Source organism: Phycisphaerae bacterium (assembly GCA_017999985.1).
Lineage (GTDB): Bacteria > Planctomycetota > Phycisphaerae > UBA1845 > Fen-1342 > JAGNKU01.
This window is the reverse complement of the sequence record JAGNKU010000012.1, coordinates 1-57,671: the sequence shown is the minus strand read 5'-3', so window position 1 is coordinate 57,671 and position 57,671 is coordinate 1. Positions and strand designations below refer to the sequence as shown.

General features: G+C 66.8%; 47 protein-coding genes, 1 tRNA gene and 1 pseudogene (1 of these 49 running past the window's edge). 23 read left to right on the top strand and 26 right to left on the bottom strand.

Going from position 1 to position 57,671, the window contains the following annotated elements; translation table 11 throughout:
* Positions 1 to 306 carry the 5' end (the start) of an ROK family protein gene (locus KA383_15485; GenBank protein MBP7747517.1) on the bottom strand. The gene continues 633 nt to the left of window position 1, outside the view, so 306 of the gene's 939 nt are visible here — the first part of the coding sequence; the start codon lies at positions 304 to 306; the stop codon falls past the left edge of the window.
* 321 nt (positions 307 to 627) lie between these two features.
* Between KA383_15485 and KA383_15480 the strand changes: the two genes are divergently transcribed.
* From KA383_15480 to KA383_15470, 3 genes are all read left to right on the top strand, one after another.
* Positions 628 to 3,483 (top strand): pyruvate, phosphate dikinase, encoded by a 2,856-nt coding sequence (locus tag KA383_15480; protein ID MBP7747516.1) that lies wholly within the window; start codon positions 628 to 630, stop codon positions 3,481 to 3,483.
* Positions 3,484 to 3,612: 129 nt separating this feature from the next.
* Positions 3,613 to 4,275 (top strand): class I SAM-dependent methyltransferase, encoded by a 663-nt coding sequence (locus KA383_15475; GenBank protein ID MBP7747515.1) that lies wholly within the window; start codon positions 3,613 to 3,615, stop codon positions 4,273 to 4,275.
* Between the two features lie 244 nt (positions 4,276 to 4,519).
* Positions 4,520 to 5,923, top strand: coding sequence for an HD domain-containing protein (locus KA383_15470; GenBank protein ID MBP7747514.1), 1,404 nt, complete (start codon positions 4,520 to 4,522; stop codon positions 5,921 to 5,923).
* 62 nt (positions 5,924 to 5,985) lie between these two features.
* Here the strand turns inward: KA383_15470 and KA383_15465 are convergent, their stop codons facing one another.
* Positions 5,986 to 6,300, bottom strand: a complete 315-nt coding sequence (locus KA383_15465) for a Fe(2+)-trafficking protein (GenBank protein MBP7747513.1) — start codon at positions 6,298 to 6,300, stop codon at positions 5,986 to 5,988.
* A 359-nt stretch (positions 6,301 to 6,659) separates the two neighbouring features.
* Here KA383_15465 and KA383_15460 point away from each other — a divergent pair, with 359 nt between their 5' ends.
* Entirely contained in the window at positions 6,660 to 10,151 is a 3,492-nt protein-coding gene (locus tag KA383_15460) for a hypothetical protein (GenBank protein ID MBP7747512.1), read from the top strand.
* Between the two features lie 394 nt (positions 10,152 to 10,545).
* Positions 10,546 to 11,727, top strand: a complete 1,182-nt coding sequence (locus KA383_15455; GenBank protein MBP7747511.1) for an ATP-binding cassette domain-containing protein — start codon at positions 10,546 to 10,548, stop codon at positions 11,725 to 11,727.
* 35 nt (positions 11,728 to 11,762) lie between these two features.
* On the opposite strand, the gene KA383_15450 is transcribed toward KA383_15455, so the two are convergent.
* From KA383_15450 to KA383_15415, 8 genes are all read right to left on the bottom strand, one after another.
* Positions 11,763 to 13,214, bottom strand: a complete 1,452-nt coding sequence (locus KA383_15450; GenBank protein MBP7747510.1) for a DUF1080 domain-containing protein — start codon at positions 13,212 to 13,214, stop codon at positions 11,763 to 11,765.
* Between the two features lie 58 nt (positions 13,215 to 13,272).
* Positions 13,273 to 15,924: a HEAT repeat domain-containing protein gene (locus tag KA383_15445; GenBank protein MBP7747509.1), complete on the bottom strand. Its 2,652-nt coding sequence runs from the start codon at positions 15,922 to 15,924 to the stop codon at positions 13,273 to 13,275.
* An 11-nt stretch (positions 15,925 to 15,935) separates the two neighbouring features.
* The gene (locus KA383_15440; protein MBP7747508.1) at positions 15,936 to 17,225 is read right to left on the bottom strand and encodes a Gfo/Idh/MocA family oxidoreductase; all 1,290 of its coding nucleotides are present in this window, start codon (positions 17,223 to 17,225) and stop codon (positions 15,936 to 15,938) included.
* Position 17,226: 1 nt separating this feature from the next.
* A complete protein-coding gene (locus tag KA383_15435) occupies positions 17,227 to 18,123 on the bottom strand; it encodes an FAD:protein FMN transferase (protein ID MBP7747507.1) in 897 nt (298 codons plus the stop codon).
* Positions 18,120 to 19,661 carry a TIGR03663 family protein gene (locus tag KA383_15430; GenBank protein MBP7747506.1) on the bottom strand — a complete coding sequence of 514 codons (1,542 nt, stop codon included), beginning with the start codon at positions 19,659 to 19,661 and terminating at the stop codon, positions 18,120 to 18,122. The genes KA383_15435 and KA383_15430 overlap by 4 nt, the downstream gene beginning before the upstream one ends.
* Positions 19,662 to 19,748: 87 nt before the next feature.
* Positions 19,749 to 20,492 (bottom strand): hypothetical protein, encoded by a 744-nt coding sequence (locus KA383_15425; GenBank protein ID MBP7747505.1) that lies wholly within the window; start codon positions 20,490 to 20,492, stop codon positions 19,749 to 19,751.
* Positions 20,489 to 22,795, bottom strand: coding sequence for a hypothetical protein (locus KA383_15420; protein MBP7747504.1), 2,307 nt, complete (start codon positions 22,793 to 22,795; stop codon positions 20,489 to 20,491). The genes KA383_15425 and KA383_15420 overlap by 4 nt, the downstream gene beginning before the upstream one ends.
* Positions 22,796 to 24,145, bottom strand: a complete 1,350-nt coding sequence (locus KA383_15415) for a Gfo/Idh/MocA family oxidoreductase (protein ID MBP7747503.1) — start codon at positions 24,143 to 24,145, stop codon at positions 22,796 to 22,798.
* A 216-nt stretch (positions 24,146 to 24,361) separates the two neighbouring features.
* Here KA383_15415 and KA383_15410 point away from each other — a divergent pair, with 216 nt between their 5' ends.
* The 4 genes from KA383_15410 to KA383_15395 all read left to right on the top strand — a co-directional run bounded on the left by KA383_15410 (position 24,362) and on the right by KA383_15395 (position 28,680).
* On the top strand, positions 24,362 to 24,814 hold the full coding sequence (locus KA383_15410) for a hypothetical protein (GenBank protein MBP7747502.1): 453 nt from the start codon (positions 24,362 to 24,364) through the stop codon (positions 24,812 to 24,814).
* Complete coding sequence (locus KA383_15405; protein MBP7747501.1) at positions 24,741 to 25,754, top strand: hypothetical protein; 1,014 nt, start codon at positions 24,741 to 24,743, stop codon at positions 25,752 to 25,754. Before KA383_15410 ends, KA383_15405 begins: the two co-directional genes overlap by 74 nt.
* A 461-nt stretch (positions 25,755 to 26,215) precedes the next feature.
* The gene (locus KA383_15400) at positions 26,216 to 27,301 is read left to right on the top strand and encodes a hypothetical protein (GenBank protein MBP7747500.1); all 1,086 of its coding nucleotides are present in this window, start codon (positions 26,216 to 26,218) and stop codon (positions 27,299 to 27,301) included.
* A gap of 170 nt (positions 27,302 to 27,471) precedes the next feature.
* Positions 27,472 to 28,680: a PKD domain-containing protein gene (locus tag KA383_15395; GenBank protein ID MBP7747499.1), complete on the top strand. Its 1,209-nt coding sequence runs from the start codon at positions 27,472 to 27,474 to the stop codon at positions 28,678 to 28,680.
* A 28-nt stretch (positions 28,681 to 28,708) separates the two neighbouring features.
* On the opposite strand, the gene KA383_15390 is transcribed toward KA383_15395, so the two are convergent.
* Both KA383_15390 and KA383_15385 read right to left on the bottom strand, forming a co-directional pair.
* The gene (locus KA383_15390; protein ID MBP7747498.1) at positions 28,709 to 29,503 is read right to left on the bottom strand and encodes a class I SAM-dependent methyltransferase; all 795 of its coding nucleotides are present in this window, start codon (positions 29,501 to 29,503) and stop codon (positions 28,709 to 28,711) included.
* A gap of 26 nt (positions 29,504 to 29,529) precedes the next feature.
* Positions 29,530 to 29,667, bottom strand: coding sequence for a hypothetical protein (locus KA383_15385; protein MBP7747497.1), 138 nt, complete (start codon positions 29,665 to 29,667; stop codon positions 29,530 to 29,532).
* Positions 29,668 to 30,107: 440 nt separating this feature from the next.
* On the opposite strand from KA383_15385, the pseudogene KA383_15380 reads away from it, so the two are divergent.
* The 5 genes and pseudogenes from KA383_15380 (at position 30,108) to KA383_15360 (ending at position 35,372) form a co-directional block, all read left to right on the top strand.
* Positions 30,108 to 30,533: pseudogene (locus KA383_15380) on the top strand (hypothetical protein).
* 1,138 nt (positions 30,534 to 31,671) lie between these two features.
* The gene (lepB, locus tag KA383_15375; protein MBP7747496.1) at positions 31,672 to 33,168 is read left to right on the top strand and encodes a signal peptidase I; all 1,497 of its coding nucleotides are present in this window, start codon (positions 31,672 to 31,674) and stop codon (positions 33,166 to 33,168) included.
* A 321-nt stretch (positions 33,169 to 33,489) separates the two neighbouring features.
* Positions 33,490 to 34,284 (top strand): LPS export ABC transporter ATP-binding protein, encoded by a 795-nt coding sequence (gene lptB / locus KA383_15370; GenBank protein MBP7747495.1) that lies wholly within the window; start codon positions 33,490 to 33,492, stop codon positions 34,282 to 34,284.
* Positions 34,274 to 34,582, top strand: coding sequence for a DUF167 domain-containing protein (locus tag KA383_15365; GenBank protein MBP7747494.1), 309 nt, complete (start codon positions 34,274 to 34,276; stop codon positions 34,580 to 34,582). The genes lptB and KA383_15365 overlap by 11 nt, the downstream gene beginning before the upstream one ends.
* A gap of 49 nt (positions 34,583 to 34,631) precedes the next feature.
* The gene (locus tag KA383_15360) at positions 34,632 to 35,372 is read left to right on the top strand and encodes a prepilin-type N-terminal cleavage/methylation domain-containing protein (protein ID MBP7747493.1); all 741 of its coding nucleotides are present in this window, start codon (positions 34,632 to 34,634) and stop codon (positions 35,370 to 35,372) included.
* A gap of 84 nt (positions 35,373 to 35,456) precedes the next feature.
* On the opposite strand, the gene infA is transcribed toward KA383_15360, so the two are convergent.
* Positions 35,457 to 35,687 (bottom strand): translation initiation factor IF-1, encoded by a 231-nt coding sequence (gene infA, locus KA383_15355; GenBank protein ID MBP7747492.1) that lies wholly within the window; start codon positions 35,685 to 35,687, stop codon positions 35,457 to 35,459.
* Positions 35,688 to 36,059: 372 nt separating this feature from the next.
* On the opposite strand from infA, the gene KA383_15350 reads away from it, so the two are divergent.
* Positions 36,060 to 37,199 carry a Spy/CpxP family protein refolding chaperone gene (locus KA383_15350; GenBank protein MBP7747491.1) on the top strand — a complete coding sequence of 380 codons (1,140 nt, stop codon included), beginning with the start codon at positions 36,060 to 36,062 and terminating at the stop codon, positions 37,197 to 37,199.
* 53 nt (positions 37,200 to 37,252) lie between these two features.
* The gene (locus KA383_15345; protein ID MBP7747490.1) at positions 37,253 to 38,284 is read left to right on the top strand and encodes a PA0069 family radical SAM protein; all 1,032 of its coding nucleotides are present in this window, start codon (positions 37,253 to 37,255) and stop codon (positions 38,282 to 38,284) included.
* A gap of 24 nt (positions 38,285 to 38,308) precedes the next feature.
* Here the strand turns inward: KA383_15345 and KA383_15340 are convergent, their stop codons facing one another.
* The 3 genes from KA383_15340 to KA383_15330 all read right to left on the bottom strand — a co-directional run bounded on the left by KA383_15340 (position 38,309) and on the right by KA383_15330 (position 40,656).
* Positions 38,309 to 38,536 carry a hypothetical protein gene (locus tag KA383_15340; GenBank protein ID MBP7747489.1) on the bottom strand — a complete coding sequence of 76 codons (228 nt, stop codon included), beginning with the start codon at positions 38,534 to 38,536 and terminating at the stop codon, positions 38,309 to 38,311.
* Between the two features lie 107 nt (positions 38,537 to 38,643).
* Complete coding sequence (locus KA383_15335) at positions 38,644 to 39,135, bottom strand: 3-isopropylmalate dehydratase (protein MBP7747488.1); 492 nt, start codon at positions 39,133 to 39,135, stop codon at positions 38,644 to 38,646.
* A gap of 81 nt (positions 39,136 to 39,216) precedes the next feature.
* The gene (locus KA383_15330; protein ID MBP7747487.1) at positions 39,217 to 40,656 is read right to left on the bottom strand and encodes a 3-isopropylmalate dehydratase large subunit; all 1,440 of its coding nucleotides are present in this window, start codon (positions 40,654 to 40,656) and stop codon (positions 39,217 to 39,219) included.
* 193 nt (positions 40,657 to 40,849) lie between these two features.
* On the opposite strand from KA383_15330, the gene KA383_15325 reads away from it, so the two are divergent.
* A complete protein-coding gene (locus KA383_15325) occupies positions 40,850 to 41,617 on the top strand; it encodes an AMP nucleosidase (protein MBP7747486.1) in 768 nt (255 codons plus the stop codon).
* 101 nt (positions 41,618 to 41,718) lie between these two features.
* Here the strand turns inward: KA383_15325 and KA383_15320 are convergent, their stop codons facing one another.
* The 7 genes from KA383_15320 to KA383_15290 form a co-directional block, all read right to left on the bottom strand.
* Positions 41,719 to 42,084, bottom strand: a complete 366-nt coding sequence (locus KA383_15320; GenBank protein MBP7747485.1) for a HEAT repeat domain-containing protein — start codon at positions 42,082 to 42,084, stop codon at positions 41,719 to 41,721.
* A 108-nt stretch (positions 42,085 to 42,192) separates the two neighbouring features.
* Positions 42,193 to 44,004, bottom strand: a complete 1,812-nt coding sequence (locus KA383_15315) for a 3-isopropylmalate dehydratase large subunit (protein MBP7747484.1) — start codon at positions 44,002 to 44,004, stop codon at positions 42,193 to 42,195.
* Between the two features lie 52 nt (positions 44,005 to 44,056).
* Entirely contained in the window at positions 44,057 to 44,416 is a 360-nt protein-coding gene (locus KA383_15310; protein MBP7747483.1) for a four helix bundle protein, read from the bottom strand.
* Positions 44,417 to 44,473: 57 nt separating this feature from the next.
* Positions 44,474 to 45,055, bottom strand: coding sequence for an HD domain-containing protein (locus KA383_15305; protein MBP7747482.1), 582 nt, complete (start codon positions 45,053 to 45,055; stop codon positions 44,474 to 44,476).
* Between the two features lie 73 nt (positions 45,056 to 45,128).
* Positions 45,129 to 45,629, bottom strand: a complete 501-nt coding sequence (locus KA383_15300) for a transposase (protein ID MBP7747481.1) — start codon at positions 45,627 to 45,629, stop codon at positions 45,129 to 45,131.
* Positions 45,630 to 45,703: 74 nt separating this feature from the next.
* Positions 45,704 to 46,003 (bottom strand): hypothetical protein, encoded by a 300-nt coding sequence (locus tag KA383_15295; protein MBP7747480.1) that lies wholly within the window; start codon positions 46,001 to 46,003, stop codon positions 45,704 to 45,706.
* A gap of 126 nt (positions 46,004 to 46,129) precedes the next feature.
* Entirely contained in the window at positions 46,130 to 47,290 is a 1,161-nt protein-coding gene (locus KA383_15290; GenBank protein ID MBP7747479.1) for an isocitrate/isopropylmalate dehydrogenase family protein, read from the bottom strand.
* A 310-nt stretch (positions 47,291 to 47,600) separates the two neighbouring features.
* Between KA383_15290 and KA383_15285 the strand changes: the two genes are divergently transcribed.
* Positions 47,601 to 48,254: a radical SAM protein gene (locus tag KA383_15285; GenBank protein ID MBP7747478.1), complete on the top strand. Its 654-nt coding sequence runs from the start codon at positions 47,601 to 47,603 to the stop codon at positions 48,252 to 48,254.
* Positions 48,255 to 48,365: 111 nt separating this feature from the next.
* A complete protein-coding gene (gene queD / locus KA383_15280; GenBank protein ID MBP7747477.1) occupies positions 48,366 to 48,740 on the top strand; it encodes a 6-carboxytetrahydropterin synthase QueD in 375 nt (124 codons plus the stop codon).
* A 92-nt stretch (positions 48,741 to 48,832) separates the two neighbouring features.
* On the opposite strand, the gene KA383_15275 is transcribed toward queD, so the two are convergent.
* The 3 genes from KA383_15275 to KA383_15265 form a co-directional block, all read right to left on the bottom strand.
* Positions 48,833 to 50,269: an aldehyde dehydrogenase family protein gene (locus KA383_15275; GenBank protein ID MBP7747476.1), complete on the bottom strand. Its 1,437-nt coding sequence runs from the start codon at positions 50,267 to 50,269 to the stop codon at positions 48,833 to 48,835.
* 66 nt (positions 50,270 to 50,335) lie between these two features.
* Positions 50,336 to 51,190: a hypothetical protein gene (locus KA383_15270; GenBank protein MBP7747475.1), complete on the bottom strand. Its 855-nt coding sequence runs from the start codon at positions 51,188 to 51,190 to the stop codon at positions 50,336 to 50,338.
* Positions 51,191 to 51,266: 76 nt separating this feature from the next.
* The gene (locus tag KA383_15265; GenBank protein ID MBP7747474.1) at positions 51,267 to 52,124 is read right to left on the bottom strand and encodes a hypothetical protein; all 858 of its coding nucleotides are present in this window, start codon (positions 52,122 to 52,124) and stop codon (positions 51,267 to 51,269) included.
* A 276-nt stretch (positions 52,125 to 52,400) separates the two neighbouring features.
* Between KA383_15265 and KA383_15260 the strand changes: the two genes are divergently transcribed.
* The 4 genes from KA383_15260 to KA383_15245 all read left to right on the top strand — a co-directional run bounded on the left by KA383_15260 (position 52,401) and on the right by KA383_15245 (position 57,671).
* Positions 52,401 to 53,615: a PilT/PilU family type 4a pilus ATPase gene (locus KA383_15260; protein ID MBP7747473.1), complete on the top strand. Its 1,215-nt coding sequence runs from the start codon at positions 52,401 to 52,403 to the stop codon at positions 53,613 to 53,615.
* Positions 53,616 to 53,656: 41 nt separating this feature from the next.
* Positions 53,657 to 55,408 (top strand): Flp pilus assembly complex ATPase component TadA, encoded by a 1,752-nt coding sequence (gene tadA, locus KA383_15255; protein ID MBP7747472.1) that lies wholly within the window; start codon positions 53,657 to 53,659, stop codon positions 55,406 to 55,408.
* A gap of 3 nt (positions 55,409 to 55,411) precedes the next feature.
* Positions 55,412 to 57,244 carry a CvpA family protein gene (locus tag KA383_15250; protein ID MBP7747471.1) on the top strand — a complete coding sequence of 611 codons (1,833 nt, stop codon included), beginning with the start codon at positions 55,412 to 55,414 and terminating at the stop codon, positions 57,242 to 57,244.
* Positions 57,245 to 57,599: 355 nt separating this feature from the next.
* Positions 57,600 to 57,671, top strand: a tRNA-Asn gene (locus KA383_15245).

Sequence of the window (57,671 nt, the reverse complement as noted above, 5' to 3'; positions counted from 1 at the left end):
GTCCGCCAACAGCTGTTTCAACGGGATGTCATCCCAGCCGGGCAGGTTCGGCGGCGACTTGATGATGCCGGGCTCGATTTGCAGCGGCCCGCCGATGGACACCGAGACGGCGTCGACGGTGCGGGCCAGTTCAGTCGCCCGGCGTTGCGCGGTTGCGATGTGGTCACGCAGCTCCGCCCAGGTCGCCGCGAACCCGCGCTCCGGGCGCGTCTCGAACACGGTGCGATGGACGATGCGCGCGTCATGGTCCCCCAGCACCACGGCCGTCTTCGTCCCGCCGATGTCGAGGCCGAGAATGGTGTTCATGAGTGCACATCGTATCGCATGACGCGAGACTGTGCGGCGCGGTGACCGGCCTCAGCCGTCCACTTCGCACTGTCCGGTGTCGCGCACGCCCGCGCCGGGAGATCTGAATCGTCGCGCACCAACACGCTCTGCTCTGTGCGCCGTCGTACACTGGCTCTGCCGCGCAGATGCTTCGCTGTCGGGAGCGCGCCCGGAGCTACCTTCAACCCCTACACCTCACCGCCGTTCGCGGTTATGATCCGCGACTCCGTTTTCGCCGCGCGTGGTCGGCGAGGAACCCATGCCCCAGCAACCCGGGGCCTCCAGTGCGAAGGACCAAACATGGCAGCGAGCAAGAAATACGTCTACTTCTTCGGGGCCGGCAAGGCGGAGGGCAAGGGCTCCGACCGCCAGCTCCTCGGCGGCAAGGGCGCCGGCCTGGCCGAGATGACCAACATCGGCCTCCCCGTCCCCGCCGGGTTCACCATCGCCGTCGAGGCCTGCGCTTACTACGACACGCACAACCGGCAGTGGCCTGCCGGCATGGAGAAGGAAGTCCGCCAGCAGCTCGCCCGCCTGGAAAAGGTCTGCGGCAAGAAGCTCGGCGACCCGCAAGACCCGCTGCTCGTCTCTGTGCGCAGCGGCGCGGCCCGCTCGATGCCGGGCATGATGGAAACCATCCTCAACCTTGGCCTCACCGACCAGTCCGTCGTCGGCCTCGCCGAGGCGACCAGGAACCCGCGCTTCGCCTGGGACGCGTACCGCCGGTTCCTCCAGATGTACTCCACCGTCGTCGTCGGCCTGAGCAAGGACGTGCTCGAAGGGAAGCTGCACGCGATCAAGGAGCGCGCCGGCGTGAAGTTCGACAACGAGCTGCCCGCCGAACGGCTCAAGGAGCTGTGCGGCGAGTTCAAGGCGTTCTTCCGCGATCAGACGGGGCGCGACTTCCCGCAGGACCCGTGGGAGCAGCTCGTCGGCGCGATCAACGCGGTGTTCGGCTCGTGGAACGCCGAGAAGGCCGTCACCTATCGCCGCGTCGAGAAGATCACCGATCTGAAGGGCACGGGCGTCAACGTGCAGCAGATGGTCTTCGGCAACATGGGCGACGACAGCGGTACGGGCGTGTGCTTCACGCGCGACCCGAGCACGGGCGAGAACGTGTTCTACGGCGACATGCTGGTGAACGCGCAGGGCGAGGACGTCGTGGCCGGCATTCGCACGCCGATCAAGCTGTCCGACCTCGGCAGGAAGATGCCCGCGATCTATGACCAGCTTTGTGCCATGCGGGCGATCCTCGAGATCCACTACGGCGAAATGCAGGACCTGGAATTCACGTTCGAGCGCGGCAAGCTCTACATGCTGCAGTGCCGGACGGGCAAGCGCACGCCGGCGGCGGCGTTCCGCATCGCGGTCGAGCAGGCGTCGCTGCCGCTGATGACGGCGGCCGAAGCCAGCCGGCTGGCCAAGGCGGGGTATCTGCCGAAGCAGTACGTGGCGGCGGCGTCCAAGCCGGTGATCACGAAGGACCAGGCGATCAAGCGCATCGTCCGCGAGGACATCGAACGGTTGTTCTACCCGGTTATCAGCCCGAAGGTCGGCCGCGCGGAGCTGGACAAGCAGAAGCTGACCGAAGGCATCAACGCGGTCCCGGGCGCGGCGTGCGGGCAGGTCGTGTTCTCGGCCCACGAAGCCGAGTCGCGGGCCGCCGACGGCGCGGACGTGATCCTGGTGCGGAAGGAGACGAGCCCCGAGGACGTCGGCGGCATGCAGGCCGCGAAGGGCATTCTGACGCAGACCGGTGGCAAAACCTCGCACGCGGCGGTCGTGGCGCGCGGTTGGGGCAAGTGCTGCATCGTCGGCTGCGAGACGTTGAAGATCGACTATGACGCCGGTCAGATGACGATTGGCGCGACCGTGATCAAGCAGGGCGATTACCTGACGCTGGATGGCTCGACCGGCACGGTCTACAACGGCAAGCTCGAGCTGCAGCGGCCGAAGCCCCCGAAGGAGTTCTTCACGCTGATGGGCTGGGTGGACCAGCGCCGCCGGCTGCGGGTGCGCACGAACGCGGACACGCCGGAAGATGCGGCGAAGGCCGTGGAGATGGGCGCCGAGGGCATCGGCCTGTGCCGGACGGAGCACATGTTCTTCGCGACGCGCGAGCGGCAATTGGCGATCCAGGAGATGATCGTCGCGGAGACGCCGGAGGCGCGCAAGGCGGCGCTCGACAAGCTGCTGCCGTACCAGCGCGACGACTTCATCGGCATCTTCGAAGCGATGGCCGGCCGGCCGGTGACGATCCGCCTGATCGATCCGCCGCTGCATGAGTTCGTGCCGCGCACGCCGGAGCAGGCGGACGACCTGTCGCGCGCAACGGGGATCCCGACCGAGAAGATCCTGCAGCGGGCGGAGCAGCTCCACGAGGCGAACCCGATGCTCGGGCACCGCGGCTGCCGGTTGTGCATCACGTATCCCGAAATCCTGGATATGCAGGTGCGGGCGATCATCGAGGCGGCGCTGGCCGTGAAGAAGCGCGGCGGCAAGGTCAGCCCGGAGATCATGATCCCGCTGACGATCGACGCGCGCGAGTTGGAGATCCTGGTTGAGCAGACGCGGGCGGTGGCGGACGAGATCATTCGCAAGGCCGGCGTGAAGCTGGACTACCTGGTCGGCACGATGATCGAGACGCCGCGGGCGGCGATCACGGCGGACGAGATCGGCCAGGTGGCCGAGTTCTTCAGCTTCGGCACGAACGACCTGACGCAGATGACGATGGGCCTGTCGCGCGACGACGCGGGGCGCTTCCTGCCCGACTACGTGAACGCAAACAAGACCGGCATCTTCGAGCAGGACCCGTTCGTGTCGCTCGACCAGGTCGGCGTAGGCATGCTGGTGTACATCGGCATCGACCTGGCCCGCGAGGTCAACCCCACGCTGAAGGTCGGCATCTGCGGCGAGCACGGCGGCGACCCCGACAGCGTCAAGTTCTGCCACCACGTGGGCATGAACTACGTGAGCTGCTCGCCCTACCGCGTGCCGATCGCGCGGCTGGCGGCGGCGCAGGCCGTGATTGAAGAGGAAGAGGAAGCGCAGGCCGCGCCGCGCGCATCGAAAGCGAAGAAGCCGGCCCGGTCGGGCAAGAAGTCCAGGCCGGCCCCAAAGGCGAAGGCGCGGAAGACCGCCAAGGCGCGGCGCTAGGCGCGCCGTCCGTTACAGCCGGTTCGACGCGGGGCACGCCGCGCTGCGTGGCGTGCCCCGGCTGTTGGCTGGCGCCGCGGCTGCAATCCGCCGGTCTGACGCACCGCCCAGGGCCAAGGAGCGAAAATCGTGTCCACGCGCACACTGCCGCTGACACCGGAGTTGCAGGCCTATCTCGTCGACGTCACGCTGCGTGAGCCGGAGGTAGGGCGCCGGCTGCGCGCGGAGACGGGGCGGCTGCCCGACCCGGAGCTGCAGATCGCGCCGGAGCAGGGGCAGTTCATGCGACTGCTGGTCGAGCTCCTGGGGGCGCGGCGGGCGCTGGAGATCGGGACGTTCACGGGCTACAGCGCACTGTGCGTGGCGGCCGCGCTGCCGGCCGACGGGCAGCTCATCTGCTGCGACATCAACGCGGAATGGACGGCCATCGCGCAGCGCTACTGGGCACAGGCCGGGCTGGCGGACCGAATCGAGCTGCGCCTGGCGCCGGCGCTGCAGACCCTCGATGCGTTGCTCGCCGCGGGCCAGGGTGGGACCTTCGATTTCGCGTTCATCGACGCGGACAAGGAAAACAGCGACGCGTACTACGAGCGCGTGCTGACACTGCTGCGGCCTGGCGGACTGGTCGCGATCGACAACGCGTTCAGCGGCGGGCGCGTGGTGGCCCCGACCCCCGACCAGGCCAAGGCCCAGGCCATGGCGCAACTGAACCGCAAGATCCAGGCCGACCCGCGTGTGAGCTTCAGCCTGGTCCCCATCGGGGACGGCCTCATGCTGGTGCGGAAGCGCTGAGCAGTACCGCGCTCGCGACGCAAGCCCAGACCGTTGCCGTCCGTGCGCACGTCACGCCGGGCGGCGCGGATCAGTCTGCAATCACCGGCACCGGGCAGGATAAAAAGCCACGCGCGACCCGGCGGCGCAGGCACGTCCGAGAACTCGGTGCGGTCGTCGGCCAGCGGAGTGAAGGCCCGGGGCGGGCAGTACGATGTCATAGTGCGAGGCGTTCTCCCGTAACCGTGATTGGGGGGAGGCACTGATGACGACCGCGGCCGCTCCGGCAAAAACAACCGAGTTGCGTCTCTTCCCGGTCAGTATCGAGTCCTTCGACGCGCGCCTCCTGGAAATGGACCTCTATCTCAAGCCGGCGCCGGACGCCCCGGCCGTGCTGTACCGCACGACCGGGATCGAATTCACCCTGCAGGACCGCCAGCGGCTGATGGAGCAGCACATCGAGTTCCTGTACATCCCGATGTCACAGCACAAGGCCTACCGCCGGCTGCTGAGCGACCGGGTGGAAGAGACCTTCCACGATCCGCACCTGCAGCGGGTGGAGCGGGCCCGGCTGATCCGGGCGAGCTGCAAGCGCATGATCGAGGACGTGCTGATCTTCCCGAACCAGCCCGAGCCGATCGCGATGATCGCGGACATGAGCCGCAAGTTCGCGACCTGGGCGACCGAAGACCCGCAGCAGTTCTCCTACTTGCTGGACATGTCGGGGCACGACTACTACACGACGCTGCACATGGTGAGCGTCGGCGTCGGCTGCGGCCTGCTGGTCAACGAGTTGCGGCCCGGCGATGAGGAACTCCGCACGGCCCTGGTCGAGGGCGGCATGCTGCACGACATCGGGAAACGCGGCATTCCCGCCGAGTTGCTGAACAAGGAGGGCAAGCTCGCACCGGACGAGTGGCAGACCATCCGACGACATCCGCTGATCGGCGCCGACGAGCTCAGAAACAACCCGGCCGTGCCGGCGTTCGTGATCGAAATGGTGCGCGATCACCACGAGCGTCCGGACGGCACCGGTTATCCCGAGGGGCTGCGCGACGCGCGCGTCAGTTTCGCGGCCCGTATCTGCGCGGTGGTGGACGTCTTCGATGCGATCTGCGCGGCGCGCCCGTATCGCGGCCCCACCCCACCGCAGGAGACCCTCCGCATCATGCGGGAAGGCCGCGGCAAGCACTTCGACTCCGACATCTTCGACGCCTGGGCGGCGATCGTGGAGCGGCTGGTGTGCGAGGATCCCTCGCGGGCACCGGCGAGCACTGGCGAGCCCAGCAAGCTGTCGCTGGGGGCGCTGGGACAGCAGGCCCCGCTCATCGAGCAGGACATCGAGCCGCGCGACTCGTTCCTGCGGGTCGGGGAGGAGCAACGGCGCCACCCGCGGCATGAATGCAATGTGCCCGTGCGGGTGCGGTTCATCTATCACGGCAAGCCGTTGCCGGTGCTCGACGGTGAATGGACCGAGGTGCGCATGATGGACATCAGCCAGGGCGGCGCGCGCCTGCGGACCGCCTGGCCGCTGTCGCGCAACGACGTGGTGGAGATCGAGCTGCCAGGGACTTCCGACCGGGCGCGGCTGCGTCGGGGGCGGGTGGTCTCGATCCGGTCGGTGGGCGCGGACGGCTGGGACTCCGGGATCCGCTTCGTGAAGACCTGATGCACCACCCGCCGCACGATCCCGCGCCGGCGCGGCCAGATCTCACACCGCCAGGTCGCCGGTCACTTGCCTGTGGGCGGGGTGTACTTCGCGATCTGTTTGCCCTGCCCGAACAAGAACGCCTCCAGGTGCTCCCGCAGCAAGGCGTTGCTGGCGTCAGACGTCGGGTCCAGCCGGTACTCGTTGATGACCATCAGCATGTAGTCCTTCCACATGCCCCAGGCTTCGGCGGACACGTGCTCGTAGATGCGCTGCCGCAAGTCCGGGCCGCCCAGCAGCGTGGCCATCTTCAAGGCCCGCGCACCATCGGGGGTGGTATCGTCGAGGCCGGGCAGGTCGCGATTAAGCTTGGCACAGTGAACGGTACGTGCGGACATCAGAGCGCCTCCGCTGAAGTCATGCTCATACATTAGGCGCCCGCGGCGGCAGTTTCATCCCTCAGGAGTCAGGTGGCGCGCCTGCCCGGACCAGACGGGGGCAGACGGGGGCTTAGCCTGGCCCATTGGCTCTGCCCATTGACCCTCGTTCTGGAACGTTCATAAGATTAGCGGCAGTGCACTTCTGTCGGACTGCACCGCACGGGTGGTGGATGATGAGCGAGAAACGGCCAGCGCGCCGCCGGATTATGGAGCCGGGCGGATTCGCCCGCGCGCACACGCTGGTGCTGATGTTTAGCGTCTGCCCTGTGGCCGGGATGAGCGCGCCGCAGTGGAGCCTCCACGATCGGGATGATTCAATGGTCCGGCCGCCCGACTTTTCCGCGCCGGGAGCCGCGGCGCTCGCGCCGGACCACGTTGACGCACTAGGGCTATCCGCCGCGCCGCCGCGCGCGACCACTGGGCGGGCCGGCGAGGAATGTCCACCGGGGGCGCTCTGCGGGCAGGATCACGGCCCGTGCGGCACGACGCAATGGTACTTCTACTCGGATCTGGAATTCTGCAATCCGGGGCCGGCGCCGTGCCAGCGCGTGCGCTGCGAGAATTTCCCCCCGCCCGGCGTGACGATCGACCGCGCCATCGGCGCCGTCGCATGGCGCGGTGTGTATGTCGACGATGCGACCAACGGTTGCGTAAAGCCGCAGCACCTGTTCCGCGTCCAGTTCTACGCCGATGTCGACGGCGCGCCGGACACCGCCGCGCCTGTGTACTCGGACAACATCGTCGCCACCGCCGTCGACACGGGAGACACGGTGGTGTTCGCCGCCGTTCCGGCGACGCTCTGGGAGTTCACCGCCATTCTGAACGCGCCGGTAGGTCTCACATCCGGCTGGTTCACCGTCGCGGGTCACGGCCGTCCAGGCTGCTACTTCCTGTGGGCAGGATCCAACGAAGGCGACAGCAAGTTCTACCAGTGGTACGAGATCGGCGGCACCATTCCCGGCCCGCCGGTGACGGATCGGTGCGATCTCGTGTATTGCCTGCACGGGTGGGTCGGCGGGGCGTGCTGCGACGATCGCACAATGCAGTGCGTCGAAAACACCAGCGAGTTCTATTGCAGCAGCATCGGTGGTCGATTCCAGCCAGAGACGCCGTGCGCCGCTCTGACGCCGCCGTGCGGGGAAGCCCTCGGAGCCTGCTGCTTCGACGACGGGACCTGCGAACTGACGGTGTTCCGGGACTGCGAAAGCCCGCCGACGCCGCGCTGTCTTGGGGACATCAACTGCGATGGTGGAGTCGACGTCTTCGATATCAATGCGTGGCAACTCTTGTGCTATTCATTCCGGGAGTGGGTCCTGACCTACCCCGATTGTGATCCGTTGAACGCGGACCTGAATTGCGACGGCATCTGGTGCGGGGAAGGCGATCTCGGCGCGTTCGTGGCGTGCCTGTCGCAGAACCCTCTGCCCATTCCATGCCCACCCGGGTGCGGTGATTGCGGCTCCGCATCCCGCGTGCAGGGTTCGTACTGGGCGGGCTGGGGCACAACCTGCGAACCGTGGCCGGCCGGCGGTTGCTGCACGGTCGTCGTGCCTCCGGGGGCCTGGCTTGAGACTGAGCCGGAGGATTGCGCGCCGTCCGTCTATTCGCCGGTGTGTGTCGGCGATCTGAACTGCGACGGGACGATCAACTTCAAGGACATCAATCCGTTTGTGCTGTACCTGACGGACCTCGCGGCCTGGCGGGGGCAATACGGCGACTGCAATCTGCGAAACGGCGACGTCAACTGTGACAGTCTGTACGGACAGGGCGCGTTCGGCGATATTAACCCGTTCGTCGCCCTGCTGGTGGAGCACACCGGTGCGGCCTGCCCGGGGCCCGTCGTGTGCGATGGGGCCAGCATCGTTGATGTGTTCAACGGCGGCTGCGGTTCGTACCCGCCGGTATTCTCGCCGCTTAGCATCGGACAAACGATCTACGGCGAGTCGGGGACGACGAGCATTCAGGGGTCGCCCTACGCGGACGCGGACTGGTATCGCTTCGAGACGAGCACGGCCAGCTTCATTCAGGTCGCGGTGACGGCGGAGTTTGCCCCACGGGTCCAGTTGTACCTCGCCGGCGACGGCGTGGATGAGTGTGCTGGAGCCCGCGAGATCGCCGCCCCGGTGACCGGTCCGCGCTGCGCAGAGGTCGCACTAAACGCGCGGTGCATGTTGCCGGGTGCGTTCTACGTGGTGATCACGCCCGCGCCCGGGCAGGCCGTGCGCTGTGGAGCGGACTATCGGCTGCATGTGGATGCCTTGCCCGCCACGGAATGCTGCTCCATCAGTCCCTGCCCAACAGGCTCATACATCGAGGGCACGGCGACCGGCCATCCGGGCGAGTGTGACGACGACCCCAACCACCCCGATCCCAACGGCGGCTGCGTTACTGTACCTTATGCGTTTGAACCCCTGCCCCTCGACCCATACGCACCAGTAACGGTCTGCGGGACGGTGTGGGCCCTGGCGGGGCGTCGTGATTCCGATTGGTACTTGATCACCCTGCCCTTGTTTACACAGGTCCATTGGGAGGTGAACACGGAAGTCCCCATCCGGGCCACGATGCTCTTCAGCGACCTCGGCGGCGGCATATACGGAGCTCCGCCGGAAGACTGTTCCGTTTACTACTTCTGGGTGGACACGCTCTTCACGCCGTGTCTTCCGGAAAGCTTCAGCAGCAACGCGTGTTACCGGCCGGGGGATTATTGGTTCCTGGTTACGCCGGAAGATGAGCAGGGCCCCCTCTTGCACGGCTACCCATGCCCGCAGGGCGGCAACGACCCTGGCAGCGAATATCAGGTTACACTCTACGCCGGCCCCCCGCCGTGCCCGTGTGACGACCATCCACACGGGGACACCGAGTTCGCCGAGCCACTCGGGCCGGGCTATGTTGATACCTACAACAGCGGTTGCGACGCCGCCGCCCCACCGGGGCCACGCCTCGCACTGGGCTTCGAGCCGGTCAACGCCTGGTTAGCGCACACCGGCACCTGGCAGGAGAGTGGCGTCCTGCAGAAGGACTACGACTGGTATGAAATCACGCTCACTGCGCGGCGGCGTTTCAAGGTGTACCTGTTCGCCGACTTTCCCGCGACCTGGGAAATCTGGCCGGCCAGCAACTGCGCTGCAGGTCCAATTGAGGGGCTGGACGTGCCGGCATGCTACGATGCCGGCATCTACACGGCGCGCTGCTACCCGGCCGGGACTTTCTGGCTGCGTGTGTATCCGACCGGTTGGGCGGACATTGGCAAGTGCTACTACCTTGCGCTGACTGAAGCCGGTAGTTGCGCACCTTGCGCGTACTCATGCGCGGGGGTTGATCTGGATGGTGCGTGCGACGACGCGTTCTTGGATGACACAAACGCCGGCTGCGACGATCCGAACGCGCCGGGGCCGCACTACATGGTGTTCGCGTGCGGCGGCACGTACTGCGGCCGGGTGTCCGCGCAGGAGATCAATGGACAGGGGTATTACGATCCCGACTGGTTCCAGATCACGCAGACGAATGCGACGGCGAAGCGGTTCCGCCTCTCCGTGACGGCCGAGTTTCTCGCCCATGTGGAAGCGTACGCGAGCTGCAGCGACTATGACGCAGGCACAGCGATTCCCGGTCTGGACGCGTTCACCCCCTTGACGTTGGGCACTGCATGCCCGAGCGCGATGGTAACCAGCACGAGCACGTACCCGCAGGGCACGACGATTTACGGTCGGTTCACGGCCGTGGATCAGTTTGGCAACTTGATGCTGGATTATTATCCGTGCGCGAAGGGCAACAACCGCTGGAGAATCGTGGTCGGCTGCGTCAATTAGCCGAGCCGGGCCCGGCCGCGGGCGCTCTGCTGGCCAAAACAAAACGGGTGGCGGCTGTCATCACAGTCGACCACCCTTTGCGATCCGCGTGCAGCGCTTCGCCGTACTGCCCAGCGACTTCGAGTCGCTCCGTTTCGCGTTGCCGACCGCGAACCCGATCAAGTGTAGAAATCGCCGGACGGGCGCGGCAAACGGCGGGCGTACTTTTTTCGACCGCGCGGTTTGACTGCCGCGCATGCGGACGCCGGGGCGTAATTCTCGGGCCTGCCGCGACAGCCGCGCGCCGCACCCGGGACGCCGTCCGGCAGTTGACCCCGCACCCGCCCCGCACGTATATTCATCCGACCAGCCGACTTATGTCCGGGGCGCGGCAGGCGTAGCGAGCGAGGCGACCATGGCCGAGGTGCATCTCGAAGGCGTCACCAAGATCTATCCCGGTGACGTGCGGGCGGTCGACAACATCTCCCTGCAAATCCACGATCGCGAGTTCGTCGTCCTCGTCGGCCCCTCCGGCTGCGGCAAGAGCACCACCCTGCGCATGATCGCCGGCCTCGAGGACATCACCGCCGGCACCATCCGCATCGGCGACCGCGTCGTCAACGGCGTCGCCCCGAAAGACCGCGACATCGCCATGGTCTTCCAGAACTACGCCCTGTACCCGCACATGACGGTGTATAAGAACATGGCGTTCGGCCTGCTGCTGCGCCGCAAGTACGCCGCGTTCGACAACCCCCTCGGCTTTCTCGTCGCGCACCCCTACTGGAAACAGGCCCGCCAGGAGCGCCAGGAGATCGACCGCCGCGTGCAGGAGGCCGCCAGCATCCTCGGCATCCAGGAGCTGCTCAACCGCCGGCCGCGGGCCCTGTCGGGCGGGCAGCGGCAGCGCGTCGCGGTCGGGCGCGCGATCGTCCGGCAGCCGAAGGCCTTTCTGTTCGACGAGCCGCTCTCGAACCTGGACGCGAAGCTGCGCATCGGAATGCGCGCCGAACTGAAGCGCCTGCATCGGCAGGTGCAGACGACGACGGTCTACGTCACGCATGACCAGGAAGAGGCCATGACGCTGGGCGACCGCGTCGTGGTGATGAAAGACGGTCTGATCCACCAGTGCGCGACGCCCTACGACGTCTACGAGCACCCCACGAACCGCTTCGTCGCGGGTTTCGTCGGCACGCCGCCGATGAACTTCTTCGAGGGGAAGCTCGTCCGCGAGGGCGACCGGCTGCTGTTCGACGAAGGCGACAACCGCCTCGCCGTGCACGCCACGCACCGCGACCGGCTGCTGCCGCTCGTGGGTCAGCCGCTGACGCTCGGCGTCCGCCCCGAGGCCCTCAGCCCCGCCGGCCCATCCGCGGACGCCGTGCTGAACACGCAGGTCTCCGTCGTTGAGCCGCTGGGCGACCGCACGGACGTGTATTGCAGCACGCCGCGACATGCCCACATCGTTTGCCGCGTCGACACGCGGACGCGCGTGAACGAGAACGCGCCGGCGCGAATGGCCGTGGACATGGCGCGGGCGCACTACTTCGAAGCCGGGGAAAACGGGCGCAACGTCACGCTGGCCGGCAGCGCCGCGTAACGGCCGGGCTCTACCGCACCCCGTCCGCCGCCCCCCTACGAATCCAGCCGCTTCAACCGGATATTGCGATACCACACCGACTTACCGTGGTCCTGAAAGCCGATGCGGCCGCGGCGCGGCATGTCCTTGTACGCCGTGTTGAACTTGTTCTCGGTGCCGTCGGGGTTCTGGTGGGCCGTGGTCCACTCGTCGAGGTTCATGTCGACGATCGCCTCGCCGTTCAGCTCCACCTGGATGCGCGGACCGCGACAGGTGAGCGTCACGTGGTTCCACTCGCCCGCCTTCTTGACCACGTTCTTGCGCGGCGCAAGGCAGTCATAGATGGCACCGCAATCGTGCTTGTCGGCCGCCGGCTTGCCAAATGAATCAATCACCTGCATCTCGATGCCGGTCTGCACGCAGTCCTTGATGTCGCCGGTGCGGAAGAAGATGCCGCTGTTGGCCTCGGGCTCGAACTTGAACTCGAGGTCGAGCGTGAAGTCACCGAAGAGCTGCTCGGTCCAGATGTCGCCGCCGCCCTTGCGGGCCAGGACGCCGTCCTCAACCACCCAACTGCCGGGCTTGGTGATCCAGCCGCTCAGGTCCTGACCGTTGAACAGCGTGGTCCAGCCGTCGGCGGCGATCCGGGCACTGGGCGTCGCGTCGGCCGGCAGATCGCCGAGCGCGAACTGGATACCGGCGAGGTAGTGCCCGAGCACCGCCGGGTTACAGAAAATCTCCTCGCGATGCCCGAGCGAGCAGTAGAACAGGCGGCCGAGACCGTAGTTGCGCACCCAACTCACGGCGAAGTCCTTGTCGGTGCGCTTGATCCCGTCGCGGGTCATGTTCGTCTTGTCGGTGTCGAGGCTGAGCAGCACGCGCAGCGCATGACGTGTGTACGGCTCCTTGAACTGGTAAATCTCGTCCGCGATCTCGAAGGGCTTCCCGCCGAAAGCAGCGTTGACCGGGTGCCCCGGCTCGTCGAGCTTCACGGTGACGGTTTCATTCCATGGATGCCCGTCGAAGTAGCCGCCCATCAGCGCGCCAAATTCCGGCCAGTTGTAGAAGCAGTCGGTGGCCGCGTGAATCCCAACAATGCCCTTGCCGCCCCGGATGAAGTCCAGCAGCGCCTGCTTCAGCGTCGCGTCTTCGAATAGCTCGCCGGTCGTGTTGTTGAAGCAGACCGCGTCGAACGTGTTGAGCGACTCCGGCTTGAACACGGCTGGATCATCGCTCGCGACCACGCTGAACGCGCCGGTCTTCTCACCGAGAATCTCCAGCGCCGCCGTGCAATACGGGATCGCACTGTGACGGAAGCCCTGACACGCCGTGTAAACCAGCAGACGGCGCGCCTGCGCGGGCTTGGCCGGCGCCTGCTGCGGCGCGGCGGCGCGGATCTTCGCACGGGCGTCCGGCGGGACGCCCTCGTCCGCACAGGCCGGGCCGCCGGCCATCAGGGTCGCAATGATCGAGCTCAGAATCGTCGCGGAAGCACGTACGGATCGCATCAGGGTTCTCCAGGTCTCAAGCCAGTCGCGCTCGGCGGCCAGTGGCCACCCCGCGAGTTCAGGGATGATCGCCCGCCTCGGCGTAAACGTCCGGCGGATTGCCGCCTTCCGGCGTTCGCAAACGAGCACACAGGGCCCAACCACCATCGTCATTGGTCACCTTGATGAGCAGCGTATTCCAGCCCTCGTTGACTGTCACGACGACCTTGTCCTCACCCGGCGAGATGCCGCGATGGGTGTTGTTGGTGTGCACGAGGGCACCGTTCAGCCAGACCTTCACGCCGTCGTCGCTGCCCAGATCAAACCGCAGCTTCTGGGCGCTCGGCGATTTCACGTGCGTGAAAGCGTAGGCCGCGCGGTGATCGCCGGCCATCGTCGCGTTCAGGTCGATCCACCAGGCTGACTCGGGATCGGAGTTCACCGGCTGCTTGCGCCAGTTCACGTCCTTGGCGCCGGCCTCTTCCGGCGGAAGCACCATGTCGAGCAGTTGGTGCCCGGCCTTGTCTTTCTCGGTGTACGGACCCGCCACCCACCAGTCCGTGATGTACCCTTCGAAGCGTTCCAGCCGCCGCCGGACCGCGTCCGCCCGCTCGCGAAGCGCGTCCGGCCACTGGTCCGCCGAGATCCGGTCGAGGGCGCCGCGGGCGTCCTGGCAGCGCGCGGGGATGAGCGCCTCGACCACGTTCAGCATCGCCGACGCCGCCTCAGCCCGCAGCGCTTCGTCCGCGAGATACGGCATAAGCAGCTCGAGCGCCGCGGGTTCCTTCACCTCGCCCAGGCGCGCCAGCACGAGCTTCTTTTCCTCGGGGCGCTGGGCCGCCGCCAGGGCTGCGGTGCACATGGCCAGCGTGTCGGCGGCCGGCCGCTCCGGGCCGAGGCCAATCATGCGGACGTACGCCCGCAGCGTCAGCACCTGCGATTTCGCGTCCGTCGCTGTCTGCACGAGCTTGAGCACGTGCGGCGCCGGCGTGGCGTCGGGCCATTCGGCGAATGCGCGTGTGGCTGACTCGCGGACCGTCGGCTCCGTGTCACCAAGCGCGGCCAGCGTGGCATCAAGCGCCGCCTTGCCACCCACGCGCCCGAGCGCCGGCAACAGTGCGCACTTCACCGGCACCGGCGCGTCCCTGAGCACGCCCGCCACCAGACCCGCCGCCCGCGCGCGATCCGCGGCCCGCAGACACACCGCGGCGATGGCCTCGCCGGCCGCGGTGCGTTCATCGTCCGTCTCGGCCCCGCGCAACAGGGCGAGCAGCGCCGGCACGGACGCATCGTCGGCCAGTTCGGCCAGCGCCCGGATCGCCGCCAGGCGCACGCCGGCGTCGGCGTCCTTCGCCGCGTTGAAGATCGGCTCCAGCGTGGACGGCTTCGGCCGCGCGGCCAGCACGCCGAGGACGTGGGCCCGCACGCGCGGCGGCAGGTTCGACATCAGCGTGATGATCTTGTCGGTCACTTCCACGCCCGGAATGCGTGCGAGCGCCGTGTGCGCGGCCTGCAACTCGTCCGCGTCGTCGCGCATGAAGACAGTGAGGAGCGGTGCAACGGCCCGCTCGCCGCTGAGCGCCGCCGCCGTCGCGAAAGCGGCAACACGCACCTCTTTGATCGGGTCGTTGAACGCCTTGATGACCGTCGGCAGCGCCGCCGCATCGCCGCGACGCGCAAAGACCTCCAGCAGCGCAACACGGGCCAACTCCGATGCCGACTCGAAACCGGCCACCAGCGCGTTCGTCACCGCTTCACCCGGAACGCCAGCCGCGGCGTTCGCTGCCGCGGCACGCACCTGCGGGTTCTCGTCAGCGAGCGCCGCCAGAAGGTCGGGGACCGCACCGTCGGCGCACACAGCGGCCAGTTGATGCAGGGCCGCGCAACGCACGTGCGTATCCGCCGGATCGACTCGCGTCTTGAGCAGCTCACGCAGGATGGACGCGGCTGCGTCAGCCTGCTTCGCGGCTCCCAACCGAGCCGCGAGTACCAGCAGGTTATCCGTGGCGCGCGAACGTTCGTACCAGGAGTCGGCCGCGGCAGCCGGCATCAGCACGTCGCGGGCACGCGAGTCGCCGATGCCGGCCAGCGCATCCAGCGCGGCCAGACGCAGTGCACGATCATCAGACTTCGCATCGGCGAGCAGAACGGCCACGGATGCCTCGTCACGAAGCGCACCGAGAGCTGCGATCACCGAGAGACGACAGCGCCCGCTGAGCGCCGGCAGCGCTGCACGGAGCGCCGCGACCGCCGGATCGCCGCCGATTATTTGCAGGGTTCGCGCGGCAGCATCACAGACAGCTTCCGTCGCGCCGGGCACCAGTACCCGCCCCAGCGCCGCACAGGCGTCCGGGCCGCCGACAAGCTGCAACTGCTCAACGACGAAGGGCACGTCCGCCGGCGGCGGAGCGGCGCGCAGCGCGGCGATCAGCGCATCGATATACGTCTTGCGCTCAGTGGCGCGCTGCGGATCCGCGACGGCGAATGCCAGCCCGTGCAAAGCCAGCCGGACCTGCGTGTCCTCGCCCGGCCCAGGCTCCTTCAGCATTGCACATAGCGTGCGAATGTCTTCCACCCCCAGTATCAGCAATTCCGCCCGCACCGCCGGCGTCTCCGCCGGGAGCTTCGCGAGCAGCGCCGCAAGCTGCGCGGAGGGCTGCTGCGCTTCCGCACCCGCGACCAACGCGAACAGAATCAACGGCAGTACGCAGCACCGACGACCAATGCTCATCGGGTTAGCTCCTAGATATGCCACGGGGCGCGCATGGGCTGCGCGACCAGGAGGTTGGCCTGCTCATCCCCCACGAAGCGTTCGCGCACCGGGTCATAGCGCAGCTTGCGCCCCGTGCGAATCGCAATATTCGCCAGGTTCACCAGCGCGCACGACCGCTGGGCCACGTCCGCGTTGCCACCCGGCTGCTTCCGCGTGCGCACCGCCGTCTCGAAATCGAGTAGCGGCGGCGGATCGGGGAAGCGCGCGAGTTGATCGAACAGGCCCGGCGGATCGGTGCGGTAGTTGTCGTACACCTTGCCGCGCGGCCCCTCGATGAACGGCAGCCCGGCCGGGTCCGCCGGCCCCCATTCGCCGCTCTGCAGAATCAGCGTGTGGCCGTCGTCGTACTTCAGCCGGATAGTGCCCCACATCCCCACCGCGTCGGGATGCTGCGGCCAGGGCGCCTCGGCTTCGATCTCCACCGGGCTGGTGTCGTCCTTGTTCAGCATGTACTGCACGGGGTCAAGGTAATGCTGCCCCATGTCCGCCAGCCCGCCGCCGTCGTAGTCCCAGTAGCCGCGAAAGCTCTGATGGACGCGGTGCGGATGGTACGGCCTGGACGGCGCCGGGCCGAGCCACATGTCATAGTCAAGTACAGCCGGCACCGGCTCGGGCGTCAGGTTCGTCCGCCCGCTCCACATCTTCACCTTCCAGAAGATGCCGTTCGCGGCGGTCAAACGCACCGTCAACGGCGTGCCCAGCAAGCCGCTGTCGACGAGCTTGCGCAGCATCTTCGTCGCGCCGAAGTGGTAGTAGTTCCCGAAGCGGCCATGCGTGTTGACCTGAAAGACCCGCCCGTAACTCCGGATCGCACCCGCCAGCGCCCGCCCTTCCGCGATCGTCCGCGCGAACGGCTTTTCGCCGAACACATCCTTGCCCGCCTGGGCCGCGGCGATGCCAACGACGGCGTGCCAGTGCGGCGGCGTGGCGACGTGGATCGTGTCGATGTCCTTCCGCTCCAGCACCTCCCGGAAATCGGCGTAGCCGTCACAGCTTCGGCCGGCGCGCTTCAGGCCGTTCTCAAGATGCTTGCGATCCACATCGCAGACCGCCAGCGTGACCGGCGGCTGACCCTCCACGTTCTCGGTCACGTGGCTCAGGCCTTGCCCGCCGGTGCCGATGACACCGCGCGTGACTACTTCGCTTGGCGGAACGTAACCCCGGCCGCCCAGCACATGGCGCGGGACGATGTAGAACACGGCGGCCGCCGTCGCGGCCCGCTGGACGAACTTGCGGCGTGAAATTCGGTGTGTGGACATCTCAGGTTCCTGGTTGGTGGCGGCCAAAACACAGCAGTTCCCGCCCCGTCTGCGCCGTCGTGGGCCGCAGTATACCGGACACGTCGCGCTGGCGTCCACACACGGTGGCGACCTCCGCCGGCGTGAGCAGCATGAACGCCGTCGACAGCGCATCGGACACCGCCGCGGACGACGCGACCGCCCAGGTAGCGGAGTACGCCGTGGCCGGTGCGCCGGTGCGCGGGTCGCGGATGTGCCCGCCGTGCAGACGCTGGCCCGATCCGCTCAGAGCTTCGTCGGTCAGCGCCAGCGTGCCGAGCGCATCGCCCTGCTCGTCCGGCGACCGCAGAGTCAGGCGCCATGCGTCGCCGGTCGGCGGCCGGCCCAGCGCGTAGACCGTGCTCTGGCCACTATGCACGAGTGCCGCCGGGATCTTCCATTCACGCAGCAGCGCCGCAACGCGATCCACGGCGTAGCCCTTGCCGATGGCCCCCAGGTCGAGCACGACCCCGGTTCGCTGCACGCCGATCGCGGATTGCGTCGGATCGAAGATCAGCGGCGACGGCCCATCTGGGCCTATTCGCGGCTGGCTGTGAAACGCAATGTCGAACGCGCCGCCGGTCTGCTGGTGAACTTCGGCCGCGAGTTGCAGGCACTCGATCGTCTCGGGGCTCACGCGGATGGCGCTGCCGGGTTGCAGCGCGTTGATCTGGCCGATGTCACTGTGGGGGATGAAGCGGCTGAGGAGCTGTTCGAGGCGGTGCACCTCCTCGAACGCGGCTTCCGCAGCCTGGCGGGCGTAGCGGGCGCCAACACCCACGAGGTACAGCTCGAACGTGCACGCCATCGCGTCGTGGGCGAAACGGTGGGCTGCGCCCCCCTGCCCGTGCTGCGGCCTGTCCGATGCAGCGAAGTTCATGGCGCTGTCGGCTGCGTGGCCGGCGTCAGGCTTTGGACAAACGTCGTCCACAAGGCGCGCCGGACGTAGACCGCAAGAATCTCGTCCCGCCGCAGTCCATAGTAGCTGACTTCGTACGCGTCGCGCAGCCGCGGGGCGAGCGCGTCCTGGAGCGCGTACGAAACGAGAACCACGTCGGCGTCCGGTTCATCTGGCGGCTGCTCCCAATAGCCGACGCGCTCGAAGCCGCGCAGGTACCACGGCAGCGGCCAGCAGTTCTCGACGACGATCTTGATGAGCATGCGCGGCCCGTCCGGCGAGACGGCGGCCAGGCGCGTGAGCTGCGTCGTGAGGTGCTCCACATCGCGCACCGGATGGGCGTACACATACGGATTGCGCCGATCGGCATAGAAGCGCTGGCTGCCGCGCCAAGCCTGCCACGCCAACTGAGTTGTGCCGGCCAGCAGAAGCACGGCTACCCCGGCGGTGAGCGCAAGACGGCCCATGCCCAGCTTGGTGCGCGACAGGCACCCGGCGACCAGCGTCGCGGCGCCGTGGCCCGCGAGCAGGATCATGCCATGCAGCAATCCGAGCGCACACCACGGCGTCTTGTACGGAATCGCCGAGTAGATCGCGGTGAGCAGGATCGTGTACACCGCGACAAAGCGGAGCAAGCCGCTCGTCTCACGCCGGCGCACGATCACGATCAGCCCGACGACGGCCAGCCCCACGATGAGCACCTCGCTGAACACCGGGCCCGGCGTGTAGTGCGTATACCCCAGCATCTGCAAGTAGTAGTACCAAGGATGCTCATGCACGCCGCCGCCGGCTCGTTGGAAATAGATCGCATAGGCGCGCAGCGAATCGAGCGGGCCGCGGAGATGCGTGAACCCGGCGGAGAAAAGCAGCACCGAAACAAGCACCGCCGCGAGCACACCCGCGCCCAGCGCCACCCACAGTCCGCCCCCTCTCGGGGGGAGGGCAGGGTGAGCATCAGCGGTGTGGGAGGCGCGAACCCACAGCAGGGTGACAACCAGCGCTCCCACCAGCGCCCCCCACACGATCACGCACGTTTCCTTGGTTGCGTGCATCAGCCCCACGCCGACGCCGGCCAGCAGCACCCAGCCGATGCGTCGCGATTGCACATACCGCCACCCGGCCGCAATCACCAGCAGCGTGAAACAGACCAGCAGCGTTTCCTGGATGTAATAGCGGCTATAGAACACCATCGCGGGCGAGACGGCCGTGAGCACCGCAGCGCCCGCCGTCGCCGGCCAGCCCAGGCCGCGACCGATCAATAGCAGCAGCAGAATCAGCACGACGCCGACTACGACCGGCACAATGCGATACGTGGCCGCCTGTGTGTGGGCGAAGTCCGTCGCCCCGCTGAGCCAAACGGATGGAAATGTCAGGTAGTAGAGCGTCGGGCCGTGGTATTCGTCCGGGTCATACTGGTACTGGCCAGCATGCCAGAGCTCATCGAACTTCACGGCGTGAACCGCTTCGTCACCGTGCATCGGGCGCAGATTCAGCCCGGGCAGACGAAACGCCAGTGCCACCGCCGCGCTAACGAGGATCAGCGCAACAAGCCGATACGGCCGGGCGTCTTCCCTCGATCCCGCGATCCCTGGTTCCCTCGATCCCTGTTACTTGGCCGGCAGGCCGTAGACCTCCACCTCGATGTAGTGGTTCTGGTCATCGGCCGTGCTGCCCTTGCTGTAGAGCCGGACGTAGCGCGCCGTGGCACCCTTGGCGTCGATCAGGCGTCCCTCGTACGTCTCCCAGAACTCCTTCTCGGTGCCCAGGCCCAATCCGGACGAGTTGTCGTGATCATTGCTGTACAGCGTGCGAACGTTCTCGATGAAATCCGCGTCGTCGGCCACCTGCACCACCACATCATGATAGACGCGCGCGCTGGAATGGTAATGCCACACCAGGATCGCGTAGATGTTGTACTTCTCCTTCAGGTCGATCTGGACCCACTGCAGCCCGGGGCCCAGCTCCACATAGCTGCCTTCCTTCGCCTCGTTGTCGCCGTCCGTCACCAGCTTCATCGTCCCGATGATCGGCTCGCGGTCACTGCTCGTGACCGGCTTGTTGAGCGCGACGTTCTTCGTGCCGGGCGGCGCCAGAAACGGCGGTCGCGGCCCCTTGCGCGGCGGCTCCAGGTTCGTGCCCGGCGGGATGTTCGTCGGCGTACCCTTGAACGCCGGCCGCGGCAGCTTGATCTCCAGCGGCACCAGCTTGGTGTCGCCGGTCTTGGGCGTGCCCTCGTCCGCCTTCGCCGGCTGCGTCGTCGGGGCGGGCTGCTTCTCCTGAGCGGCAGCCACTGCGCCGCTGAAAGCCAACACCAGAGTTGCGGCGATGGACAACAATGCGATTCGTATCATGACGTCCTTCCTTTCGGCCCGCGGCCGGCCAGAGCCAGCACGGCATAGACCACAATCAGTACCAGCAGGACGATCGCCGCCCAGTAGTGCCAGACGGCCATCAGAGCCTGCTGCCGATATCCGCACAACGGCGTCATCGCCGCCAGCATCGTGCCAATCAATGTAAGGCTGCAGCCAAGCACCAGCCACGTGACCAGCTTCTGCAGCGCGCTGCGCCCCTTGGCCGGTCCCCGGCACCGACGCGCCCACAGCACGGCCGCCGCGGTGACGCCGACGAGAAACAGGCCGGCGCCAATCATGTGCGTCAGCAGCGCCCACGTGACTAATCTGCCCAACAGCCACTTCGAGCCCAGCCCGGTCACCGCGCCGATCACGGTCCCAAGGACCACGAACGCCCAACTTGACCTTTCCAGTCTGCCGAACGGCACCACCCCGGTTGGCGCGGCGAGCGCCGGGCGGGTCAGCACATCGAGCGGAACGCGTATCAAGACCAGGGCGATCACCGCGGCACAGGCAAACCCGAACCACTTGAACGCCGAGCGGAATTGGAAGCTCGTCGCCCAAAGGCTCGCCAAGGTTGAGTCATAGCCGTGGTAGCGCGCCATGGGCACGGACGCATCGCCGCGCGCTATCTGTCGGGCCGTCGTCGCGACTCCGAAGAACACGGGAGTGTCGGCTGCGTGGCAATCCGTGCACGCGCGAATGCCGAGCGACTGCGACGCCGGGCGCACATTGTGGGCCAGCGACCACATGCACGGCTGGCTCGGCGCCATCACGAGCTGACCGCCGTCCGCGTTGAGCTGGAAAAGCGTGCCGTTCCGCACGCACCAGGGCTCGCCCTCCACGCCCTTCGCGCCGCGCAGGGCCGCTAGCACCGCCTTGATCTGCTCGCGGTCCGTCCCCACCGGCTGCGTCGTCGTTTTCGGCAGCAGCTTGCCCGCGATCTTCTGCACCACCGCCGGCAGCAGCGGACGCGGTCCTTCGGTCGGCGTGTGCCCCCAGTACGACGGCCACACGCTGCGTTGCAAGCCAAGCTTGCCGTCCGGCTGCCGCACGAAGATCGGCCCGCCAATCTCCGGCGGATCGGTGTCTTTGCGTTCGCGCGTCGCCAGGCCCAGCCCGTGCGCGAGCGCCGTCTGAAACTCGTGCGCATCCATCGCCGGCCACGGCCCGCTGTGGCACACCGTACACGCGAGCTTCTCGAAGTGAATCGTCGGAAAACCCGGGTGCTCCGGCCGCGGCGCGCCGTACCGCCCCACCATGTGCTCGGCCGGCTCGGTCTCGGACCCGAGATGGCAGCCTTCACACGTCAGAGTCGCGACGGTGTCGTCGTCGCGCAGCGCCGCCTCACCGTCGAAACCGCGCACCGTCAAGTGATCAAGCTCATTGCGGTGGCAGTCCGAGCAAATCAGCCCCGCCGCCAGGTGCACATCACGCGACTTGGCCAGATGATCCTCCGCCAACGGCCCCACCTCGCGGAACGAGTGGCAGAAGTAGCAGCGCTCGACCGGCGGGCGGCGCGTGATGTCGAAGAACACCCGGTCGTCCCGGTCAAACTGCCGCAGGTCGTAGATCAGCTTCGGACCAGCCCGCTCCGGGTAATCCGGATTCGGTGGCATCGTCGGATCCCAGTCGTCCGGCACCTTGCGGGCCTCGCCCCGCACCACGCCCAAGCCCAGTGCGATCGTCGGCGACCACTTGAAATTCTGCGCCTCAATCTGCCGGGCCGCCTCCGCCGGGTCGTGCGACTGCCCCGCGCTATGGCAGCTCATGCAGTCCACTTCGAGTTGGCCGGAGATCTTCCAGCGCGCCTCCTCGCGCGACTTCGCGAGCACCTCGCCGCTCGGCGCCCCATAGCCCCCGCCCGGCGTATGCGCGCCAAAGCGGAGCACGAACTCCCAGTTCGACAGGCCAACATCTTCCGGCTTATACGTACCCGGCCAGCCGCGCCCCGAGATCGGCAGCACCGTGCCCGTGCGCTGATCGACGAGGAACCATGGCTCGCCCGACCGCCCCGCTGGCACATTCGGGTCCCAGGCATTGAAATGCCAGCCATGACTGATCTGCCCAACCGGGTGACACTTGCCGCAGGTCATCGCCGGCGAGTACGGCACCGCGGGCTCGTCCTTGGGATTGATCGCCTTACCGTCGTGATCGTAGAGCGTCAGGCGATGCACGTACGGCGCGGCGCTATCCGTCTTGAGCAACTCCACCTCGGCCGGCTCACCGGCGGACAGCCGCAGCGTGGCGCCGCCCAGCACCAGCAACAACAGCACGGCGCTCTGTGCCAGCTTGCGGTGCATCTACACCTTGAATTCTTCCGGCTGGAACTCGATCCGGCAGCCCTTTTCGACGGCCTCGTTGGCCTTCAGGACCGTGACCGCCGTTTCATACGCGACCTCGGGCGGGCACGACAGCGGCGTGCCGCCCCGGATCGCGTTGAAGAAGTTCTCCAGGTGCAACTGGTGTGGCGGCTTCTGGCTCTCTTCGAGCAACCGCTGCGACTCGGGATCCTTGGTGCCGTCCGGCCGCAGCGTCTCGCCGATCTTCAGCTCGATCGCGTCGCGGTCCATGGTCTCGATCTTGGAGGCTTCGTCTTCCCACTCGCGCCGCTTGGCTTCCGGCTCGCGGAAGGCGAACCCCTTGCGCGTGTCCTCGGAGATGACGAGCGAGCCCTCGTCGCCCATGAACGCCTCCCAGAACCCGCCGTGGCTCGTCGTGTTCAGCACCTGGTAGAAGCCGCGCACGTGCTTGCCGTTGACCTTCCAGTCATACAGCGACAGCACGTTGTCGTACCACTCGCGGTCGTCGTAGTTGTCCAAGCCGCCGCTGGCCTGCACGCCGGCCGGCAGCGTCTCGAGGAACCAGTTGAAGACGTCGATCTGGTGTGAACCCAGGTCCGCCATCGGCCCGCCCGAGTACTGCTTGTACCAGCGCCAGTTGCAGAACCGCTCCATCGTGTCGTAGCCGTACTTCTTCAGCGTGGCGGCGTCGAGCTCCTTGCCCTCCGGCCAGCCGATGTCAAAGCGCCGCGACCGGTTCCACTGCCCGTTCACGTGCGTGATGCGGCCGCAGATCTTGTCATTCTTGATCATCTTGAGCGCGTGCCAGTAACGCGGGTTGCTGCGCCGCTGGTGGCCGATCTGCAGCAGCTTCTTCGTCTCGCGCGCCGCGCGCACCATCTGCTTCGCCCCCTCCAGCGTGTTCGACATCTCCTTTTCGCAGTACACGTTGAGGCCCGCCTTCAGGCACGCGATGGTGTGCTCGGCATGCACCCAGTCCGGCGTGGCCACGATCGCCGCATCGAGGTCCTTCTCCGTCGCCAGCAGCTCCTGGTACTCGGTGTAGACCTTCACGGGCATGTCGTATTTCTTCAGAATGTTGGCGGCGTAGGTCTGGTTGTATGGCCAGATGTCGCAGATCGCGACGAACCGAATGCCGGGGATCTTCAGCGCCTGGTTCAGCAGGTTGCGGCCCTGGCTGCCGGGGCCGATGAACGCGACGCGCAGAGCGTCGACCTTCTCCCCCGCCGCCTGCTCCTGCGCCCAGCCGGGCCAGGTCATCATCAAGCCGGCGCCGGCCGCGGCGGCCGATGCCAGAAACTCACGCCGATTCAGTCCAAACCCGCTCGGAAGCGACGACTCGTTCTTCATACCACACCTTTGAATGTCACGGCGTGACCCATCTCCGCCGGGCCGCCGCAATTTCGTCCACTGTAACGCTGGCGAAACTGGAGTCAACCGCGCGGCTGTGCGGCCGATAATCGGAGGTCCGTGACACTTGCGGCGGCCGATTTGAGGTAGGATTGGGGTGGGTTGGGCCCGGTGGCGGGCCCGCGCGAGTGGAAGTGCTTCAAGGAGGAAGCGGACATGCCAGCACGGACGACACGCCAGGAGGCGCGGGCGCGGATTATGGCCGCTTTTGCCGCGCAGTTGGAGCGGGTGCTTCCGGCCGACGAGACGATTCCGCTGAAGGGGGCGACGTTTGCGGACTTCGAGGACCAAGTCGAGACCCTGGCGCAGGCGGCCTTGCCGGTGGCGTTGGAGCAGCGCGCGGCGCTAGCGCCCGGCGCCCAGGTCGACCGTGCGGGACGCTGTCCGTACTGCGGCTCGGGCGCCGTGTACCTGGAGAAGGAGCAGACGCAGCCCGAGGTGCAGTCGCGGCACGGGCGGGTGGTGGTGCACAAACAGCACGCGCGGTGTCGGGCGTGCGGGGGTTCTTTTTCCCCCTCAGGTGCGGGACTGGGGTTTGCTGGCCGAAGTTCCGCTGACGCCGCGCGCGGCACGGCGGGTGGCGCGGGAGGGAGCCCTGCACGCGTTTGATCCGGCGGCGTTGGCGTTGAACGAGGACTGGGGCACGCATCTGGACGGCAAGCAGGTGCAGCGCTGGGCGGAGGCGTTGGGTGAAGTGGTTCGTGCGGCGCGGGACGCCGAAGTGGCGGCCTACGAACAGGGCCAGCGTCCGGTCGGGCCGGCCAATCTGCCGGCCTTGCTGGTGATCGGGATGGACGGGGGGCGGGTGCAAACGCGCGAAAAATCCGGAGAAAACGGGAGCCGTTGGCGCGAGGACAAGGTGGCGGCGCTGACGTCGTATCAGCCGGGGGATGGAACGCCGGCGCAGCGGCCGCGGCCGCTGGTGACGACCTATGTGGCGACGATGGGTGCGACGGAGCCGTTTGGGAAATTGGTGCGGCTGGAGGCCGAGCGCCGCGGGTTGCGGCAAACGCAGACGGTATTGGTGATGGGCGATGGTGGGAACTGGATCGATCCGTTGAGTGAACGCGAACATCTGCACGATCAGCGCATCGTGGACTATTACCACGCGGCGGAGCACCTGCACGACGCGGCGCGGGCCGCGCTGGGCAAAGACACGTCGGAGGCAGCTGCGCTGGCCGAGCAACTCGAAGACGCCTTGTGGGATGGGCAGGTGGCACAGGTGATCGCGATCCTGGAGGGGCACGCCCAGCGGCTGGGGCCGCCTCGAGCCGCGGATGGCCCGGAGCATCCGCGGCGTGTGCTCGCCAACAACGTGGGCTACTTCCAGACGCATCGGGCGCACATGGACTATCCCACCTACCGGCAAAAAGGGTGGCCGATCGGCTCCGGCGTGACCGAATCCGCCGTCAAGCAGTTCAACAAGCGCTTGAAAGGGACCGAGCAGTTCTGGAATCTGCCCGGCGTGGAGGCCATCCTCGCCTTGCGCGCCCTATGGCTGTCGCAAGACGATCGCTGGCGACGCCACTGTGACGCCCAACCCCCCTAGGCAAACGCCGCCTAAAAGGTCACGGACCTGGTACCCACTTCCTCAGCCGGTGCCAACGGCCGCGCAGGGCCTGCCGATCACGACCACCCCGGCGGGTCGCCAGATTCCCGCGCCGCGGGTTGCCAGCGGGGTGGGCGCGGCATTTCTTGCGCTGCGTTGCGCCCGCGCGAGTCAAGTCTGCGCCAGCGGGCCGATAGTTACTCACGGTGCCGGACGCGTCCCGCAGGCGGTCGCCGGGCACGGGCAGGGAAGCCCCCCTTCGGGGCGTGCCTTACCTCCACGCAAGGAAGCCAACAGCTATGGAAAAGTCCAATTCTCGCGCACGACGGAACGGAAACGGCGCCGAGACCGGCGCGCCCACCAGCCAGAACCCGGCGGGGACCGGCACGTCCGCGACCGGAGCGACGCGCCCCGGATCATCCGCGCCCACGCCCGCCCAGGAGGCCAAGCAAAGAATTGAAATGGCCGCCGGGAGCGCGCTGCTCCAGGGCAAGAGCACGCCCCGCGGCCTCCAGGACACCTTCATCGACGAGCGGAATGACGTGCTGGCGGTGATCAACGAGCTGGAAGACCAGCTCGACCGTCACCAGGAAATTCGCGAGACGATGGAGCGTGAGCTGACCACGACCAGCGAGAAGCTGCAGGCCGCCACCCAGCGCGTCCAGGAGCTGGAGTGGCAGGCAGTGACGCTGCAGACGCGCGTCGACGCGCTCGAGCAGCTCCGCACCGAGGTCGCGTCACTTGAAGAAGAGCTGGCCGACGCGAACACGAAGGCCCAGCGGATCAACGACCAGCTCAGTGAGACCGAGAAAGAGCGCAGCCGCCTCAAGACCGACCTGAAGGCCGCCAACAAGCAACTGGACGAGTTGTGGGCCGCGAGCAAGGAGCGCGACAGCCTGCGCTCCGAGTGCAAGATCCTCTCGGCCAAGGTCGAAGAGCTCGAACGCAGCGTGCGCGAAAACCTCGAAGAGCGCACCAGCCTCCAGTCGCAGCTCCAGGAAACCCAGATCTCCCTCGACGAGACGACCACGGAGCGTAACCGGCTGCAGATGGCGAATCGCGCCGCGGACGACCGCATCCGCGAGCTGACGCAGGTGCAGGGGACGCTGGACGACACGATCGAGAACCTGCGCGCCGAGAAGAAGAACCTCCAGGTCCAACTGACGCACCTGGAACGCGAGAACGCGCGGCTCATCGAGCAGCGCCAGTTCTACGAGTGCGAGGTCACTACGCTGCGGAACCAGAACCGTTCGGCCGAGTCCGCCCTCAACAGCGTCAAGAAGGCCTTCAGCGAAGTGCGCGTCGCCCTCAGCGAAACCAAGAGCCGCGCGCGGCGACGGGCCGTCGATTCCTGGCCACGCGTCGGCTCCGCGCTGCACGGCATCGTCGCCGAGGCGACGGCCGACGGCATCGTCCCAACCATCCCGGTCGCCGCCATGGTCGAAGTCACCAATCCGGCCGAGACGACCGCGCCCGACGAGACGGTTCCGGCCGGCATCCGCGAGACCACCGACTCGACCGACCCCGGCGAGAATTCCGGGCAATAGGCGCACCCGGCGCGGCCCCCCCGGACAGTTCCACAGAAACCAGCGGGCAGGCCCTGGCCTGCCCGCTGCTTTGCGCGCCTGCGCCGCGCGTAGCCGGACACGCGCGGCAGCCCGTATAATGCGCCGGAGGCCTGCGGACGGTCCGGCCCCGCATACGGAGCGATCCAAGCATGAAGACCTGCGCCGCCATCACCCTGCTGTCCCTGCTCCTCGTCGTCGGCTGCCCCAACAACGGCACCACGGACGATTCCGCCGTCACCGCAGCAGTCGCCGCATCCTCCACGCAGGGCGCCGCCCCGCTGACGATCACGTTTTCGGCGGCCTCGTCGGCCTCCACCAACGGCGGCACACTAACGTATGCGTGGGACTTCGACGATGGCACGACGTCGAACCTGGTCGCGCTGGCCCATACGTTCACGAACCCTGGTCGCTACATCGTGAAGCTGCGGGTCACCGACGAGCTGGGCGAAACCGACATCACCAGCGTTGAGATTCGTGCAGCCGGCGCCGGCGCCACCGCCGTCATCGTCACCAACGTCACGAGCGGCACCGCGCCACTTGTCGTGCAGTTCGACGGCACGACGAGCGTCGTGCCCGACGATACGATCCTGGACTACTACTGGGACTTCGCCGACGGCACCACGTCACGCGAAGCGCAGCCGCGACACACGTTCTACAACCAGGGCAACTACGGCGTGGCGCTGCGCATCGTTACGGCGGGGGGCGTCGAGGCCACCACCAGCGTCGCCATCACCGTCGGCAAGCCCGAAGCGTCGCTCCAGTTCGACGGCACGGCGTTTGCCACCTTGCCGCTGGGGAGTGCGTACGCCCTGACGGCGTTCACGCTCGAAGCCTGGGTCAAACCCGACAACGACGGTGGCATCATCGCCAGCGTCGGCAGCGGCTCGCTGACCATTGAGATCCAGCCGAGCGCCAACCGTATTCGGCTGCAGATCGGCGGCACCCCCACCGACGCCGCCGCGACCAACCTCGCCGGCGCGTGGCGGCAAATCGCCGTCGTCTACGACGGCGTGACCGCGTCGAGCTGCAGCGTGTACCTAGACGGCGCGCCCCTGGCAAACACCCCCGTCGCGGGGGCCCTCACTTTCAGCCAGCTCACGCTGGGTGTCGGCTTGCGCGGCAAGCTCGGCGAGGTCCGGCTCTGGTCAACAGCCCGCGAAGCGGCCGCGATCCTGACCACGCTCAACGAACGTCTCGACGGAACGGAGACGAACCTGCTCGCCTATTGGCCGATCTTCGAGGGCAGCGGGCAGAGTTTGCGAAACCACGTGACCGGCGGAACCGACGGCGTGCTGGGCAGCACAACCGCCAGCGAATCCTCCGACCCAGCCTGGAGCACCGACGGGCCGCCGCTGTAGCACTCGCAGAGCGCCGCCTTATCGCTGTTCAGCCCGCACGCACGGCCCACGCCCGCGCCGTGTGCAGGGGGCCATGCCATGCCTCGGAGCAGTGCCGCAATTCAAAACCCGCCAGCAGAGCGGTGAGCTCACCCGGCCGCAACACATCGGTGGTGCGCGCCGGTCGCCCGTGTCGCGCGCGATGCACGGTCGTGAAGGTCTCACAGACAAAACTGCCGCCTGGGCGAAGCCAGTCGGCAAGGCGGGCAAAGAGCGGCCGGTGCAGGTAGCGCACCGCGACGACCAGATCAAAACCCGCCGGCAGCTTCAAAACGCCGCGTTCGAGGTCAGCCTGCCGCCACTCGATGGGCGCCAGCGCGGGGGCGCAGCGCTGCGCCAGCATCTGTCCGCGCTCAAGCGCGTCCGGCAGGACATCCACCGCCAGCACCTGCCAGCCACACGCAGCCAGGTAAACGGCATCGCGCCCCGTCCCGCAGGCCAGCTCCAGCGCCCGACCGGGTGACAGTCGCGCGCACACCTCGGCCAGGAACGCCGTCGGGCGCCACAAACGTCCCACGAGCCGCGCATCCGCTGGCGGCGCGTACTCAAATGCCGATTCGACCGCCGCCCGCCGGCCCGCGCTTGTCAACCACGCCACCGCAGGCTCGGCAAACTCCGGCGGGCCGACCACGCGGATCAGTTCGTCACGCGGCGGCAGCTCGTGGGTCCGCGCCGGCAGCTCCGACCGGGGCATGTTGACCGCGCCGACGATCGGCGCCCTGGCGGCCTCGGCGGCGGGTCGCGGGTCGAGGAAGCGGCATTCGACGAGCGGCGGTCGCAACATCGCATTTCCGCTTTGCCGCGGCGGCCTCAGGCCAGGGCGTCCACAAACGCCACAGCCATCAGCACGGCCTTCAGGGCATTCGGGACCGCCGCGCACGACCCGGCCAACAGCCACGCCCCCGAGAGCGCCGCCAGCCCCGCCCAACGTGATGTCCTGCCGTTCAAGTGTGCCTCCGAATCATGATCCGTGCGCGTCGAATACTATGACGAGACGTGCGGTTTGACCACCTGCACCGGCACCGGTACGCTAGTGTGCTGCCTCGTTGCGTGTGGCTCATAACAGGGGTGGTGTGGGTGTCTCGTCCGTCATACGGACGGGCAAGACGCCCGTAGCACCCATGTTGGAGTGAGTCTGAGGCACTCACTCGTCGCAGCCACCACCGGCCCGAGAATGATGCCGGGAAGGAGTGCGCCGCCGCGTGAGCGATCAGGTGTCCGAGTCGCATCCGAGCAAACGCCCGCAGCGGCCACGCGCACGCGCCGCTGACACACCGGCGCCCAAGGAGTCGTGGATCGAACAGACCTCGTCCTTCGTGGGCTTCTTCATCTACCTGCTCGTGCTCAAGACTTTCTTCCTGCCGCTCTTCATCATCCCAACGGGGTCGATGGCGGAAACGCTCTACGGCGAGCACGCCGCGAACACCTGCCCGAATTGCGGGACTGAATACGCCGTCGGCTGGCAGCTTCGCGGCGCGTGGCCGTGGAGCAGTCCGTGCCTTCGCTGCCCGAACTGCCGGTGGATGCAGTTCCGTCCGCTCGGTCCGACGGATGGGACGCCACGGCCGCCGCTGCTGGCCTCCGAGAAGTTGCCGGCGCGGTTGCGACCCTCGGCCGGCGATCGCATTTTCGTGCACGGCTGGTTGTTCGATCGCCCGTTCGCCGGGCTCGACGGACTCGGTCCGGCACGGTGGGACGTCGTGGTTTTCAAAGTCCCCACGGACGGCCAGACGAACTACATCAAGCGTCTCATCGGCCTCCCGGGCGAGAAGATCGAGATCATCAACGGTGATATCTTCGTGAACGATCAGATCGCGCGCAAGACGCGGGACGCCCAGCGCGCGCTCTGGTTCCCGTACTACGACCACGACCACGCGCCGCGCGAGCCCTCGGCGCGAGCCGCGTACTATCCGCGCTGGGTCGCCCTCGACGACGCACGCGCCTGGTCCGGGCTGACTCAGCCCGCCGCGCGGACCCTGCAGTACGATGGGCTGCAGCACGCGCGGTCGGAGATCCAGTTTGCCACGGATCCAACCGATCCGCAGGCACCGGGGCAGGTCAAAGACATCTACGCCTACAACGATCCCGCGCTGCTGCTGCACACGGTCTCCGACGTGCGGCTGTCGGCCGAGGTGCAGTTCGCCGGCGGCGCCACGACCGGCTACGTCGAGCTGAGCACGACCAAGGGCACGCACCGGTTCATCGCCCGCGTGGACGCGGCCGGCCAGGTGACCGTTGAGCATCAAAGTGGGCGCAACGGACCGCGCGAGTCATGGTCCACGCAGCAGTCCGCTAACTCCAGCGCTCCGATCCACCTGGCCCTCAGCCACGTCGATGGCCTCGTCCGCGTGGAAGTCGACGGCCAGACCGTGTTCGAGTCGACGCCCGCGCAGTACCAGCTGACCCCGCAAGACGCCCGGCAGGTCGCGGCCAATAACAGCCCGCCCGTTCTCCGCATCGCCGCTGAGAATACGCGGGCCACGCTTCGCCACGTGCTCATTGAGCGCGACGTCTACTACACGAGCGAGGTCCACGGCGGCGAACGCGTGGCGGTCGGCCTGCAGGATCGCCCCATCCAGCTTGGCCCCGACGAGTATTTCGTTCTCGGCGACAACAGCCCCAACAGTTTGGACGGGCGCTTCGCATTCTCGCGCGCGGATCAGGAGCCGGTCGGGCCGCACCTGCAGGCCGAGCTGGAGCGCGGCGTGTTCCACGCCGGCACCGTCCCCGCCGACCAGTTGATCGGCCGTGCGTTCTTCGTATACTGGCCGGGTTTCCTGCCGCTCACGCCGAATGGGCTCAACGTGCTGCCCGACCTCGGCCGCACCCGCTGGATCCGCTGAGACCGCCGCATCCGCGCGCCGCGCCTATTGGCAAGCTCGCCGCGCACCCGCAGAATTCACCTCAGTGAGCGACACCGGACCCGTGACAACCCGTCCGCCTGGACCCGAAATGCCTACACCGGGTCCGGCCGAGCCGTCACTGCCGCCTGCGGCGCCGCGCGCCACCCGGGTTGCCGAAATCCTGCAGACGGTGCTCACGGGACTGATCCTCGCCTTCATCTTTCGCGCGTTCCTGGTCGAGGCTTTCATCATTCCCACGGGCTCGATGGCCGATACGCTACTCGGGGCCCACGCCACGCGCGTCTGCCCGGCCTGCGGCTGGGAATTCGATTTCGCCCCCCTGCGAACCGCCGCCCCCGGCGCCGGCTTCGTTGTGCCGCCCGAGATCATCTGCCCCAACTGCCAGTTCGCCTTCGAAGCCACGCCAACCGACACCGCCCCCAAGGCCGGCGACCGCATTCTGGTCCACAAGTGGCCGTACGCCCTCGCCGGCCTGTGCCCACCGCAACGCTGGGATGTGATTGTCTTCCGTGACCCGGCGGACCCGGACCAGCACTACATAAAGCGCCTGGTCGGCCAGCCCGGCGAGACGGTCGAGCTGGTGGATGGCGACGTCTTCATCGACGGCCGCATCGCCCGCAAGCCGCCCGAAGTACAGGCGACGCTCTGGATGGTCGTCTTCGACCAGGCGCACCTGGCGAGTGCGAACGCCCCCTCTGGCCGTCTACCACGCTGGATTGCGCTCGATCCGCCGGACCCGACGGGCGCCGGCTGGGCCGGCCTCGACCAGCGCACGATCCGCTACGACGGTCTGGATCAGACCGGCCGTGAGATCATCTTCAACGCGGACACCGGGACGGAATATCTGCTTGACCTATATGCCTACAACCGTCATTCATCGGGCGCATTCGTCGGCGACGTGCGCATCGTCGCCGAGTTCACCCCCCGGGCGGGAAACGGCGTATGCCGGTGGGAGCTGCTGCGCTCGCCGCAGCGCTTTTTCGCCGAGCTGCACCGCGATGGACACGTGGTGCTGGGCGCCGAAGCGCTGGATGCCGCGGGCTGCACGTTTACGCTGGACAAGCACCTGAACACAGCGCTCGCGTTCGGTCGTCCCGTGGCGGTCGAGTTCGGGCACGTGGACTTCCGGGTGTATCTGACCATCGATGGGCAGGAAGTGCTCAGCAGCACCGACGAGTTGTACGCACCGCGGCTCGAACACCTGCGCACGGCCGCGCGGGCTCGGCCAGTCGGCCTGCGCATCGGGGCCCGCGACCTGGCCTGCGAGCTGCGACGCCTGCGTATCGACCGCGACGTGCACTACACGAGTCGACCGGTCCAGGCGCTGCGGGCCACAACCGGACGCCCGTTCACCCTGCTCGCCGAAGAGTACTTCGTGATGGGCGACAACAGCCCGGACAGTCACGACAGCCGCGAATGGACCGAAGCCGGGCCGCACTTGCCGCCCGACTATCGTCCCGGGACGGTGCGCGCCGACCAGATTGTGGGGCAGGCCGCCTTCGTGTATCTTCCCGGATTGTTGCCGCTCGGCACGGGCGCGCGCTGGTCGGTGCCAGATATCGGGCGCGTGCGGTTCGTTCGCTGATGAGCTGACGCTGCCGCGACGAACTGGTGACTTGTCAACAAGCAAGGTAGTCGATGAACCTTAGGTCACCAACAACGATCAGAGATTCGGAAACGGTTACGAATGAAATCCGTTGGGACCGCCTCCATCGCGCGGAAGTCAGCTCGCAACCCATTGTAAATAATGCAGATACAAACCAGCTCCGCAATGATGACGGAAAGTCGCCGTCCTGCTGCATTATCGGAACATTGAACCCATTCCCATCCCTCAGAATTTGCGTGACTTACACGCCATTTCACAACTTGTCCACAGCGGCTGCAACACCCGCCCCGGGAGCAATACATGCTGCTTGAGGCCAACAGCCTGGTGAAATCGTACAACGGTCGCACTGTCGTCGACCGCGTCAGTTACCAGGTTCACGAACGCGAAATCGTCGGCCTCCTGGGCCCCAACGGCGCCGGCAAGACCACGAGTTTCCGTATCACCGTCGGCATGATCACGCCGGAAGGTGGCCGCGTGACATTCAACGGCGAGGACATCACCGGCCTGCCGATGTACCAGCGGGCACGCCGAGGCATCGGCTACCTGTCACAGGAACCCAGCGTGTTTCAGCGACTTACGGTCGCGGAAAACCTGATGGCCATCTGCGAGACGATGCGCTTCACCCGCGCTGAGCGGCAGGCCACCGTGGAAGAGCTGCTGCGGCAATTCGGCCTGACCAAGGTGCGCTCCAATCCGGCCAAGAAGATCTCGGGCGGCGAACGCCGCAAACTGGAAATCGCGCGCGCCCTGATTACCAAGCCGAAGCTGATCCTGCTGGACGAGCCGTTCAGCGGCGTGGATCCAATCGCGGTCGAAGGGCTGCGTGAGGAGATCACGCGGCTGCGCAAATCCGGGATCGCGATCCTGCTGACCGATCACAACGTCCATGAGACACTGAGGGTTACGGATCGCAGCTACGTGATTCACGAGGGCAAGGTGATCTGCTCGGGCACGCCGGCGGAGCTGATCAACGATCCGCGCGTGAAGGAGACTTACCTGGGCAACACCTTCCGCGGCGACGAGTTCGGACCACAGAAGTCGCGGTCGGTGGAATCGGTGGCCGGTGAGTCAGGCGGGCGGAGTCATGGCGCCTGAAGCCGGCGACGTGGAGATCCGCGCAACGCCGGGGGGTATTGAGCTGACTTTGAAGGTCGTCCCCGGAGCATCGCGGACGCGCGTTGCCGGCGTGCTGGGCACGGCGCTGAAGGTCGCCGTCGCCGCTCCGCCGGAGGGCGGCAAGGCGAACGCGGCGGTCATCCGGCTGCTGGCGGAGGCGCTCGGGGTGTCGAAATCCGACGTTGAAATCGTCAGCGGTCACGGGCAACGGCTCAAGCGGGTCGCAGTGCGGGGGCTCACAGCAGCCGAGGCTCGTGCGCGATTGGGAGTGCGCTGAGCCGACGCGTGAGCGTATAATCCGGGCAGGCGACACATCGGGAAGCGCCATGAGCCCGTGCGGCAAAGCGTTACCTTCCGACGCACGACAGCGTTGTTTCACGCTCATCGAGTTGTTGGTTGTGGTCGCGCTCATCGCGCTGCTGATGAGTATTCTTCTGCCGTCGTTCGGGGCGGCCCGGGAGCGCGCGCGGCGGATCAAGTGCGCGTCAAATCTGCGCCAGATTTCGCATGGCTGGACCATGTACGTCGATCATGAGAATCGCGGGCACTTTCCGAAGTACCGACTGAACATCCAGTGGTTCTACGGCGGCAAGAACGACACCGCCGAGTTTCCTCAGGTGCTCAACCCCCGGCCCGTCAATCGCTACGTGGGTGCCGATCCATACGGCAACCGCACGGCCGAGCTGTTTCACTGCCCGGATGACCGCGGCGTCGCGTACTCGGGGCCGACGCCGTGGCAGCGGGCCAGCACCTACCATTACTACGGCAACAGCTACCCGACGAACCCGGTGTTCTTCGCCTCGCCGGTGCCGAAGATCCGCCCGGTGCGCATGGTGGACGTGCGCGTGCCAGTGTCGATCATGGTGCTGGTCGGCGACAATCAGCACCTCGACCCGGACCAGGACTACCTGCATGCCCCCTGGCACGTGCCCGACGGACTCAGCATGAACATCGGCTTCCTCGACGGGCACGCCGCGTTCATCCGTTTCGAGCGCGGAGTCGAGCAGACCGCGCGCTACAGTCACGCGCTCGACTGGCTGGAGCCCAATGAGCCGACCCCGCCCTGATGCGCGGCGCGTCTCAAACACCCGTGTCTATACACGCGCGGCTTCGCCGGCGGCCCCGGGCCCGCTGCAACTCGACGTCCGCAGCTATTTCTGTCGGTAAACGATCCGGCCCCGTTTGAGGTCGTACGGCGAAAGCTCCACGGTGACGCGGTCGCCCGGCAGAATGCGGATGAAGTTCTTCCGCATGCGGCCGGACACGTGCGCGAGCACTTCGTGCTTGCCCGAACCGGTCAGCTCGGCCTCAACGAGAAACATCGCGTTGGGCAGCGCCTTCACTACGACCGCCTCCATCTGAATGGCATCTTCTTTGGCCAAAGGCACTCCCTGGTGCTCACCGCTTCCCGCTGTGGCTGGGCCGGGAAGCCCGGCCGCGCAGCGACCCGGCACGCCATCGGCGTACAGCCATGCCGTCCATCGGAACGCCGACGATCGGGACACCCGACGCCTGCAACCGGCGTGGCCGCAGTCACAGGGGGCATGTATCGTATCCCGCTCACGCCGGGCGGTCAACGGGGCCCCCTGCCCTGGGACCGGAGCGGTACAATAGCGGGCTGGTGCCGCAAGAAACCGTCCGGCCACACGTTTGGCCTGACAGACCGGGCGTCGCGCGGCGGTTGCGGCCGCATACCGGGCACAGGCCGCAGGGCCGCTACGAACGGCAGCGCCCGCCAACTACAGGAGCTTGTCATGAGATGCAGATGGTTAATGAGCGTTTGTCTCATCGTACTGGCCGCGACCCTGCAGGCGCAGGTGCCGGAACAGGCCCCCCCGGACCGTCCCGGCCCGCCGCGCGACCGCGGTCAGCGCGGCGAACGTGGCGAACGCGGCCCTGCGCGGCTCGACGTCATGGCCCAGCGGCTGGCCGAGGAGTTGCAGCTCACCGATGCGCAGCGGCCGGCGTACGATGAGCTGGTTGCCAAGTACCAGGCGCAGACGGAGGCCGCCCAGGCGGAGCAGCCGGATATGCGCGCGCTCACCCAGCAGTTGCGCGAGGCGCGTCAGAACGGCGACGAAGCCCGCGTCGAAGAGCTGCGTGCGCAGTTGCGGGAGGCGGGGACGGGGCGCACCCGGGTCATCCGCGACTTTCTCGCGGCCGTCGAGCCGTTGCTTGACGAAACTCAGATCCCGAAGCTGGAGCAGTTCCGCGAGCGGACGCTGCGCCGGTTCGAGCAGGGGCAGCGTGACGCTGACAACCGCGACCTGCTGCGGCGCTTGCCCGAGGAACTGGGGCTCACGCCCGAGCAGCGCGAGCAGTTCGACGCCCTGGTCGCCGAGCGGCGACAGAACATGGGTCAAAACCGCGAGCAATGGCGCGAGCTGCGTCCGCTGATGGAAGAGCTGCGCCAGGCACGGGAAAACGGCGATGAGCAGCGCGTCGCTGAGCTGGAGGCGCAAATCGCCGAGAAGCGCCCCGGACCGCCCAATTTCGATGAGCTGTTCGCCGAGTTGGAGAAGATCCTGACGCCCGAGCAGCAGGCCAAGCTGGCGACGCTGCGCGAACAGCGCCCCGGGCGCCGTGGTGCTGCGCTCGACGTGCGCGCCGTGCTGCGGGCCGCCAAGCAGCTCAAGCTCACGGACGCGCAGGAAGAGCAGTTGAAGACCATCATCCGCGATGCGCAAGTCGGTGAGCGTCAGGGGTCGGCGGACGCGGAGACCCGCGCGAAGCACGCGGAAGAGGTCAAGGGCCAGATCGTCAAGATTCTTGACGAGCAGCAGGCCGCCGAGTTCCAGAAGCTGCTCGACCGTGAGCGCCGGCCAGCCGGCCAGCAGGAACGCGACCGGCCGGGTGGCCGAGGCGCCCGGCGCGGCGCGGGCCGCGAGAGTTGACATCCTAACAAAAACCGAATATGATGTCGCGTGTCGTGCAGACAGGTGCAGACATGCGGCCCGTGGAGAATCCACCCAACCCTTTCCATCACAGTGCCTGCGAGCGGGACGTGCCCCCGCCGGCCGCCTCCCTGACGGTCCGCGAGGAGCACGCCCGCTCGCTGCTTACCCAGAACGACAGCCCCGACATCCCCTTCCGCTGGTCGGTGAATCCCTATCGCGGGTGCCAGCATGCCTGTGCGTACTGCTACGCCCGCCGGACGCACGAGTACCTCGACCTCGGCGCCGGCACCGACTTTGAGACGCAGATCACCGTCAAAGTGAATGCGCCGGAGCTGCTCGCGGCGGAGCTGCGGCGGCGGAGCTGGCGGCGCGAGTTCATCGCCTTCTCCGGCGTGACCGATTGCTACCAGCCGCTCGAGGCGAAATACCGCCTCACGCGCCGCTGCCTGGAGGTCTGCCGCGACGTCGTCAACCCGGTGGGCATTGTCACGAAGTCGCCGCTGGTTACGCGTGACCTGGACGTGCTCGTCGAGCTGCACCGCCGGAGCGCGGTCAGCGTGCTGTTCAGCGTGACCTTCGCCAACTCGGCCACTGGACGACGCATCGAACCCGGCGCGCCGGCGGCGGAATCGCGTTTCGCCGCCATGCGCCACCTGCACGACGCCGGCATCCCCGTCGGCGTGATCATCGCCCCCGTAATTCCCGGGCTGAATGACCGCGACATCCCCGCGCTGCTGGCGCGGGCGGCGGAGGCGGGCGCATCCAGCGCGGGCTATACGCCGGTGCGACTGCCGGGCAGTGTCGCGGATGTGTTCCTGACGCGGCTCCGGCGTGAAATGCCCGCCGCCGCCGAACGTGTCGAGGCGCGCGTCCGGGCGCTGCGTGACGGGCGGCTGAACCAGCCGGAATTCGGCGCGCGGATGTCGGCCCACGGCGCCTATTGGGAGAGCATCGAACGACTGTTCGAGACGGCAGCGACGCGGTTCGGCCTGGACAGCGGACGAGAGTGGCAGCGAAGCTGTGCCACCCCGCCGCGCGCGGAGGCCAAGCAGCTTCGGCTCTTTGAAGGACACGCCGAATAGTCGCGTGGCCGTTGTGGCACTGTGCTATTCGCCCCGCAGTTCCTCGCCCACGCCATCGACGAAGAACTCGACCCGGCCGCAGCGCGGGCAGACATACAGATCGAACGCCGAGCGGTGCTTCATCAGCTCGAAGACGCCGCCCAGGAAATCAAACACGCGGGTGCCTTCGTGGAATTGCTTGGTGCCGCCGAACTCGAGCGGCGTGTTGCAGCGCGGGCAGGAAACATACGTCGGCGGGCGGTTCGCGGACATCGTCGCTCCTTGGAGACTCGATGAGGCTTCTACGTTGCCCACGGGGCGGTGACGCTACGCGCGGCCTGTAGCGGGTCAACGTCAACGGCCGACTCGGGGGTCGGCCGCTACGCGGTCTTGCGGGCCCGTAACTTCTTGCGCGTGTATTCGAGCAGGCCGCCGGCTTCGCAGATCGCCATGATCTCCGCGGGCAGCTTCGGGAAGCTGTAGGCGTGGCCGTCGACCCCGATCTGGCCGCCGGCCGCGTCGATCGCGATCGCGCTGCCGTCCTTGTACGCGTCGACGGCGTCCGGGCACTCGATGAGCAGCAGCCCCTGGTTGATCGCGGCGCGGTAGAAGATGCGGGCAAAGCCCTTCGCGATGATCGCTGCCACGCCGACCGCCTTCAGGCCGACAACCGGCTGCTCGCGCGAGCTGCCGCAGCCGAAGTTGCGGCCCGCGACGAGCACGTCCCCGGCCTGGACCTGCTTCGCGAAATTCGCGTCGAGATCTTCGAGCAGGTGCGGCTTGATTTCGTCCGGCGTCGCACAGGTGTACGTGTACTTACCGGGGAAGAGCATGTCGGTGTTGATGTCGTCGCCGTATTTCCAGATTCTCATAGCATTCAGCTCTCAGCGGTCAGCAGTCAACTTGGGGGACCGACCTCCGGTCGGTCATATTTCCGATCGATCACACGCCTGTCATCGCCGCGCTTTGCCGCGCGCGGTCTTCTTGGCCTTCGCCGGCACACCACGTCGGCCACGGGGGGCCGACGCCATACGCTTCTGCGTGCCCGCGTGCCTCCGTGCCGTTGTGCCTGCCCCCCGTGCCTTCGTGCCTTCTCTCCGTGGCTTCGTGGCTCCGTGGCTCCGTGGCTTCCGCAGTTCCGTTCTCGGATCGGTGATCACACCATGCAACGCCGACGCCGCCACCGTCGCCGGGCTGGCGAGGTAGATCTCCGCCTCCTTGCAGCCCATGCGACCTTTGAAATTGCGATTCGAGGTCGAGAGGCACGCCTCGCCTGGCGCGAGAATGCCCTGGTGCGCACCCAGGCACGGGCCGCAGCCCGGCGGCAGTACGACCGCACCCGCCTCCGTCAGCGTCAAGAGCGTCCCGTCCTGCGTCGCCGCCGCGTAGATGCTCCGCGACGCCGGCAGAACCAGGAAACGCACTTTCGGCGACACGCGCCGACCCTTCAGCATGGCGGCGGCCTCACGCAGATCGCTGAGCCGGCCGTTGGTGCACGTGCCGAGCAGGGCCTGATCGATCTTCTTGCCCGCGACCTCACCCACCGGCTTGACGTTGTCCACCTTGTGCGGGCAAGCCACGACCGGCGTGAGCTCGGCGAGGTTGTACGTCAACTCGCGTGCGTACTCCGCATCCTTGTCGGCCCACACCGGCTCGTACGCGCTGCGCGGCACGCCGGCGGCCTTCAGGTACTTGATCGTCTGGTCGTCCACCGGGAACACGGCAAGCTTCGCGCCCATCTCGACGCCCATGTTCGCGATCGTGAAGCGGTCCTCGATCGTGAGGTTCTTAATGTCACCGTGGAACTCGACCGAGGCGTAGTCCGCGCCGTCGGCCCCGATGTCGCCGATGATGCGCAGGACGAGGTCCTTGGCACTCACGCCGGCAGCGAACTTGCCGCGCAGTGTGACCTTGATCGTCGGCGGCACTTTCAGCCAGGTTTCGCCAGTGAGGTACAGGGCGGCGGCCTCGGTGCGGTCGATGCCGGTCGCGAACGCGCCGACGGCCCCATACGAGCACGTGTGCGAGTCGCTGCCGACGAGGATCGTGCCGGGCTTGGCGTGGCCCTTTTCGACGACGACCTGGTGGCAGATGCCCTCGCCAACGTCGTAGAAGTTCTTGACGCCGTACTTCTCGACGAACTTGCGCACCTTGGCGTGGCCGGTGGCGGTCTTCTCGTCGGAGGCCGGGATGACGTGGTCGAGGACGATGATCGGCAGGTCCTGACGCACGAGGCCGAACTCGGCGAGGTCCTTGTCGATCTTGCCGACGATCGCCGACGTGTTGTCGTGCGTGAGCAGGTGGGCCGGCCTGACCGTGACGATCTGGCCGACGGCTACCTGCGGCAGACCGGCGGCCCGGGCGAGCACCTTCTGTGCGAATGTTTGTGCCATCGTTAGCTCTCAGCTTTCAGCACTCAGCCATCAGCTCTCACGAAGTGCGGATGGTAACGGATTCGGCGGTATTCTCGGGGGGAAACGTCACGCTGGCAAGGCGGGCGGGGCCGGCTGCATAGCCACGAGGCCAGACGCGGGATACACTCGCGGGTACACGCGGTGAGCGGGGGCTGCGTGCCGAGGACCACGCGTGCCGACGAAGGAACAGATTGTCTCCGACTGGCTGCCGCGCTACACCGGGCGGCCGCTGGAGGGGTTCGGCGAGTACATCCTGCTCAGCAATTTCACCGACTACGTCGAGCGCTTCGCGGAGCACTTCGGCGTCGAGGTCCTCGGCCGCGACAAGCCCATGCAGTCGGCCTCCGCTGAGGACCTCACGATTGTGAATTTCGGCATGGGCAGCGCGATGGCCGCGACCGTCATGGACCTGCTCTCCGCCGTCGCACCGAAGGCCGTCCTGTTCCTGGGCAAGTGCGGGGGCCTCAAAAAGACGAAAGTGGGGGATTTCATCCTGCCAATCGCGGCCATTCGCGGCGAGGGCACCAGCAACGAGTACATGCCGCCGGAAGTGCCGGCGTTGCCGTCGTTCCGCCTGCAAAAGGCCGTGTCGGCGATGATCGTGCAGCACCGGCTCGACTACTGGACCGGGACGATCTACACGACGAACCGGCGGGTGTGGGAGCACGACGAGCAGTTCAAGGAGTACCTGACGCGGACGCGCGCGATCGGGATCGACATGGAGACGGCGACGGTGTTTATGGTCGGGTTCGTCAACCACATTCCGAAGGGCGCGCTGCTGCTCGTGTCGGACAACCCGATGACACCGGAGGGCGTGAAAACGTCGCGGAGCGACAAGGCCGTGACGCAGAAGTTCGTGCGCGAGCATCTGGCGGTGGGGATCGACTCGCTGCTCGAGCTGCGCAATTCGGGCGAGTCGGTGAAGCACCTGCGCTTTTAGCCGGCGGCCGGGGACGGGTGGTACGGGCGTCCCGCCCGTCGATGAGACGCCGCAACGCGGCGAGTGCAAAACCGCTCTATGGCAGCTCGAAGCGACTTGCCCTACCGCTGATCCAATTGCTTCAGCGCCCAAGTCGCCTTGTTTCTGACCCAGTCGATTTCGGATGCCCTCAGCCGCTCCAACGGTTCGCGCGCCAGAGGCTCGCGCAGGCAACCGAGCGCTTCCGCCGCGTCGCCGACGATCAGTCCGCTGCCGTTCGTCAGGATGTCCAGCAGCAGCGGCACGGCAGCGCTGGAGCGTATGTTGCCCAGCGCCCGCACGATGTGGCGTCGCACACCCTCGCTGGGATCAATCGAAAATCGGCGCAGCAGCTCCTGCTCGTATGTCGCGTCACGCGACTTCGAGATGTCGATGGCCGCCCAGCGCCGGAGTGCTTCGTCTTCCGAGTCGAGATCGGACAGTGTCATTGCACGCCCGTCAATATCAAGCCACACTCGCGTCGTCCGCAAAACGCTCGTCGGCGTTCATGGCAGGTCGAAGCGATCTACCCTACCTTCGTGGCCGCTTGCCGGCCCCTACACCTTCACCAACAGGCCGCCACGCTGGTAGATCTTTAGCTGCGCGTCGCTGAACGGCGCGCCCGTGACTTCCCCGGTGGCGCACTTGATCACACCCGTCGTGAAATCAACCTCGACTTCCTCACCGTCCTTCAATGCCCCCGCCGCCGGGGCACGCAGGATCGCCAGGCCGGCGTTGATCGCGTTGCGCTCGTAGATCGCCCCGAACGACTCCGCCACCACCGCCGCGATGCCGAGCGACAGGAAGCAATCCACCGCCTGTTGCCGCGAGCTGCCGCAGCCGAAATTCTTGCCGGTGACGACGATGTCGCCGGGCTTGGCCCTCTTCGCGAAATCCTCCCACCCCTTGAGATTGTCAAACGTGTACTGGCCCATCGCCTTGAGGTCGGTGATCGTCAGGTAGCGGTTGTGGAAGATCATGTCCGTGTCGATGTTATCCTTCGCAATCACCCACACGCGGCCCTTCACCCTCGTCGGCTTCCCTTGTGCCACTGCTCTTGAGCAGTGTTCGGCCCCCTTGGGCGCGGCCGCCGCCGGCGTACTCGCCTTGAATATCGCCGGCTGCGCGGGGATGGCGTCCACTGTCGTGATCTGACCGGCGATAGCGCACGCCGCCGCTGTCTCCGGCGACGCGAGATACACCTCGCCCTTGCCCTGCTTGCCGGCGAAATTGCGGTTGCCCGTGCTGACCGTGACCTCGCCGGGGCCGTTCTGGCCGATCTGCCCCGCCGCACATCCGCCGCAGCCGGCATTGCCGACCAGCGCACCGGCGTCCTTGAAGGTCTTGAGCGTGCCATCGACCAGCATCTGCTGCCAGATGCGGTCGGTCGCGGGGACGATCTTGAGCACCACCCCCGGCGCGATCCTGCGGCCCTGCAGCACGCGGGCGGCGGCCACGAGATCCTCATACCGGCCGTTCGTGCAGGAGCCGATGAACACGGAATCGACCTTCTTGCCGCGCAGCTCGCTGACCGGGACGACGTCCTCGGGATGACCGGGGCGGGCAATCATCGGCGTCAGGCCGGTGATGTCGATCGTGACTTCCTGCGCGTACTTCGCGTCCGGGTCGGCGTAGACGCCCTGCACCGCGCGGCCCATCTTCCTGCCGCAGTAGTCCAGCGCGGCCTGGTTCGGCGGGAAGAGCATGATGATCCCGCCCATCTCGGTGCACATCGACGCGATCGTGACGCGGCCCGCGAGGTCGAGTTGATCGACGTACGGCCCGTACATCTCGGCGGCGTAGCCGAGCAGGCCGTTCGCGCCGAAGTGCTTGTTCACCGCGAGCGTCACGTCCTTCGGCGTCGCCGTTTTCGACGGCATGCCCCTCAGCGTGACCTTGATCGTCGGCGGCACCACGAACCACGTCGTGCCGTAAGCGAAAGCGTGCGCGATGTCCTGGTCACCCATGCCCTGCCCGAAGGCGCCAATCGCGCCGAGGATATTGGCGTGCGAATCGGTGGAAACGAGCGTATCGCCGGGGCCGCACAGACCCTCGTCGATCGCGACGTGCGTGCCGATGCCGGTGTCGATATCGAACACGCGGATGCCGTGCTGGCGGGCGAACTGCCGGCACTTGTGCTGGTTGCTGGCGTAGTTCTGGTCCGACCCGCCGGGGTTGCAGTCGAACGTGAAGCACGTTTTCGCCGGGTCGGCGACGCCAAGACCGTTATCGACGAGGTTCTTCACAACGTTCGCGCCGCCAAAATCGCGCGCCACGCGAGCGTCGATGGTAATGTCGACCATGTCGCCGGGGGAAACGGTGCGGCCAGCGTGGTTGCCGATGATTTTCTCGATGATTGTTTTTGGCATGATTAGCACTCAGCAGTCAGCATTCAGCGGTCAGCCAGAGGGAACTCCGTAATCAGTGAGCTGTGTTCAGCTTGGACAGCAGGCTGGCCAACATTCTCTTGACTTCTTCGACGTTCGCCAAGAGCGTTTCGCGTTCCGATGCGGTGATATAGCCAAGGTCGCCGGACAGCAGCAAGAGATACTCCGCCTCGCTGGCGGAGGCCATCGCGATCTGCACAAACCGCGCGAACTCGCGGTCGCCCTGCCGGCAGCAGCCCTCGGCCAGCTTGGCGGGGATGGATACGCAGGCCCGCCGGACCTGGCTGACCAATCCGTACAGCTCGTGTGACGGGAACTTGCCTGTCAGACGATAGACCTGCAGCGTCAGTTCATGGGCTTTCTGCCAAACCTGCAGGTCACGGAAGTTCTTCATCGCGTCGCTCCGGCGTCGGAGCTCTCCGGCTGACTGCTGAGTGCTGACCGCTGACAGCTACTGGATCAGCTGCCCCTTCTCCATCATTACCAGCGGATCGAACGTCGCGAAATCTGCCTGGTGGATCAGCACCGTTTCCAGGCATTTCGGGGCGCCTTCGCCTTCTTTCGCGTGGCAGGCGATCGTGTTCAGGACCGTGTCGTCTTTGATGCCGGCTTCGACCGCCAGCGCCGTGCCCGAGATCGGGTGACGCAGGCACGCCCCGGCCCGGCTCTTGCGATAGCCGCCCTTTCCGTCCGGCTCGGTTTCGACCAGCTTGCCGACATCGTGCAGCAGCCCGCCGGCGAGCAGGCGGTCGTAGTCCACCTTGTACGGCAGCTTTCCGCCGTAGGCGGTTTCCTGGGCCTTCGCGAGGCCGTAGGCACCCTCCGTGACGGCGAGCGTGTGCTGGATGAAGTTCACGCCGTCGGTCTTGGTGAGCAGCGTGAAGGGCATGTTCCTGAGCTCGTCCACGCTGTTCCAGCCGCCGCGCTGGCAGCCGAGCGTCCAGGTCTTGACGACCTTGTCGCGGAGGTCCTTGTTTGAGATGCGCTCGAGGACGGAGCCGAAGAGGGTTTGAATATCCTTGTCGCTAATCATGTTTCCTCCAGGGCGGCGCGCCGCCCGAACGTAGCGGCCGACCCCCGAGTCGGCCGTAGTAGCTGTGAGGCACTCATAGGTCTACGAACACCTTCGTCCACGGCCAATCCTGCCAACGCTGCACCAATCCGGCCCGGACCGGGTTGTTAACGATATACGCCAGGACTTTCTCCGCAGTCTCTTCGGTGCGACACACATGATCGTGCGCCGAGCGCTGCCACAACTCGGCGTCGCCGGTCCGCAACTGATGCTGCCGGGTGGTGAAGCTCTTGAACTGCCGTAACCAAGTACCGACCGCAATTCGCGATTCGGCCGGCGACAGGAGCACGTGCAAATGGTCCGGCATCAGGCAGTATCCGTAGAGCCGGAAACCGAGGTTACTGCAATAGAATTCGACGTTTTCGCATACAAGCCGCGCGGTCTCGACGGCCGTAAATGCGTCGGTTCGCCTTGCACATACGGTCAAGTGTACATCGATGTTGCCGCTATAGTCACAGTCCTGGTGACGCACGGCGCGGCTCGCGCTGTAGGTTCGTAGGTCGCGGAGCGGTATACGGTTGTGGTCGGAACGCATGTCCGGCTCCCACGGCCGACTCGGGGGTCGGCCGCTACGGTGACGCCGACTCGGGGTCGGCGGCTATCCGTTCGTCAGGTACGGTTCCAGTCCCGCCCAAACGCCACGAGATCGGCGGCGACTTTCGCGTCGCGCTCCGCGTTGGACTCAATGCACATTTCTTCCCTCGCGATGTGGCGAAGAACCCGCATCAACTGCTCGGCTGAGACTCCCCGATCGAGCAGCCGGACGATCGGTGCAGCATAGACATCGTACTCGTCGCGCGGACAAGCTGGATCGCTCAGCACTCCGATAGGATCCCAGAATTGAAGTGCCTCAAGCACCCTGAGGTAGCCGGCTGCGTCTGGTCGTTTGAGATACTCGGATTCTGCCATCTCTGACTCCCTGCGCGGCGCTCGGCGCCGGGAGATTCGCGCGGCACCTACGGCCGACTCGGGGGTCGGCGGCTACCCACCGGCGGGACGCCGGTGCCACAGTCTGGCTAACGGCTTCAGGCTTTCTCACAGCTTCTGAATGATCGCCTCGCCCATCTGCTTCGTGCTGGCCGCGCCGTGCTTGAATACGTCCGGGCCGCCGGGGAGGCGCAGCATGTCGTACGTCCGCACCTGGCCTTCCGCGACCACCGCCGCGATCGCCCGCTTGATCCGCTCCGACTTTTGCGTCTCGCCGAGGTGATCCAGCATCATGCACGCGCTCAGGATCATCGCGATCGGGTTCACGATCGGCGGATCGAGCTTCTCGTACTTCGGCGCGCTACCGTGCGTCGGCTCAAAGACCGCCACTTCCTCGCCGATATTCGCACTGCACGCGAATCCCAGCCCGCCAACCAGGCCCGCGAACGCGTCCGAGGCGATGTCGCCGAACATGTTGCTGCACACGACGACGCCGTAGTCCTCGGGGTTCTTCGACAGCCACATCATCTGCGCGTCGATGTTCGTCTCCCAGCAGGCGATGCCGGGATAGTCTTTGGCGACTGCTTTGCCGGCGCTGGTGAACAGGCCGCTGGTCTCGCGCAGCACGTTCGGCTTCTCGCAAATCGTGACGGACTTGTAGCCGAACTTCTTGGCGTACTCGAACGCGGCCTTGCAGATGCGGTGGCTGGCCGCGCGCGTAATCACGCGCAGCGACACGGCGACATCAGCCGGCGGCACGTTCTTGAACGCCGCCCACTTCTTATGTGACTCGAACGCCTTGCGGACCGGCTCCGGCGGGTTGGTCCACTCAATGCCGGAGTAGAGCCCCTCGGTGTTCTGTCGGAACACGGCCACGTTGATCGGCGGCTCCTCGAATCCGCCGGCGGGCGTCTTGCGGACGTAGTTGAGCGGGTTGCCCTTGAACGAGATGCACGGGCGGATGCAGATGTCCAGGTTGAAATGCTGGCGCATCGTGACGATCGGGCTGAAGTAGGTGTAGCCCTTGCCCTTCAAGCTGGGCGACAGCTCGGCTTCGGCCTTGTCTTTGCTCTTGGACGTGATGGCCCCGAACAGGCCGATCTTGTGCTTTGCAAGCAGGTCGATCGTGCGCTGCGGCAGCGCATTGCCCTCCTTCACCCAGAAATCCCAGCCGATGTCGCCGTGGACGTAGTCCGCGTCGAATCCGACCGCCTGGAGGACGCGCACGGCCTCCGGCAGCACGACTTTCCCGATCCCGTCGCCGGGCATCGTCACGATCGTTCGCTTCGCCACGTGAGCCACTCCTATCCATGGGGAACCAGAACGCCGCCGGGGCAGGACCGTCGCGACGCACCCGGGTACACCGACGCGCCGCCAAGCGGCAGAAAACACAGTTTAGGGGAACGAGCAAAACGAGGCAACGACCCGGCGGGCACTGCGCCCATCCCGCCGGGATTCACCACCAAGACGCTAAGGCGCCAAGAGTTATGAACGAAGGGGCCGCTTCGCTTCGTGTCTTGGTGGTTTACTCCGAGCGCGGCGCAAGCGCCGGCCGGGTCGCCGCTCTATAATGTGCCGCATGAGTTCGTCGGAGCGGCTGCGCGTCAACGAGATCTTTCACTCCGTCCAGGGCGAAGGCACCCGCGCGGGCGTGCGGTCCGTCTTCGTCCGGCTGACGGGCTGCCACTTGCGGTGCGCGTGGTGCGATACGACGTACGCCTTCAACGAGGGCGAGTGGCTGTCGGTGGACGACGTGCTCCAGCGCGTGCGGGCCTTCGCGTGCCCGACCGTCGAGGTCACCGGCGGCGAGCCACTGCTGCAGCTTGGCGTGTATCCCCTGATGTCGCGGCTCGCGGACGAATTCGCCACGGTGCTGCTGGAAACCAGCGGCGCGGTCAGCATCGCCGAGGTCGATCCGCGTGTGGTCCGCATTGTGGATGTGAAATGCCCCGGCAGCGGCGAAGTGGAGCGCAACCACTGGCCGAACATTGAGCTGCTCACGCCGCGCGACGAGGTCAAGTTCGTGCTCTCCGATCGCGGGGACTACGACTGGGCCCGCGACGTGTTGCGGCGCTACGGCCTGCCGGCACGCTGCCCGGTGATCTTCTCGCCGGTGCACGGCAAACTGCCGCCGGCGGAACTGGCGAGGTGGATCCTCGACGACCGGCTGGACGTGCGGCTCGGGCTGCAACTGCACAAGCTGATCTGGCCGGCAGAGACGCGCGGCGTGTGAGCAGCGTGAAAAAGTGATAAGGTGACAAAGTGATAAAGCGAGCGCTCCCTCACCGGTGGATGTTCGGCGCGCCGTCATCACGTTATCACTTTGTCACCTTATCACGCTCCCATGGAGGCCATCGTGCGTGTTGAGCTGTCCAAGTCGTTCACCTTCGAGGCCGCCCACTGGCTGCCGACGTTTCCCGAGGGCCACAAGTGCCGGCGGCTGCACGGGCACAGCTTCCGGGTCGAGGTGCGCGTCGCGGGCGAGGTGAATGAGACGCAGGGTTACCTGGTCGACTACGGCGCCATCAAGGCCGCGTGCGAACCGGTCCGCACGCAGCTCGATCACTATTGCCTGAACGAGATCGACGGTCTCGCAAACCCGACGGCCGAGAACCTGGCCCGCTGGATCTGGGACCGGCTGCACCCCGCCCTGCCGCTGCTGTCGGCGGTCAGCGTCCACGAAACCTGCACGTCGGGCTGCGAATACCGCGGCGAATAGACCGCGCTGCACGATTCACCACCAGGACACAGAGTCACGAAGAAGAGACCTGAATGGATTCCTTCCTAGTGCCTCGGTGTCTTGGCGGTGAATCAGAGGACGCTCGGGCGGTTGAGGACAAGCAGTTTCGGCTCGGTCATTTCTTCGATCGCGTAGCGCACGCCCTCGCGACCGCAACCGCTGTTTTTCACGCCGCCATAGGGCATGCTGTCCACGCGAAAGCTCGGCACGTCGTTGACAACGACGCCGCCGACGTCAAGCTCCTCGTACGCGTAGAACGCGTGCTGCAGATCGCGCGTGAACACGCCGGCCTGCAGTCCGTAGACGCTGTCATTCGCGCTGCGGATCGCATCGGCAAAGTCGTCGAATGGCTGCAATGTCGCCACCGGGCCGAACACCTCGACGCAACTGACCTTCTGCCGTGGGTCTACGCTCTCCAGGTACGTTGCCGCATAGAATGCCCCGTCGCGCCGGCCGCCGCAGAGCACGCGCGCCCCGGCCGCAACCGCCTCGGCCACCCACTGCTCGATCCGGCGGGCGTCGCCCTCCGTGATGAGCGGACCGAGGAACGTCGTCTCGTTGAGCGGGTCGCCGGCCTTGAGTTGTTCCGCCCGCGCGACGAGCCGCGTCTTCAGGTCGTCATAGATGGCGCGGTGCGCGATGATGCGCTGCACGCTGATGCAGCTCTGGCCGGACTGGTAGAACGCGCCGATCGTGATGCGCTCAGCGGCGTAGTCGAGGTCCGCATCGCGATCGACGATGCACGCGGCGTTGCCGCCCAGCTCCAGCGTGACCCGCTTCTTGCCCGCCCGCGCCTTCAGTGCCCAACCCACGTCCGGCGAGCCCGTGAAGCTGAGCAGCTTGATGCGCTCGTCCGTCACCAGCGGCTCGCTGTCGGCACTCGGGCACGGCAGGATCGAAAACGCGCCGCGCGGCCAGTCCGTTTCCGCGATGATCTCGCCCAGCATCAGCGCCCCCACCGGCGTCGCTGAGGCCGGCTTCAGCACCCACGGACAACCCGCCGCAATCGCCGGCGCGACCTTGTGCGCGACGAGATTCATCGGGAAGTTGAACGGCGTGATGAAGCCGCACGGGCCGAGCGGGAACCGCCGGACGAGCGCCTGGTAGCCAGCAGCGCGGGCGCTGATATCGAGCGGCAGCCACTCGCCGGTGATGCGCACGGCCTCTGCGGCGGCGATGCGGAAAGTGTCGACGAGACGCGTGACTTCGCCGCGGGCGTCGCGGATCGGCTTGCCGACCTCGATGGCGAGGGCCCGGGCCAGCTCCTCGTGTCGGTCAGTCACGCGCTGGACGATGTGCTGCAGGATGGCTTGCCGCTGATGGGCGGGCAGGCGGCGCGTGGTGGCGAACGCGTCGTGCGCGGCCGCGATGGCGCGTTCGACGGTCGCGCGGTCCGCGCGGGCCACGCGCGTGACCGGCGCGCCGGTGTACTTATTGGTCACAATCAGCTCGGTGACGCCGGTCGTGGGTGCGCCGCCGAGATAGTATGGATAGTGCTCTCGCAGCATGTCTGGCACCGTGCGTCGGCCAGTTCGCGGCAGGCCGCCGGCGGAGCGCTACGACCTGACTGTCTGCTAGTCCGCCGGCTCGTCCTTATCGTCGTCCTTGTTCTTGTCCTTGGACGCCGCTTTCTCACGGGCTTGCTTGACCGCATCGGGCAGGTCGAAGCAATCGGCGGGGATCTCCGGGTTGTGCTCGATGCTCTCCCACGTGTACGTGACCGTCTGCAGCGTCTCACCCTGCGCGGTGACGACGCGCGTCACCTTGAACGGCACCCAGATATCGTCAACCTGCTTGAAGTTCTCCGACAGGATCTGGATCACCAGCGGGCCCCTCTCCGCGGAACGCGTGATGTCCATGCGGATCGGGTAGCCGTTCTTGCGATCGAAGTACAGCGTGTCCGGCGACCCGGTCAGCGGCGTCAGCACGACCTTGTAGCAGGAACGGGCGTTCACGTCCTCCTTGCCGACGCAGTCTGCCTTCTCGTACAAGTCGCGCCAGTGCAGCAGCGCGTTGAAATGGCCTTGGCGCAGACGATTGGCGAGTTCGTCGCCCTCGAAGAGGCTGACCTTGCCGCCGGCGATCTCCCACACCACGTCGCCATCGCAGCCGCCCTCCAGCACGCCGAGCTGCACAAGACTAGCGCGCTGGTAGCGCTTGTTGGGCTCGGCTTCGTACAGGGTAACCGCGCCCTTGCGGCTCTGGGAACCGACCGCGAACTCGATCTGGCCCTTGGACACCCGAGAGTGGATCTTCTCGAATGCCGTGGTGCCACCCAGACCCTGCAGCGATTTGTCGAGGATTTTCTCGGCGGCGGGAAGCTTGTCGTCCTGCGCCGGCGCGCGGCTCGCGAGCGTGGGCAGGGCAACGACCAGAGCCAGAATGGTGGCGAAACGAGCGCAGGTGCACGGCCGGGGCGCGACGATCATGGCAAACCTCCTGTCCGCGAGAGCACGGGGCGCTGCCCGCGCGCGAGGACACCGCAACCGGCCGCCACATCAGCGGCTATTCGGTCTTGGGCTGCTCCGTCTTGGGCTTTTCTGCGCCGGCGGGCGCGCTCTCGGTCTTCGGCTTCTGCATGAGCTCTTTCACGGCCGGGGGGAGCGCGAAGCGGTCGGCGGGCAGATCGACGTTGCATTCCACGCTGTCGATCTTCACAAACTGCTCCATGCCCATCATACGCTGCGTGATCTTGTGCGGAATCTGGACGCCGTTGACCGCCTTGTAGTCGGTGATCAGCACTTCGACCGGCACCGCCCCCATCTGGCTCTTGACGACCACGTCCATCCGCACCGGCAGGTACGTCTTGCGGTCAAAGTAGTAGGTCTGCGGATCGCCGGTCGTCGGCGTCAGGACGATCTTGAACGCGGGGTGGTCCGCCACGTCTGCAACGCCGGTGCACTCGGCGCTCTTGTAGAGCTTCTTCCAGTTGAGCAGGAAGTGGAACTCGCTCTCGCGCGCCTTCATCGCCTTCTCTTCGCCCTCGAGGATCCGGGCGCCCTGTGGGCTGATCTCCCAGAACGTCTCGCCGTCCGTGCCGCTCTCCATCTTGCCGATGTTCGGTAGCTCGATGATCGTGTACGTCTTGTTGGGGGCGGCCTCGTACATGGTGACGGCGCCCTTCATGCCCTGGAGCGGCACCTCGAACGCGCCCTTCGAGACGCGATTGTGGACCTTGTCCATGGCCGCCTTCCCGCCCAGCGCGTCCACCGCCTTGTCGAGCACCTCCTCGGCCTTCGGGAGCTTCTCCTCCGCCTGGGCCCGGGCCGGCGCCGCACTTGCGAGGCCCGCCACGACCACCCCCAGGAACCAGCCGACGGTCACCGCCCACCTGCCGCCCTGCGTCCGAGTTGCTGCGTTCATCTCGATTCTCCCATAGTCATCTGCATGGAGTCGCCGGGGGGGCGCATCACGCCATCGTCATCCCCAGCGTGCTGCGAATGTACCGGCGGTCCCAGCCGGGCACAAGCGGCACCGCCCGCCACCTGGTTATCGGCCGGTCGGACGCGCCAGATGGTGGATGGACAGGGCCGGTCGGCGTTATACTACCCCTCCGCGTCCCCCGCGGCCCGAGTCCCGCTCACCGGCGGCCGGAGCGGACTCGGCGCGCCGCGTTGTGTGGTTGGAGGACCCGCGTAGATGGCTGAAATCCCGATCGACGCCTCGCCTGATGAAACCACTCCAGTCGTACCCACCGGGCCTGCCGTCACCGAGCCCGTGCTCGAGGCTCCGGACGAGGAGGGCAAGAAAAAGGGCCCGTCGCTGAACAAGTTCTTCAAGGCGGTCATCAAGCTGAAGGTTTCAGACCTGCATCTGAAGGCCGGGCTGCCCGCGATGATCCGCATGAAGGGCGACTTGCGCCCGCTGCAAGGGGGGCCGCTCACGGGCCAGCAAATTCGGGAGGGGATCTTCGAAGTCCTGACCGAGAAGCAGAAGGTTCTGTACGAGGAGCGCGGGGCGGTTGACTTCGCGTACGATGTCGGCCCGCCGGGTGACGCGGACCGGTTCCGCGTCAATGCCTTCCAGCAGCGCGGGCAGATGTCCGTGGCGGCGCGGCGCGTGTCGCGGGACATCCGTAATTTCGCGGAGCTGTACCTGCCCGAATCCGTGGAGCAGGTGACGCACTTCCACCAGGGCATGGCGCTGCTCGCGGGCATCACCGGCTCGGGCAAGAGCACCACCATCGCGGCGATGATCGACCACATCAACAAGCGCGACCCGGTGCACATTGTCACGATCGAGGACCCGATCGAGTACCTGTTCACCGACAAGCGCGCCGTCATCAACCAGCGCGAGATCGGCATCGACGTCGGCGACTTCCACGATGCGCTGAAATACCTCATGCGCGAAGACCCGGACATCGTGCTGATCGGCGAGATGCGCGACGTCGAGACGTTCAAAGCCGCCGTGCACGCGGCCGAGACCGGGCACCTCGTGTTCGGCACGATCCACGCCTCGAGCTCGTCGCAGACCATCTCGCGTCTGCTCGACCTGTTCCCGCCCGACGAGCGCCGCTCGGTCCGCCAGGCGCTGGAGTTCAACCTGAAATCGATCATCTGCCAGAAACTGATCCCCAGCGTCAAGGAGGGCGTGCCGCTCGTGCCGGCAGTGGAGATCATGTACACCAACGCGTCCATCCGGAAGCTGATCCGCGAGGAGCGCGACAACGAGATCGTGGACGTCATCCGGGCGTCCTACGACGACGGCATGGTCGATTTCACGGAGCACTTGCGGCGGCTGGTCGATAGCGGATACATCGACCACGCCACCGCGTACGAGGCCGCCCCGAACCCTGACGAGCTGCGGATGGCGCTGAAGGGCATCCAGGGCCGGCGGGCGGCCATCCTGGGTTAACGGTCCCGGTTGCCGCGCGCGGCGCGGCGTCAGGAGAGGTCATGCTGATCGCCGGCCAGATGCTGCTCGCCGAGTTGCCTGCGAGCGGAGCCTACATCGACCCGCTCAAGCTGGGCGGGATCGTGGTGGTGTTCGGGTTGTGGGCCATCTTCGCCGCCTGGGTCGACAAGGACACGATCGCGGTCAACACGTTTCGCGTCCTTTGGAACCTGATCGTACTCGGCACCGGACTGGTGGCCTTTCTGGTGGCGCTCTTCGTCCCCATGTTCGCCGTCGGGTTCACCGTGTTCGTCGTCCTCAACCTGGTCGTGGGCACGCTGTACGTCGTCCACCGCAACGGGCTCGTGAAGGAAGACGACCGAGTGTTCACCGTGGGACACCTCAAGCGTCTTCGCGCGCAGGGCTTCAGCCGAAAGAAGAAGCAGGTCGAGGTCAAGGAGAAGGTCCGCCTCACGGCCCACAACCGCAAGGTCGTCGAGATCCCGGCCGAGGACCCCGAGCGCGAACAGTACCGCCTGACCCAGGATCTCATGTTCGACACGTTCTGGCGACGCGCGGCCATCAGCGAGATCGTGCCCGCCGGCCCGCAAGCCTCCAAGATCGTCTTCCAGGTCGACGGCCTGCCCGTCGAGGGCCAGACACTCGCCCGCGCGGAAGCGGACGCCATCGTCCAGTACGTCAAGCAACTCGCCGGCCTCAACGTCGAGGAACGCCGCAAGCCGCAAAAAGGCATGATCATGGCCGCGATCGGCGGCGACAAGCACAAGGTCGTCGTGCGGACCGATGGCTCGACCGCGGGCGAGAAGCTCTTCGTCCGGATCATCGGCAAGGAGGCGGAGTTCAAGGTCCCCGATCTGGGTTTCACCCCGCGTCAACTGGAACTGGCCCAGGCCACCAAGGAGGAGACCAAGGGGCTGATCCTGCTCTCCGCCCCCCCGGGCTGCGGCCTCACCACGACGATTTACAGCTTCACCCGCAATCATGATCGCTTCCTGCAGAACGTGCAGACGGTCGAGTACGAGAAAGAGCTGGACCTCGACAACGTCACCCAGAACCTCTTCACGCCGGGAGAGGGCCCGTCCTTCAGCGAGCGCCTGCTGAAGCTCGTCCGCTCCGATCCCGACATCATCGTGCTGCCGGACCTGCGCGAGCGCGAGGGGGCGGCGATCGCCTCCAAGGCCGCCGCCGAGAAACAGAAGGTCTATGTCGCCATCGGCGCCACGGACATCGTCGACGCCCTGCGCAAGTGGATTGCGATGGTCGGCGACAAGTCGCTCGTGGCCAAGAGCCTGCTGGCCGTGACCAACCAGCGCCTGGTCCGCGTGCTCTGCCCCACCTGCAAACAGGCCTACAAGCCCAACCCCGACATGATGCGCAAGCTCAACCTGCCGGAGGACAAGGTGCTCTACCGTCCCCCGGAACCCGTCTTCGACAAAAAGGGCGAGCCGATCATCTGCCCCGCCTGTCAGGGCAGCGGGTACTTCGGCCGGACCGGCGTGTTCGACTGGCTCGGCGTCGACGACCCCCTCCGCGAGGTCATCCGCCGCAGCAAGTCCATGACCGAGATCCAGACCTACGTGCAGAAGCGCCTTGGTCTCGGTTTGCAGGCGCAGGCGCTCCAGAAAGTCCTGGACGGCGTGACGAGTATCCAGGAGGTCGCCCGCGCGGTCCGCGGCAACGGCGGCACGCCGGCCAAGGCGCCGCCCGCCGGCCCGCAACCGCGACCCCAGCCGCGACCGCAACCGAAGCCGCCCGCCGCCGCCGGCGGCGCACAGCCCCAGGCCGGGAGGTGAAGCATGGCTCTCAATCTCTTCGCCCTGCTCTTCGTGCTCGGCATCACGTTCGTGCACTCGATCTTCGGGCTCTATAGCGGCATCCTGAACCTGGCGTGCTGCGTGTTTGCGCTGGCCGTGGCGTTCGGCTACGTCGACCCGCTCAACGACCTGCTGACCGGCACGCTCAACCTGCACCCTTCGTACACCGAGCCGTTGGCCCTGGTGCTGCTCTTCATCGTCACGGTCTTCATCCTGCGAACCCTGAGCGATCTGTTCCTGCGCGGCAACGTCCGGGTCCCGATGTACGTGGACTGGATCGGCGGCGCGGCGTGCGGGTTCTTCGTCGGACAGATCACCATCGGCGTGCTGATCATCGGCTTCCTCATGCTGCCGTGGGGCGGGCGGGCGCTGGGCTACTCACGTTATGAGCGCGATCCGGAGAACCGCACCTATCGCGATGCCGAACTGCCGCCGGACGAGAAGATGCAGGACGAACGTGTCGCCTTCGTGCGCCACCACGTCTGGCTGCGCTCGGACGCCTTTGCCGCCGGGTTGTTCAAGCTGCTCAGCAACGGCAGTCTCCGTGGCCCGACCACGTTCGCGAGCGTCTACCCCGACTACCCCACCTGGGTTTTCTGGAGCGGCAACACGGTGCAACCGGAGTCGCTTACGGCGCCGATCCGCGACGACAAGGGGGACGGCTTCAAGAACGGCCTGAAAGTTGAATCATGGTGGGAGCAGACCACCCCGCTGACTGCGGATGACACGCGCTACCGCCGGCTCAAGCCCGACAAGTCCAATGAGAAACCGCCGTACGAGCCGATCGCGTACAAGGTCCAGCCCGGCAACCGGCTGATCGGCGTGCGGCTCACCCTCGAGCGTGCCGCTGCCGACCGCGACAAGCAGTCGGCCTACCACCGCTTCCGCCCGTCGATGATCCGCCTCGTCGGCGACGTCAAGCTCCCGGATGGCACGGCCGAGCCACAGCAGTACATTCCGCAGATGCTGGGCGGGGTGGACTCGGCGATCGAATCCAAGATTCGCATCGTGGACCTCGACAACAACTTCGGGATGTCCGGGGACAAGACCGCGACGGTCGACGCCTATTTCGAGGTCAAGGAAGGCTTCCAGCCGCGCTTCCTCGAATATCGTCGCCACGCGCGGGCGGCCCTGAGCGACGGCCAGAAGGCCAAGTCAGCGCCGGGCGACCGGCTCGCCGCGGAGGCCCAGGGCGGCACCGGCAGAGACCGCGCCACCGGCCCGGCACGCTTCATCGACACCGTCAACCGGGGCGTGACCGGCGACCGCGATCGGCTCCCGTTCGTCATGAGCATCGACAAGCTGCGGCCGATCTCGTCCGTGGAGCTCGCCGGCACGACCCTGGCCAGCGCGCGCGTGGACGGCGACCGGGCGGTGTTCGAGGTTCCGGAGAAGGAGGCCGAGGGCAACGTGGCGCGCTTCAAGCTGCCGGAGGGCAAACGCCTCTTCCAGCTTGAGACGAAGCCGCGCAAGGCCAAGTCGCTGCCCGGCCAGGTGATGAACTTCGTCGGCTCGGTTACGAACCAGTACAAGGCCGTCGACAGCAGCGGCGAGAGCTATGACCTCGTCGGCTATTACGCGATCGTAAAGAAGGGCGACCAGACGTACTTCGAGCTGGTTTACGTCCCGGACGACCCCAGCTTCCGCCAGATGCTCGATTTCAAGGACAAGTCGGTGCGGACGCTATTGCAGGACCAGGACGACGCCGTGCTCGGACTGATCTTCGCCGTCCCGCCAGGGAAGGACCTCGTGGCGGTGAGCAGCCAAGGTGGCCGCGTCGAATTCGAGACGTCGTTCCGTATGCAGTCGGAGTAGGCCGCGGGCAGGGGTGTGGGCCCCTCCCCATCGGGACCGCCGGCGCTGGTGCGCGGGGCTCTCGGGTCGAGCGGCTGGCACCTTGGCAACGGCTGTCGGCCGCCGACGTCCGCGACCGCAACCAGGCCAGATGATCGTGGCCGGCATGGGACAGTCGGTCCGGCGTGCGTTTTCGGGCGACGACAGGCTGCGGCTTTTGGAGCGGCGGGAAGGCCCGGTAATTGGCCGCGGTTGGCGTTCCCGCAGCCGCCACGAACCGGCGGGCACCGAGCTGGGCGAGTTAGAGGTTGACATCGCGGGGGCGTTTGGTAGGCTTAAATGTTCCCGGGCGGTGGTGCCGCCCGGAGGTTTCTGGTCCCCGATAGCTCAATGGTAGAGCACCCGGCTGTTAACCGGGTTGTTGTAGGTTCGAGTCCTACTCGGGGAG

Bases quoted from the DNA above. Each gene is read 5' to 3' on its own strand.
- KA383_15390 (MBP7747498.1), bottom strand. From the start codon at position 29,503: ATGTTGCGACCGCCGCTCGTCGAATGCCGCTTCCTCGACCCGCGACCC.
- KA383_15295 (MBP7747480.1), bottom strand. From the start codon at position 46,003: ATGGCAGAATCCGAGTATCTCAAACGACCAGACGCAGCCGGCTACCTC.
- KA383_15425 (MBP7747505.1), bottom strand. From the start codon at position 20,492: ATGATACGAATCGCATTGTTGTCCATCGCCGCAACTCTGGTGTTGGCT.
- KA383_15480 (MBP7747516.1), top strand. From the start codon at position 628: ATGGCAGCGAGCAAGAAATACGTCTACTTCTTCGGGGCCGGCAAGGCG.
- tadA (MBP7747472.1), top strand. From the start codon at position 53,657: ATGCTGATCGCCGGCCAGATGCTGCTCGCCGAGTTGCCTGCGAGCGGA.
- KA383_15455 (MBP7747511.1), top strand. From the start codon at position 10,546: ATGGCCGAGGTGCATCTCGAAGGCGTCACCAAGATCTATCCCGGTGAC.
- KA383_15305 (MBP7747482.1), bottom strand. From the start codon at position 45,055: ATGATTAGCGACAAGGATATTCAAACCCTCTTCGGCTCCGTCCTCGAG.
- KA383_15310 (MBP7747483.1), bottom strand. From the start codon at position 44,416: ATGAAGAACTTCCGTGACCTGCAGGTTTGGCAGAAAGCCCATGAACTG.
- queD (MBP7747477.1), top strand. From the start codon at position 48,366: ATGGAGGCCATCGTGCGTGTTGAGCTGTCCAAGTCGTTCACCTTCGAG.
- KA383_15450 (MBP7747510.1), bottom strand. From the start codon at position 13,214: ATGCGATCCGTACGTGCTTCCGCGACGATTCTGAGCTCGATCATTGCG.
- KA383_15365 (MBP7747494.1), top strand. From the start codon at position 34,274: ATGGCGCCTGAAGCCGGCGACGTGGAGATCCGCGCAACGCCGGGGGGT.
- KA383_15340 (MBP7747489.1), bottom strand. From the start codon at position 38,536: ATGTCCGCGAACCGCCCGCCGACGTATGTTTCCTGCCCGCGCTGCAAC.
- KA383_15320 (MBP7747485.1), bottom strand. From the start codon at position 42,084: ATGACACTGTCCGATCTCGACTCGGAAGACGAAGCACTCCGGCGCTGG.
- lptB (MBP7747495.1), top strand. From the start codon at position 33,490: ATGCTGCTTGAGGCCAACAGCCTGGTGAAATCGTACAACGGTCGCACT.
- KA383_15270 (MBP7747475.1), bottom strand. From the start codon at position 51,190: ATGATCGTCGCGCCCCGGCCGTGCACCTGCGCTCGTTTCGCCACCATT.
- KA383_15435 (MBP7747507.1), bottom strand. From the start codon at position 18,123: ATGAACTTCGCTGCATCGGACAGGCCGCAGCACGGGCAGGGGGGCGCA.
- KA383_15335 (MBP7747488.1), bottom strand. From the start codon at position 39,135: ATGAGAATCTGGAAATACGGCGACGACATCAACACCGACATGCTCTTC.
- KA383_15285 (MBP7747478.1), top strand. From the start codon at position 47,601: ATGAGTTCGTCGGAGCGGCTGCGCGTCAACGAGATCTTTCACTCCGTC.
- KA383_15470 (MBP7747514.1), top strand. From the start codon at position 4,520: ATGACGACCGCGGCCGCTCCGGCAAAAACAACCGAGTTGCGTCTCTTC.
- KA383_15350 (MBP7747491.1), top strand. From the start codon at position 36,060: ATGAGATGCAGATGGTTAATGAGCGTTTGTCTCATCGTACTGGCCGCG.
- KA383_15465 (MBP7747513.1), bottom strand. From the start codon at position 6,300: ATGTCCGCACGTACCGTTCACTGTGCCAAGCTTAATCGCGACCTGCCC.
- KA383_15290 (MBP7747479.1), bottom strand. From the start codon at position 47,290: ATGCCCGGCGACGGGATCGGGAAAGTCGTGCTGCCGGAGGCCGTGCGC.
- KA383_15400 (MBP7747500.1), top strand. From the start codon at position 26,216: ATGGCCGCCGGGAGCGCGCTGCTCCAGGGCAAGAGCACGCCCCGCGGC.
- KA383_15460 (MBP7747512.1), top strand. From the start codon at position 6,660: ATGGTCCGGCCGCCCGACTTTTCCGCGCCGGGAGCCGCGGCGCTCGCG.
- KA383_15410 (MBP7747502.1), top strand. From the start codon at position 24,362: ATGCCAGCACGGACGACACGCCAGGAGGCGCGGGCGCGGATTATGGCC.
- KA383_15440 (MBP7747508.1), bottom strand. From the start codon at position 17,225: ATGTCCACACACCGAATTTCACGCCGCAAGTTCGTCCAGCGGGCCGCG.
- KA383_15300 (MBP7747481.1), bottom strand. From the start codon at position 45,629: ATGCGTTCCGACCACAACCGTATACCGCTCCGCGACCTACGAACCTAC.
- KA383_15315 (MBP7747484.1), bottom strand. From the start codon at position 44,004: ATGCCAAAAACAATCATCGAGAAAATCATCGGCAACCACGCTGGCCGC.
- KA383_15360 (MBP7747493.1), top strand. From the start codon at position 34,632: ATGAGCCCGTGCGGCAAAGCGTTACCTTCCGACGCACGACAGCGTTGT.
- KA383_15445 (MBP7747509.1), bottom strand. From the start codon at position 15,924: ATGAGCATTGGTCGTCGGTGCTGCGTACTGCCGTTGATTCTGTTCGCG.
- KA383_15260 (MBP7747473.1), top strand. From the start codon at position 52,401: ATGGCTGAAATCCCGATCGACGCCTCGCCTGATGAAACCACTCCAGTC.
- KA383_15415 (MBP7747503.1), bottom strand. From the start codon at position 24,145: ATGAAGAACGAGTCGTCGCTTCCGAGCGGGTTTGGACTGAATCGGCGT.
- KA383_15420 (MBP7747504.1), bottom strand. From the start codon at position 22,795: ATGCACCGCAAGCTGGCACAGAGCGCCGTGCTGTTGTTGCTGGTGCTG.
- KA383_15265 (MBP7747474.1), bottom strand. From the start codon at position 52,124: ATGAACGCAGCAACTCGGACGCAGGGCGGCAGGTGGGCGGTGACCGTC.
- lepB (MBP7747496.1), top strand. From the start codon at position 31,672: ATGCCTACACCGGGTCCGGCCGAGCCGTCACTGCCGCCTGCGGCGCCG.
- KA383_15345 (MBP7747490.1), top strand. From the start codon at position 37,253: ATGCGGCCCGTGGAGAATCCACCCAACCCTTTCCATCACAGTGCCTGC.
- KA383_15250 (MBP7747471.1), top strand. From the start codon at position 55,412: ATGGCTCTCAATCTCTTCGCCCTGCTCTTCGTGCTCGGCATCACGTTC.
- KA383_15330 (MBP7747487.1), bottom strand. From the start codon at position 40,656: ATGGCACAAACATTCGCACAGAAGGTGCTCGCCCGGGCCGCCGGTCTG.
- KA383_15275 (MBP7747476.1), bottom strand. From the start codon at position 50,269: ATGCTGCGAGAGCACTATCCATACTATCTCGGCGGCGCACCCACGACC.
- KA383_15395 (MBP7747499.1), top strand. From the start codon at position 27,472: ATGAAGACCTGCGCCGCCATCACCCTGCTGTCCCTGCTCCTCGTCGTC.